This is a genomic window from Blastococcus litoris (assembly GCF_003075095.1).
Lineage (GTDB): Bacteria > Actinomycetota > Actinomycetes > Mycobacteriales > Geodermatophilaceae > Blastococcus_B > Blastococcus_B litoris.
In genome coordinates, this window is record NZ_QCZF01000002.1 from 1 (window position 1) to 55847 (window position 55847).

Annotated in this window: 57 protein-coding genes (1 of these 57 running past the window's edge); 28 read left to right on the plus strand and 29 right to left on the minus strand. The window is 71.7% G+C overall.

The window, feature by feature from the left end; genetic code table 11:
- On the plus strand, positions 1–132 hold a 132-nt coding region (locus tag DCS98_RS04490), incomplete at its 5' end, for an integrase core domain-containing protein (RefSeq protein WP_164704374.1).
- On the opposite strand, the gene DCS98_RS04495 is transcribed toward DCS98_RS04490, so the two are convergent.
- From DCS98_RS04495 to DCS98_RS04510, 4 genes are all read right to left on the minus strand, one after another.
- Positions 129–569, minus strand: a complete 441-nt coding sequence (locus DCS98_RS04495; protein WP_116450191.1) for a hypothetical protein — start codon at positions 567–569, stop codon at positions 129–131. The two genes, DCS98_RS04490 and DCS98_RS04495, sit on opposite strands and share 4 nt — an antisense overlap.
- A gap of 54 nt (positions 570–623) precedes the next feature.
- Entirely contained in the window at positions 624–1658 is a 1035-nt protein-coding gene (locus tag DCS98_RS04500) for a glutathione S-transferase family protein (protein ID WP_116450613.1), read from the minus strand.
- A 68-nt stretch (positions 1659–1726) separates the two neighbouring features.
- Positions 1727–2461, minus strand: a complete 735-nt coding sequence (locus DCS98_RS04505; protein ID WP_116450192.1) for a hemerythrin domain-containing protein — start codon at positions 2459–2461, stop codon at positions 1727–1729.
- Between the two features lie 123 nt (positions 2462–2584).
- The gene (locus tag DCS98_RS04510; protein ID WP_116450193.1) at positions 2585–3004 is read right to left on the minus strand and encodes a DUF1810 domain-containing protein; all 420 of its coding nucleotides are present in this window, start codon (positions 3002–3004) and stop codon (positions 2585–2587) included.
- Positions 3005–3054: 50 nt separating this feature from the next.
- Between DCS98_RS04510 and DCS98_RS04515 the strand changes: the two genes are divergently transcribed.
- The gene (locus DCS98_RS04515) at positions 3055–3639 is read left to right on the plus strand and encodes a TIGR03086 family metal-binding protein (RefSeq protein ID WP_116450194.1); all 585 of its coding nucleotides are present in this window, start codon (positions 3055–3057) and stop codon (positions 3637–3639) included.
- On the opposite strand, the gene DCS98_RS04520 is transcribed toward DCS98_RS04515, so the two are convergent.
- Positions 3603–4355, minus strand: a complete 753-nt coding sequence (locus DCS98_RS04520; protein ID WP_241037177.1) for a hypothetical protein — start codon at positions 4353–4355, stop codon at positions 3603–3605. The two genes, DCS98_RS04515 and DCS98_RS04520, sit on opposite strands and share 37 nt — an antisense overlap.
- Before the next feature lie 93 nt (positions 4356–4448).
- Here DCS98_RS04520 and DCS98_RS22850 point away from each other — a divergent pair, with 93 nt between their 5' ends.
- The gene (locus tag DCS98_RS22850) at positions 4449–4622 is read left to right on the plus strand and encodes a hypothetical protein (protein ID WP_164704375.1); all 174 of its coding nucleotides are present in this window, start codon (positions 4449–4451) and stop codon (positions 4620–4622) included.
- A gap of 20 nt (positions 4623–4642) precedes the next feature.
- Here DCS98_RS22850 and DCS98_RS04525 read toward each other — a convergent pair whose 3' ends face one another.
- On the minus strand, positions 4643–5929 hold the full coding sequence (locus tag DCS98_RS04525; protein ID WP_164704376.1) for a PIN-like domain-containing protein: 1287 nt from the start codon (positions 5927–5929) through the stop codon (positions 4643–4645).
- Positions 5930–6029: 100 nt separating this feature from the next.
- The gene (locus DCS98_RS04530) at positions 6030–6659 is read right to left on the minus strand and encodes an antibiotic biosynthesis monooxygenase (RefSeq protein ID WP_116450197.1); all 630 of its coding nucleotides are present in this window, start codon (positions 6657–6659) and stop codon (positions 6030–6032) included.
- Positions 6660–6860: 201 nt separating this feature from the next.
- On the opposite strand from DCS98_RS04530, the gene DCS98_RS04535 reads away from it, so the two are divergent.
- Positions 6861–8252 (plus strand): DUF4407 domain-containing protein, encoded by a 1392-nt coding sequence (locus tag DCS98_RS04535; protein ID WP_116450198.1) that lies wholly within the window; start codon positions 6861–6863, stop codon positions 8250–8252.
- Positions 8253–8378: 126 nt separating this feature from the next.
- Positions 8379–8912, plus strand: a complete 534-nt coding sequence (locus DCS98_RS04540) for a DUF4916 domain-containing protein (protein WP_116450199.1) — start codon at positions 8379–8381, stop codon at positions 8910–8912.
- A gap of 18 nt (positions 8913–8930) precedes the next feature.
- Here DCS98_RS04540 and DCS98_RS04545 read toward each other — a convergent pair whose 3' ends face one another.
- The 4 genes from DCS98_RS04545 to DCS98_RS04560 all read right to left on the minus strand — a co-directional run bounded on the left by DCS98_RS04545 (position 8931) and on the right by DCS98_RS04560 (position 13217).
- The gene (locus tag DCS98_RS04545) at positions 8931–9851 is read right to left on the minus strand and encodes a hypothetical protein (protein ID WP_116450200.1); all 921 of its coding nucleotides are present in this window, start codon (positions 9849–9851) and stop codon (positions 8931–8933) included.
- Between the two features lie 298 nt (positions 9852–10149).
- Positions 10150–10770 carry a hypothetical protein gene (locus DCS98_RS04550; protein WP_116450201.1) on the minus strand — a complete coding sequence of 207 codons (621 nt, stop codon included), beginning with the start codon at positions 10768–10770 and terminating at the stop codon, positions 10150–10152.
- 101 nt (positions 10771–10871) lie between these two features.
- Positions 10872–12119 (minus strand): MFS transporter, encoded by a 1248-nt coding sequence (locus tag DCS98_RS04555; protein ID WP_116450202.1) that lies wholly within the window; start codon positions 12117–12119, stop codon positions 10872–10874.
- Between the two features lie 192 nt (positions 12120–12311).
- Positions 12312–13217, minus strand: a complete 906-nt coding sequence (locus tag DCS98_RS04560) for a hypothetical protein (RefSeq protein ID WP_164704377.1) — start codon at positions 13215–13217, stop codon at positions 12312–12314.
- 382 nt (positions 13218–13599) lie between these two features.
- Here DCS98_RS04560 and DCS98_RS04565 point away from each other — a divergent pair, with 382 nt between their 5' ends.
- The 4 genes from DCS98_RS04565 to DCS98_RS04580 all read left to right on the plus strand — a co-directional run bounded on the left by DCS98_RS04565 (position 13600) and on the right by DCS98_RS04580 (position 19267).
- Positions 13600–16893 (plus strand): TM0106 family RecB-like putative nuclease, encoded by a 3294-nt coding sequence (locus tag DCS98_RS04565; RefSeq protein WP_116450204.1) that lies wholly within the window; start codon positions 13600–13602, stop codon positions 16891–16893.
- 95 nt (positions 16894–16988) lie between these two features.
- The gene (locus DCS98_RS04570; RefSeq protein WP_116450205.1) at positions 16989–17735 is read left to right on the plus strand and encodes an enoyl-CoA hydratase/isomerase family protein; all 747 of its coding nucleotides are present in this window, start codon (positions 16989–16991) and stop codon (positions 17733–17735) included.
- A gap of 36 nt (positions 17736–17771) precedes the next feature.
- On the plus strand, positions 17772–18419 hold the full coding sequence (locus tag DCS98_RS04575; RefSeq protein WP_116450206.1) for a hypothetical protein: 648 nt from the start codon (positions 17772–17774) through the stop codon (positions 18417–18419).
- Between the two features lie 86 nt (positions 18420–18505).
- Entirely contained in the window at positions 18506–19267 is a 762-nt protein-coding gene (locus DCS98_RS04580; protein ID WP_164704378.1) for a hypothetical protein, read from the plus strand.
- Positions 19268–19573: 306 nt separating this feature from the next.
- On the opposite strand, the gene DCS98_RS04585 is transcribed toward DCS98_RS04580, so the two are convergent.
- The 8 genes from DCS98_RS04585 to DCS98_RS04625 form a co-directional block, all read right to left on the minus strand.
- A complete protein-coding gene (locus DCS98_RS04585) occupies positions 19574–19972 on the minus strand; it encodes a PD-(D/E)XK nuclease domain-containing protein (protein ID WP_164704379.1) in 399 nt (132 codons plus the stop codon).
- Positions 19973–20157: 185 nt separating this feature from the next.
- On the minus strand, positions 20158–20424 hold the full coding sequence (locus DCS98_RS04590) for a hypothetical protein (protein WP_116450209.1): 267 nt from the start codon (positions 20422–20424) through the stop codon (positions 20158–20160).
- 19 nt (positions 20425–20443) lie between these two features.
- Positions 20444–23503 (minus strand): type I restriction endonuclease subunit R, encoded by a 3060-nt coding sequence (locus DCS98_RS04595; RefSeq protein ID WP_116450210.1) that lies wholly within the window; start codon positions 23501–23503, stop codon positions 20444–20446.
- Positions 23503–24726 carry a restriction endonuclease subunit S domain-containing protein gene (locus DCS98_RS04600; RefSeq protein ID WP_116450211.1) on the minus strand — a complete coding sequence of 408 codons (1224 nt, stop codon included), beginning with the start codon at positions 24724–24726 and terminating at the stop codon, positions 23503–23505. The genes DCS98_RS04595 and DCS98_RS04600 overlap by 1 nt, the downstream gene beginning before the upstream one ends.
- Positions 24723–26702, minus strand: coding sequence for a type I restriction-modification system subunit M (locus DCS98_RS04605; protein WP_116450212.1), 1980 nt, complete (start codon positions 26700–26702; stop codon positions 24723–24725). Before DCS98_RS04605 ends, DCS98_RS04600 begins: the two co-directional genes overlap by 4 nt.
- A gap of 739 nt (positions 26703–27441) precedes the next feature.
- Complete coding sequence (locus DCS98_RS04615; RefSeq protein ID WP_206340099.1) at positions 27442–28314, minus strand: HNH endonuclease; 873 nt, start codon at positions 28312–28314, stop codon at positions 27442–27444.
- Positions 28315–28511: 197 nt separating this feature from the next.
- Positions 28512–29915 (minus strand): ADP-ribosylglycohydrolase family protein, encoded by a 1404-nt coding sequence (locus DCS98_RS04620; RefSeq protein ID WP_116450214.1) that lies wholly within the window; start codon positions 29913–29915, stop codon positions 28512–28514.
- Positions 29916–29982: 67 nt separating this feature from the next.
- Positions 29983–30627: a dihydrofolate reductase family protein gene (locus tag DCS98_RS04625; RefSeq protein ID WP_116450215.1), complete on the minus strand. Its 645-nt coding sequence runs from the start codon at positions 30625–30627 to the stop codon at positions 29983–29985.
- 111 nt (positions 30628–30738) lie between these two features.
- On the opposite strand from DCS98_RS04625, the gene DCS98_RS04630 reads away from it, so the two are divergent.
- The 4 genes from DCS98_RS04630 (at position 30739) to DCS98_RS23850 (ending at position 33768) form a co-directional block, all read left to right on the plus strand.
- Entirely contained in the window at positions 30739–32430 is a 1692-nt protein-coding gene (locus DCS98_RS04630; protein WP_116450216.1) for a CocE/NonD family hydrolase, read from the plus strand.
- Positions 32431–32565: 135 nt separating this feature from the next.
- Entirely contained in the window at positions 32566–32736 is a 171-nt protein-coding gene (locus tag DCS98_RS22855; protein WP_164704380.1) for a hypothetical protein, read from the plus strand.
- Between the two features lie 103 nt (positions 32737–32839).
- A complete protein-coding gene (locus tag DCS98_RS04635; RefSeq protein ID WP_116450217.1) occupies positions 32840–33553 on the plus strand; it encodes an EcsC family protein in 714 nt (237 codons plus the stop codon).
- Between the two features lie 80 nt (positions 33554–33633).
- A complete protein-coding gene (locus DCS98_RS23850) occupies positions 33634–33768 on the plus strand; it encodes a hypothetical protein (protein ID WP_277394601.1) in 135 nt (44 codons plus the stop codon).
- Between the two features lie 234 nt (positions 33769–34002).
- On the opposite strand, the gene DCS98_RS04640 is transcribed toward DCS98_RS23850, so the two are convergent.
- Positions 34003–35088, minus strand: a complete 1086-nt coding sequence (locus DCS98_RS04640) for a transglycosylase domain-containing protein (RefSeq protein WP_116450218.1) — start codon at positions 35086–35088, stop codon at positions 34003–34005.
- 437 nt (positions 35089–35525) lie between these two features.
- Here DCS98_RS04640 and DCS98_RS04645 point away from each other — a divergent pair, with 437 nt between their 5' ends.
- The 3 genes from DCS98_RS04645 to DCS98_RS04655 all read left to right on the plus strand — a co-directional run bounded on the left by DCS98_RS04645 (position 35526) and on the right by DCS98_RS04655 (position 36905).
- Positions 35526–36203, plus strand: coding sequence for a DUF4253 domain-containing protein (locus DCS98_RS04645; RefSeq protein ID WP_116450219.1), 678 nt, complete (start codon positions 35526–35528; stop codon positions 36201–36203).
- A gap of 82 nt (positions 36204–36285) precedes the next feature.
- The gene (locus DCS98_RS04650; protein ID WP_241037180.1) at positions 36286–36510 is read left to right on the plus strand and encodes a FitA-like ribbon-helix-helix domain-containing protein; all 225 of its coding nucleotides are present in this window, start codon (positions 36286–36288) and stop codon (positions 36508–36510) included.
- Positions 36507–36905, plus strand: coding sequence for a type II toxin-antitoxin system VapC family toxin (locus DCS98_RS04655; protein ID WP_116450221.1), 399 nt, complete (start codon positions 36507–36509; stop codon positions 36903–36905). Before DCS98_RS04650 ends, DCS98_RS04655 begins: the two co-directional genes overlap by 4 nt.
- A gap of 25 nt (positions 36906–36930) precedes the next feature.
- On the opposite strand, the gene DCS98_RS04660 is transcribed toward DCS98_RS04655, so the two are convergent.
- A complete protein-coding gene (locus tag DCS98_RS04660) occupies positions 36931–37461 on the minus strand; it encodes an HAD domain-containing protein (RefSeq protein ID WP_116450222.1) in 531 nt (176 codons plus the stop codon).
- A gap of 176 nt (positions 37462–37637) precedes the next feature.
- Here DCS98_RS04660 and DCS98_RS04665 point away from each other — a divergent pair, with 176 nt between their 5' ends.
- Positions 37638–37874, plus strand: a complete 237-nt coding sequence (locus DCS98_RS04665) for a hypothetical protein (protein ID WP_116450223.1) — start codon at positions 37638–37640, stop codon at positions 37872–37874.
- Positions 37875–37883: 9 nt separating this feature from the next.
- Here DCS98_RS04665 and DCS98_RS04670 read toward each other — a convergent pair whose 3' ends face one another.
- Positions 37884–38783, minus strand: a complete 900-nt coding sequence (locus tag DCS98_RS04670) for an SMP-30/gluconolactonase/LRE family protein (protein WP_116450224.1) — start codon at positions 38781–38783, stop codon at positions 37884–37886.
- 121 nt (positions 38784–38904) lie between these two features.
- On the opposite strand from DCS98_RS04670, the gene DCS98_RS22860 reads away from it, so the two are divergent.
- The 4 genes from DCS98_RS22860 (at position 38905) to DCS98_RS04685 (ending at position 41098) form a co-directional block, all read left to right on the plus strand.
- On the plus strand, positions 38905–39060 hold the full coding sequence (locus DCS98_RS22860; protein WP_164704381.1) for a hypothetical protein: 156 nt from the start codon (positions 38905–38907) through the stop codon (positions 39058–39060).
- A gap of 94 nt (positions 39061–39154) precedes the next feature.
- Positions 39155–39793 (plus strand): hypothetical protein, encoded by a 639-nt coding sequence (locus tag DCS98_RS04675; protein WP_116450225.1) that lies wholly within the window; start codon positions 39155–39157, stop codon positions 39791–39793.
- Positions 39794–39815: 22 nt separating this feature from the next.
- Positions 39816–40772, plus strand: a complete 957-nt coding sequence (locus DCS98_RS04680) for a D-2-hydroxyacid dehydrogenase family protein (RefSeq protein WP_116450226.1) — start codon at positions 39816–39818, stop codon at positions 40770–40772.
- A gap of 137 nt (positions 40773–40909) precedes the next feature.
- On the plus strand, positions 40910–41098 hold the full coding sequence (locus tag DCS98_RS04685) for a hypothetical protein (protein WP_206340100.1): 189 nt from the start codon (positions 40910–40912) through the stop codon (positions 41096–41098).
- A 52-nt stretch (positions 41099–41150) separates the two neighbouring features.
- On the opposite strand, the gene DCS98_RS04690 is transcribed toward DCS98_RS04685, so the two are convergent.
- Positions 41151–41765, minus strand: a complete 615-nt coding sequence (locus tag DCS98_RS04690) for a hypothetical protein (RefSeq protein WP_116450227.1) — start codon at positions 41763–41765, stop codon at positions 41151–41153.
- Positions 41766–41924: 159 nt separating this feature from the next.
- Between DCS98_RS04690 and DCS98_RS04695 the strand changes: the two genes are divergently transcribed.
- Positions 41925–42590, plus strand: coding sequence for a hemerythrin domain-containing protein (locus tag DCS98_RS04695; RefSeq protein ID WP_116450228.1), 666 nt, complete (start codon positions 41925–41927; stop codon positions 42588–42590).
- A 39-nt stretch (positions 42591–42629) separates the two neighbouring features.
- Here the strand turns inward: DCS98_RS04695 and DCS98_RS04700 are convergent, their stop codons facing one another.
- On the minus strand, positions 42630–43421 hold the full coding sequence (locus tag DCS98_RS04700; protein WP_116450229.1) for a hypothetical protein: 792 nt from the start codon (positions 43419–43421) through the stop codon (positions 42630–42632).
- Positions 43418–44347 (minus strand): ABC transporter ATP-binding protein, encoded by a 930-nt coding sequence (locus tag DCS98_RS04705; protein ID WP_116450230.1) that lies wholly within the window; start codon positions 44345–44347, stop codon positions 43418–43420. The genes DCS98_RS04700 and DCS98_RS04705 overlap by 4 nt, the downstream gene beginning before the upstream one ends.
- Before the next feature lie 162 nt (positions 44348–44509).
- On the opposite strand from DCS98_RS04705, the gene DCS98_RS04710 reads away from it, so the two are divergent.
- The gene (locus DCS98_RS04710) at positions 44510–45790 is read left to right on the plus strand and encodes a sensor histidine kinase (RefSeq protein WP_164704382.1); all 1281 of its coding nucleotides are present in this window, start codon (positions 44510–44512) and stop codon (positions 45788–45790) included.
- A complete protein-coding gene (locus tag DCS98_RS04715) occupies positions 45787–46434 on the plus strand; it encodes a response regulator (protein WP_116450615.1) in 648 nt (215 codons plus the stop codon). Before DCS98_RS04710 ends, DCS98_RS04715 begins: the two co-directional genes overlap by 4 nt.
- Here the strand turns inward: DCS98_RS04715 and DCS98_RS04720 are convergent.
- Positions 46431–49646, minus strand: coding sequence for an ATP-binding protein (locus DCS98_RS04720; protein WP_116450232.1), 3216 nt, complete (start codon positions 49644–49646; stop codon positions 46431–46433). The genes DCS98_RS04715 and DCS98_RS04720 overlap by 4 nt on opposite strands.
- Before the next feature lie 13 nt (positions 49647–49659).
- A complete protein-coding gene (locus DCS98_RS04725; protein WP_241037183.1) occupies positions 49660–50949 on the minus strand; it encodes a GmrSD restriction endonuclease domain-containing protein in 1290 nt (429 codons plus the stop codon).
- A 144-nt stretch (positions 50950–51093) separates the two neighbouring features.
- Between DCS98_RS04725 and DCS98_RS04730 the strand changes: the two genes are divergently transcribed.
- Positions 51094–51777, plus strand: a complete 684-nt coding sequence (locus tag DCS98_RS04730; protein WP_116450233.1) for a maleylpyruvate isomerase family mycothiol-dependent enzyme — start codon at positions 51094–51096, stop codon at positions 51775–51777.
- A gap of 161 nt (positions 51778–51938) precedes the next feature.
- A complete protein-coding gene (locus DCS98_RS04735) occupies positions 51939–53069 on the plus strand; it encodes a PASTA domain-containing protein (protein ID WP_241037285.1) in 1131 nt (376 codons plus the stop codon).
- A gap of 2 nt (positions 53070–53071) precedes the next feature.
- Here the strand turns inward: DCS98_RS04735 and ilvA are convergent, their stop codons facing one another.
- The gene (gene ilvA / locus DCS98_RS04740; RefSeq protein ID WP_241037185.1) at positions 53072–54322 is read right to left on the minus strand and encodes a threonine ammonia-lyase IlvA; all 1251 of its coding nucleotides are present in this window, start codon (positions 54320–54322) and stop codon (positions 53072–53074) included.
- A 146-nt stretch (positions 54323–54468) separates the two neighbouring features.
- Between ilvA and DCS98_RS04745 the strand changes: the two genes are divergently transcribed.
- On the plus strand, positions 54469–55008 hold the full coding sequence (locus tag DCS98_RS04745; RefSeq protein WP_116450236.1) for a flavodoxin: 540 nt from the start codon (positions 54469–54471) through the stop codon (positions 55006–55008).
- Position 55009: 1 nt separating this feature from the next.
- On the opposite strand, the gene DCS98_RS04750 is transcribed toward DCS98_RS04745, so the two are convergent.
- Entirely contained in the window at positions 55010–55408 is a 399-nt protein-coding gene (locus tag DCS98_RS04750) for an ATP-binding protein (RefSeq protein WP_164704384.1), read from the minus strand.
- Positions 55409–55511: 103 nt separating this feature from the next.
- Here DCS98_RS04750 and DCS98_RS04755 point away from each other — a divergent pair, with 103 nt between their 5' ends.
- Positions 55512–55847, plus strand: the 5' portion of a protein-coding gene (locus DCS98_RS04755; protein WP_206340101.1) for an STAS domain-containing protein. 24 nt of this gene lie beyond the right edge of the window; only the first 336 of its 360 coding nucleotides appear in the window; its start codon is at positions 55512–55514; its stop codon lies off the right edge, out of view.

Genomic DNA, 55847 nt, shown 5'->3' on the forward strand with positions numbered 1-55847 from the left:
CTCACCGAACTCGCCCGCCGCCAGGCCCTACCCGGCTGGCTACACGAGTACAACCATCACCGGCCCCACACCGCGATCGGACGCCGCCCACCGATCACACGGCTGACCAACGTGTCTGGTCAGTACAGCTAGCGCGACCACAGCCACGGGGGCGCCTCGACCAGCGGCGCCACCTCGCCGCCGGCCGCGAGGTGCAGGCTCCAGGTGCCGTCGATCCGGCCGTCGTCCAGCGCTGTGGACAGGGCCGCGACCCACGCTTCGTCGTCCTCACGGAGGCCCGGGTCGCCGGGCCGGCACAGCGCCATCGCGAAGTGCCCCTCGCCGCCCAGCCGGCTCTCGAAGAGCGAGTCGTGCAGCCGGGTCAGGTCTGCGAGCATCGCCGGCTCCGGCACCAGCGGGACGTCGTCGACCGGGAGAACGATCGGCAGCATGCGGCGGTCGGGGCCGAGCCACGCCAGCCAGAGGCTGCGGGCGCGGAAGACCGGTGGTTCGAGCAGCAGCATCCAGCGGGCGGTCAGGTCGTCGGCGGAGCGGACGGGGACGTCGGCGAGCGGCGGGAGAGTCGTCATGCCGGGAACGGTGGCACTCCGGACCGACCCGCCGAGCCGTTGTCCACAGGCGGCTCAGCGGTGCGGGATGCCTCCCGGCCCGTGGTCGGCCGGGACCTCCTCGCCCTCGACCACCGGCCCGGGCGGGGTGCCCTCGCCGAACGGCCGGTCACCCAGCTGGTCGCGGTCGTGCGGGATCAGCCAGTGCGACGTGTCCGGGCCCGACGGGATGATCTGCGTCGGGTTGATGTCCTTGTGGACGACGTAGTAGTGCTCCTTGATCTGCGGGAAGTCGATCGTGTCGCCGAACCCCGGCAGCTGGAACAGGTCGCGCGCATAGGCCCACAGCGTCGGGAACTCGGTCAGCTTCTGCCGGTTGCACTTGAAGTGGCCGTGGTAGACGGCGTCGAACCGGGCGAGCGTCGTGAACAGGCGGACGTCGGCCTCCGTGACCTGCCCGCCCATGAGGAAGCGCTGGTGCTCCAGGCGCTCCTCCAGCCAGTCGAGCGCGGTGAACAACCGCTGGTAGGCCTTGTCGTAGGCGCGCTGCGAGCCGGAGAAGCCGCAGCGGTACACGCCGTTGTTGACCTCCTGGTAGACCCGCTCCATGACCTCGTCCATCTCGTCACGCAGGTGCTCGGGGTAGAGGTCGGGCGCGCCCTCGCGGTGGTAGGCGGTCCACTGCGTGGAGAAGTCGAGGGTGATCTGCGGGAAGTCGTTGGTGACGACGGCGCCGCTCGGGACGTCGACGATCGCCGGCACCGTGATGCCGCGCGAGTAGTCGGGGTCGCGGGCGAGGAAGGCCTCCTGCAGCCGCTCGTACCCGAGCACCGGGTCGCGGCCGCCGGGGTCGAGGTCGAAGGTCCAGCTGCGCTCGTCGTGCGTGGGCCCGGTCAGCCCCATCGAGATGACCGGCTCCAGGCCGAGCAGCCGCCGCACGATGATCGACCGGTTCGCCCACGGGCACGCCCGCGCGGCCACCAGCCGGTAGCGGCCGGGCTCCACGGGCCAGGCGCTCGACCCGTCGGAGGTGATCCGGTCGGAGATGTACTTGGAGTCGCGCTCGTACTCGGACTCGACGTAACCGGACCCGCTGTTGTCGTCACTCACCGTCTCAGCGTTCCCGATGCCCTCCGGGCTCACACGCCCGGGGCATTGCGATCAGGCTTCGGTCTTGCTCAGGCGGCCGGCGGGGCTCCCCGCAGGCGGACGACGGTCGCGCGGTAGTTGCGCCGGCCGACGACGCGCCAGGCGGTGCGGGTGGCCGGCGCGAGGCCGGCCATGAGGCGGGCGCGGTCGATGGCGCAGGCGTCCTCGAGGGCCAGGCCCAGCAGGATCAGCTGCTCGCGGCCCGACAGGTTCGTCGTCGCCGACCGGCTGACCGTCGTCCACTCGGCGGCGGTGAGGTAGCGGCCGAGCAGCGGGTGCAGGTCGCGCTCCTCGGCGGTCAGGTGTGCGTCCACCTGGTCGGCGAGGCGGGTGCAGGCGCGGGCGAAGGTGTTGCGCGAGGGCAGCGTCGGGGCGACCGCCCACTGGCGGGCGGCGGTGGAGAGGTCGCGGAGCATGTGGTCGAGGAGGGCCGCCCGGCTGGTCCAGTAGGCGATGGCGTCGCGGGCGGCGTCCTCCTCGCGTGCCGGCAGGCTGCGGAAGAGCGCCGGCCACAGCAGCTCGCGCTCGGTGGCCTGGTGCTGGAGCAGGACGCGGGCGAGCAGGTCGGCGTGCCCGGTGAGGTCGGCCGCGCGGGTCGCGTCCTCGGCCGGGGCCCAGGTCGCCAGCTCGGCGAGCATCCGGAACTCGCGACGCACGGCCTGGTGCAGCACCCGCTGGTAGGCGACTGCGGGGGAGTGGCGGGGCGCGTCCTCGATCGGCGTGCGCGGGCTCGGGATGGTCGGACGGGCGAGGACGGCGGTCACTGGGCACCTCGTGCTTCGGCTGGATCGGACGCGGTCGACGCTAGGAAGAGAGGTGTCCCGGGATCCAGATACAGGTGTCCCGCACTACCTGGGACGCTGCCCGTACGCGACCCGTACAGGTGGTCAGAGCCGGCTGGTCGTGGCCTCGTCCTCGGTTCCGCCGAAGTAGTGGTCGAGGACCTCGCGGAACACCGGCTCCTCGGGTGCCGCGTGGGCGAAGAGGGTCATCGACGAGCGGAGCTTCTGGGCGTCGACCGGCCCGAGGACCTGCTCGGCGTCCTCGGTGTCGAGCGCGGTGAGGGCCTTCGCGCACTCGACCAGTCGGCGGCCCAGCGTCGGGTGGTTCGCGTAGGCACGGGCCTCGTCGAGGCCGGAGATCGCGAAGCGCTGCGCCATGCCGCTGCGGCCGAGGCCGGCGATCTGCGGGAAGACGAACCACATCCAGTGGCTGCGCTTGCTGCCGGCGCGCAGCTCGGCGAGCGCCTGGTCGTAGGTGTGCGCCTGGGCGTCGACGAACCGCCGGAGGTCGAAGGGGTCGCTCATCGGGCCAGCCTGCCCGATGACTTCACGACGGCGGCAGGGTCGTACCGGACATGCAGACGACGACCCTCGACCTCGGCCCGCAGACCGCCGAGGTCGCCCGCATCGTGGCCGCTGTCCGGGCCGACCAGCTGTGCCACCCGACGCCCTGCGGCGAGCTGAACGTGGCCGCGCTGCTCGACCACCTCGTCGGCCTCACCCACGCCTTCCGCGAGGCGGCGGGGAAAGTGCCGCAGCCGCCCGGCCCGTACCCGGACGCGGCCAGGCTCGCCGAGGACTGGCGGACGCGTCTGCCGGACCAGCTCGACGCGCTCGCAGCTGCCTGGCGCGAGCCGGGTGCCTGGGAGGGGCGGGCCGTGATCGCCGGCCTGGACCTGCCCGCGGGCGCGGTCGGCGTCATCGCGCTCAACGAGGTGCTCGTGCACGGGTGGGACCTGGCTGCCGCGACGGGGCAGGAGTACCGGGCTGACCCGGCCAGCACGCAGGCGTGTCTCGAGTACGCCGTCGACTTCGCAGCGAACGCACCCGAGATGCGCGACCAGATCTACGGGCCGGTGGTGCCCGTCCCCGACGACGCGCCGGTGCTGCACCGGCTGCTCGGTCAGACCGGCCGCGACCCCGGGTGGGCCTCCGCCTGACCCAGTGCGACGGCGTGGTCCAGCCGCAGGGTGGCGGTGAGCCAGAGCAGGACGTCGTGCAGCCGGACGGCGCTCATCGCGATGTCTCGTTCAGCCAGGTCCGCCGCCAGCCGGGCGAACGCCGCGGCGTTGCCGCTGACCTCGCGGTGGACCACCGCCTCCACACCGCTGTCGCCCTCGCGCACGTGGGGGAGCAGCTGCCACCGGGTGGCGCGGACCAGGAGCGGGACCAGATCCGGACGGCGGTGGTGGAGGGCGGCGTTGACGTGCTTCGGCGACGCCGTCCTGTCGGTGGCCTCGCGCAGCCGGCGCAGGGCCGCACCCACCGTGCCCGGCTCGGCCAGCACGGAGAACTCGTCGTCCGGGAGGTTCTCCAACCGGCGCCCGGCGGCGGCCTCGGCGACGGCGTCGGCCAGCGGTCCGACGTCCGCGAGCGCTGTCTTCGTCGCCTGCCACGCCTCGCGATCGAGCCGGCCGTGCAGTCCCTCCGCGGTGAGGATGTCGGGCTCGCCGAGGGGACCGGTCGAGCGCGGACGGCGGTCGAACCGCTCGTAGCCGTATGCGGGCAGCTCGACCCAGCGGCCGGTGCGGGCGTTGGCGGCGCGGTAGTAGAGAGGCCGCCGTCCCTGCGCGTAACCGACGACGGCGGCCAGCGCGGTGCCGAGCGGCAGCGGGTCGGGGCCGGCGCTGGGCAGCACCAGCTGGGCGTCGTCCACCGGGGCCTCCCTCGTCCGGGATCCCATCGTGGCAGCTGCGGCGCTCGCGGAGGCCTTCCGCCGGGAGGCGCGCGGCCCCTAGGTTGTGCCGCCATGGACGCCGAGGCCGCAGGCGAGCGGCTGCGCGCGGCGACGCCGTCCGGGCAGTGGGGCGCCGTCCTCGCGGAGGTGAAGCGGCTCCAGCACGAGCTGCACCTCTCGCCGCTGGCCGCGCTGCAGGCCGTCCACGACAAGCTCGCCGCCGGCTGGGTGCCGCCCGCCCGCTAGGACTCCAGTCGCCGCTCGAATCACGTGCGGGTGAGGATCTCAACGACCTGCTGAGGGATTTCGAACGCATTGGCCTGCACGCCGTGGTCGTACCGCGGGCTGAGCATTTCAGGCGCGTTCAACTCGAGGGCGCCCTTCTCCTGAAGTAACCGGGACATTCGGCGCACAGGTCGCGTGAAGCCGCGCAGCATCCGCTTGGGGCTGTAGCCACCGAGGCGGTATACCTCCCGCCGATCAACACTCCCGCCGTTCGCGGCGGCGGCGCGGATCACGGCTGCCTGGACGGGGGCTTGGACAGCCAACTGCTCCAGGAGTTGGTGAACCGCCGCTTCCGTCCACGAGCCGCTGTTCTCCGCTGGAAGCTCTTCATCACCGTCATCTGATGCCTCATGACGCTCAAGCTCAGCGAGCGCCTGATCGGAGACGTCCCCACCGAGCGCGCTGTACCTGCGAATGAACTCCAGGGGCGTCATCAGCATGAGGCGCTTGCCCGTGGCGTCGAAGAACTCCTTCGTGAGTTCCGTGCGAGGGCCGATCACTGTGTCCCAAGACCGCCAGTACCAGTCTTCCTTCTCATCCGCCGTTACGAGCAGCAAGTCGAGACTGCGCTGCTTCGCCTCTGCGATCGACTGCAACCACACCAAGTAGTCGCCCGCGACGCCTTCAGGCAGGTGAGCCTTCGCGGCTGCCTTCTCCTTGTACCCGGGAGGCTCTTCAGCGGCGTGGCGGCGTTGTCCCTCCACGACTGCCGCATCGAAATCCGGCTTGGGCATTGGTCGGCCCACCTTGCCTTCTAGCAGCGTCTCGAGCTGCTGGACGATTGGATCCTCGCTCGGCGAGGGGTAGTTCTCGACGTCGTCACGGTGGTTGTCGGACACCAATTTCCGGAGGACGTCGAACTGTCGTGCGACCAAAAGGCGTGCTTGCTCGAGATCGTCTTCGTCGATGGCAATCTTCTTGGCCCAGGTATGAAGGGCGTCGAGGACGGCAGATTCCCTCGCGCTGAGCTGCTTCTCGACCTCGTCGCGTGCCTTCGATCGGTCGGCAAGGACCGACGTCCTGTTGCGCCAGAACTCCCTCATCGCCTGGTGGCTCACAAATACTCTTTCTGCGAAGGCGTCCAACGCTTCGAGGAGTGCGCTGCTGACCTCGTCGGGATACCTGTAAAGACCAAGCAAGACGTTGGCGTCGAGCGAGATGAGCGACGCCGCAAGGCCCTGCGTCAACTCCTCATCGGTCGCGACTCGTTGACCTTCAAAGCCGTGAAAGAGCCCGCCGAGTACATGTGAATGTGAGTCGTACGCCACGGCCGGGATGCTGCCAGCAAACGCCGTCCGGCAACAGGAGCACGCCGCCCGCTGTGCCCCTATCCTGGGGCAAAGCAAGTGCCGCTCGGAGCCGTCGTCGTCAGACCGTCTCGGGCACCCGGAGGTGCGCCAGCGCGACGTCGAACTCCGCGACCTCGCCGATCTGCATGCCGAGGTGGGTGGTGAACTCCTCGCGCATCGCCTGCGCCTGGCCCTTGGCGCGGTTCATCGTCTGGCGGTCCTCGTAGACGGTGGTGATCGCGCAGCGGCCGTTCTCGCGGTTGACGAAGAGGCTGATGCTGCAGAAGCCGGCGAGCTCGTGCACCCGCGGGACGATGTGGCTGCGGAAGCGCTCGACGATGCGGTCGGCCGCGCCCAGCGGGCCCTTCGTCCAGATCACGCGGGCGGCAGCGTGCTGCGGCGTCCCGAGCATGCGGTGCAGGACGCCGACCTCCCACTCGGCCACCTCGGCCTCGTCCACCGCGCCCTCGAGCGTCCGGACCATGAGGTCGCGGATGCCGCCGATCGTCTCGGCGCTGCTCTGCATGGCGTCGGCGTCGTCCCAGGAGGTGGTGACGACGCACCGGCCGGTGTGCCGGTCGACGAGCATCGACAGGCCGACGCACCCCTGCATCTGCGAGACGACGGGCAGGACGTCGTCCCGGACGTGGGCGATGCCGGTGTCGAGCGCACCGGGCAGGCCGCGGAAGGTGGTCGATCGGGCGTGCATGCGGTGCTCCCCCTCGCGCGGACGGCGCCGTTGCCGTCGTCGTCCACTGTGCTGGACAGGGGAGCCGCTGGGAACGGGTTCCGGCACGACGACGGCCGCTTCCGCGAGATGGCTCACGTCCCGGCCGGCCGGCCGGCTGCCGATAACTGCAGCTGAGGCGACGGTCATCCGCTACCCCGCCGTCTCGGGGGTGCACAGACTTTGAGGTTCCGACGAGGGCGGATCGGCAACTGGCTGGCCGTGCTGGCCGGCGCGCGGCCCGACGTGCTGGAGGCGGCGCCGGGTGCCCGCGCCAAGTTCGTGGCGCTGGGCGGCGTGCTGCTGAGCACCGGTGGGCTGGCGCTGGTGTCGATGGCCTTCGCGGTGCACATGGCCCTCGGCGCGTGGTGGCCGCTGGCGCTGGTGATCGGCCTGGGCTGGGGCCTCGTCGTCGTCAACCTGGACCGGATGCTGATGGTCGGGATGGCGCACGACTCGTCGCTGAAGCGGAACCTGGTGCTCGCCGTCCCGCGGGTGGGGCTGGCGCTGGTGCTCGGCGTGGTGATCGCGACGCCGCTGACCATGCAGATCTTCGCGAAGGAGATCGACACCGAGATCGTGACGATGCAGGCCGAGCAGGGCGACGCCTACCGCGCCTCGCTGTCCGACGACGCCCGTTTCGCGCACCTGCCGGAGCTCGAGGAGCGGATCGCGCAGTCGGAGGCGGTCGTCGCCAGCGGGGGAGTGGCCGACACCGGGCTCGCGGTGGTGCGGGCCGACGTGACGGCGAAGCAGACGGCGCTGGACGCCGAGATCGCGACCGCGCGCGAGCTGGACGCCAAGGCGCAGTGCGAGCTCGACGGCTCATGCGGCACCGGTGACGCCGGGACCGGGCAGGCCTACATCGAGGCGCGGCAGGCGGCGGATGCCCAGGCCGCGGTCGTGGTGGCGGCCCGTTCCGCGCTGGACGACGCCGTCGAGGCGGCATCCGCAGCCGAGTCTCGCAGCGCGTCGCTGGCGGCGTCGTCGCTGGAGACCGACCGGGCCGAGCTGGAGCGGCTGACCGCCGAGCAGGACCGGCTGCAGGCGCAGTTCGACGCGACCAACACCGGGAGCGGCGGGCTGCTCATGCGGCTGGAGGCTCTGGACCGCCTCGGGGACGAGAACGGCACGATGGCTGCGGCCCAGTTCATGCTCTCGCTGCTGTTCATGAGCGTGGAGATCCTCCCGGTGCTCATGAAGATGCTGCTCAACTTCAGCCCGCCGACCGCCTACGACAAGCTCGCCGCCCTGCGCGACACCGGCGACGTCGAGATCGAGGAGCTGGCGCAGGAGTCGCGCAAGACCGTCGCCATCGCCAAGGAAGAGCTGCTGGTGATGGCCGAGAAGGAGCGGGTCGACCGGCAGAAGGAGGCGATCCTCGCGCGGCGCCGTGCGGCGCTGGCCGAGGTCGCCGCCCGGACGCAGGCACCTGCGGCTCAGGTGCCGGCCGCCGTCGAGGAGCCCTCGCGGCCGATCTTCGACACCGGCCCGATCCGCGAGCTGGCCCGCAACGCCGCGATCCGGACCGTGCGGACCGTGCGCCGCCGTCCCGAGGTGCCGACCTCGGTCTGACGGCCACGCCCCTGAGCTGGGTCGACGGCGGGCGCTGATGCGCAGGTGCGCGCCTCGGAAGTGCGCATCCGCGCCCACTGTCGGCGGCTGTCCGGCCCGCGAGGGCTTCTGAGGTAGACAGTCCCCATGACCGAGCTGAACACGGCGACCGGCGGCGGCATGCTCTCCCGCGAGGAGATGGACGCCGCGCGCGAGCGGCTGCCCATCGTCTACGTAGACGTCGTCCCGGTGCGGGTCGACGACCACGGCACCGTGATCGCCGTCGGTCTGCTGCTGCGGGCCGGTGAGGACGGGCAGATCAAGCGCGCGCTGGTGTCCGGCCGGGTGCTGTACCACGAGCGGGTCCGCGCGGCGCTGCTGCGGCACATGGAGAAGGACCTCGGCCCGCTGGCGCTGCCACGGATCCCGGCCGCGCCGCAGCCGTTCACCGTCGCCGAGTACTTCCCGACGCCGGGCGTGACGCCGTTCCACGACCCGCGTCAGCACGCGGTGTCGCTGGCCTACGTCGTACCGGTCGAGGGCGACTGCGCGCCGCAGCAGGACGCGCTGGAGCTGACCTGGTTCTCGCCGCTCGAGGCGCGCGACCCCGTGGTGCTCGGCGAGCTGATGAACGGTCAGGCGACCTTGCTGATGCAGGCGCTGGCCCACCTCGGCGTCTGACGACCGTCCCGGATCAGCTCAGTCGGCGAGCGTCGGCTTCCACTGCTCGAGCGTCTCCGACGCGAAGGGGTTCCACCAGATCATCTCGTAGGCGTCGGCGGCGCTGCTCGCCTGCGCGGTATCGGGGTCGAAGCCGCCGGTGTACGACGCGATCCAGTGCTCTTCTTCCTTCTCGGGGATCGTGGTCAGGAAGTAGTCGTCGCCGTGCTCGTCGATGAACGCCTGCATCGTCGAGAAGGCTTCCGCTTCGGCGATCTCGGGGTCCGTGACGACGTCGACTAGCAGATCGGCGGTGCCGTTCTGGCGCGCGAGGTCCTCGACGATCAGCCGGATCTGGTTCTTGTAGTCGTCCGTCGAGTAGTCGAACGGGGCGGTCAGCACCCAGTACCGGGTGAGTCCGGCGTTGGTCACGTCCTCGTCGACCACGACGATCTCGTACTGCGGGCCCGCGTAGCTGTACGCCTCGGGCGCGGCCACCGCCGTCGGGGGCGCCACGAACGGCGTCTCACCCGCGGTGTCCGCGGCCGGCTGCTCGCTGGGGGCGGACTCGGTCGGGGCTGCGGCCGCCTGGGTGGATCCGCTGCCCAGCACGCCGGCCGTCACGACGGCGCCGACCAGGACGAGCACGACGAGGGCGCCCGCCGCCGCGAGGGCGAACTGCTGCGTCGTCGACGTCAGGCGGCCGAAGGCGGACCAGTGCGCGGCGACGAACGCCACGAACTGCTGCCAGGGGTTCTTGGGCTTCACCCGGCGGAAGGTCAGCTCCGTCCGCACCGTCCCCACGTCCCGGGTGTGCAGTTCCCAGCCGTCCCTCGCCCACTTCGCGATGGTCCGGGCCTCCAGGCCGCGGAGTGCGCGTGCGGTTGTGAACTCGTACTGCACGTCGTCGCCGGCGGTGGGCTGCGCGGAGCGGGAATCGATGTCGTCGGCCGTGAACACCGCGGGAGCGTAGGCACGGCATCGCACCGTTCCGGGGACTTCGGGCGAGCGCCCCTACCTGTCGATGGGGAGCGCGGTGGACTCCGGTGACCGACAGTGGCGCCTCTTCCCCGGTCGCGGGAGGGCAGTGAACCGGTGGGTCTCCTGGGAGCCGCGCAAGTGCGGAACGTGAGATTGCCGGAAGTGGGACGGGTGGTAAAGGAGGGTTGCCCGGGTTCCGCGACACCGTGACCCCTACGGTCATCGAGGCTGAGACCGCGAGCCGGCGCGGGCCGCACACCCGCGCCGACCGCCGTCCTCAGGCCATCTCGGGGACGCGCAGGTGGTGGATGGCCAGCTCCATCTCGGCCATGTCGGTGACCTCCAGGCCCAGCTGCTGGGTGAACTGCTCGCGCATGCCACGGACCGAGTCGGCGGAGGCCTCCAGGGCGGCCCGGTCGTCGTAGGTGGCGGTCAGCACCCTCATCCCGGACTGCCGGTCGCCCATCATGCTGACGCTGCAGAAGCCCGCGATGTCGTCCAGGCGGGGGATGATGCCGGTGCGGAAGGTCTCGGTCATCTCGTCCATCCGGGCGCCGTCCCCGTGGGTCCAGGTGAGACGGCAGCACGCCCCCTCGGGCGCCTGGTGCGCCCGGTGCAGGACGAGGATCTCCCACTCCTGGACGTCGAAGCCGCCGCCCATCACGTCCTTGGCACGGTCGCGCATGGGCATCACCGCGTCCCTGCTGGCGCTCATCGACTCCTCGGAGTCCCAGCTGGTGGTGACGATGCAGCGGCCGGAGCTGCGGTCGCAGAGCATGGACAGACCCATGCAGCCGGGCATGCTCTGCACCGCCGGCATGACCTCGTCGCGGATGTAGGCGATGCCGTCGTCGATCCGCTGCGGGTCGGCGTGGACGGTGGTGGATCGGGCGTACATGCCGCCCTCCTCTCGGATGGCGGGCGGCGCCCGGGCGGCGTCGCCGCGACCGCCATGCTGCTCCGCTGCCCAGCCGTGTCAACGGGCACGGGCGCGGCGGCTCAGGCGTCGACGAGCTCCCGCTCCGGCTCGGCCGGCTGCTCGGCCTTCGCCCGGTGGGCGAGCCCGGCGGCGACGACGAGCGCGGCCGCGAGGGCGGGCAGCGCCAGCGCGGTCTCCGCGCCGAACCGGTCGACGACGGCACCGGTGACGGCGGAGGCGACCGCCTGTCCGACGACGACGGCGGAGCCGAGAAGCGTCATGGTGGTCGCCGAACGGCCCGCCGGGCTGAGCGCAGCGGCGAGGCTGTAGAGCGCCACAAGCGTGGGCCCGATGCCGAGCCCGAGGACGGCGAGGGCGATCACGAGACCGGCCTCGGAGCGGGCCGTGGCGTAGCCGATCGCCGCGGCCAGCAGCAGCGAGCCGAAGACAAGCCAGCGCGCTCGTGCGGTGAACCGCTGGGGGAGGGCGGCCGAGCCGAGGGCCAGCGCCGCGGAGCCGATGCCCATGACGCCGTAGAGGAGGCCGGCGCGGTCGCCGTCGCCGGTGGCGGCGAGGAAGCCGGTGAGGCTGGTGAGGGTGGCGCCGAAGAAGATGCCGACGCCGAGGGTGCCGGCGACGACGGTCATCAGCGGCGCTCTGAGCAGCTCGCGGGCCGGGGCCTGCGCCGTGTGCTGCCCGTCGGTCCGGAGCTGGAGCCGGCCGGTCGGGTGGAGGGCGAAGGCGGTGACGAAGACGGCGGTGAGGACGGCGGCACCGGCGATGGCCACCCACGGGGCGATCGCGCTGGCCAGGATCCCGACGAGGAACGGGCCGACGATGAAGACCATCTCGTCGGCGGCGGACTCGTAGGCCATGGTGCCGGTGAGCAGCTTCTCCCGGCGGTTCGGAGCGACGTGCCGCGTGATGATCGCGACCAGCCGGGTGCGGGACAGCGGGGCGACCTGCGGGGCGCTGGCGCCGATGAGCACCGACAGAGCCAGGACGGCGAGGTCGGGGGCGCTGCTGCCGACGACGAGCACGAAGGCGCCGAGCAGCACGGCATTGAGCAGGCCGAGCGGGACCAGGACGCGGCGCTGGCCGAGCCGGTCGACGGCGGCGCCCAGCAGCGGGCCGGCGAGCGCGGTGCCGATGCCGGCGACGGCGGCGTTGAGCCCGCCGAGGGCCACGGAGTCGCGCTCGGCGACGACGAGGGTGAGCAGGCCGACGACCATCATCGCGAACGGCAGCCGCGCGATGAAGGCGATCGGGAAGTAGGCGGAGCCCGCGGAGCGGACGAGCGGGGACTCGGTGAGTCGGGGGAGCGTCATGACCTCGGTGCTTCTGCGGATCCGGCGTGCCGCCTTGATCCGCCGGCGAGGCCGACAGCAGGTAGTTACACGTTCTGAACGCCGACGAGTCTACTGCGACGGTGGGTGTCACCCCGGTCGGACGTCCGTGATGCCGTGCCCGTCGTGCAGGCGACTGCTCGGCAAGCCGCCTGACGGAGGTCGGTGTCGGCGTCAGGTGAGCTGCTCGTGCCGGAAGCTCTCGCCGTGCGGGTAGATGAGCTCGACCTCGAAGCTGTCCGCGGCGACGTGCTCGAGGAAGCCGCGCGCGGTCCCGGTGGGTGCCTTCGGGAGCAGGACCGCGATGGACTCGACGGTGGCCCGGTCGTCGAGGGCGGAGGTGTTCGCTGCGTACCGGTAGGCGGCTGCCTGAGCCCACGCGTGCGCGACGGTCACGACGTCCGCAGCGGCCTTCGCCTCCACGATGCGCCGGACCGTCGGCTCGTAGACGTCGACCCGCAGGTCGCCGATCGGGTATTCGGGGACGTAGCGGTGCGGGAGGGTGGCGACGTACGCGGCGACGAGGTCTCTTTCGAGCTGTCGGCGCGCGGGTGAGTCCTTCGGCTGGACGGCAACGGCGTCGGCACGCTGGGCGAAGCGGCCGGCTCGGTCGAAGCGTGACGGCAGATCCGTCCGCTGCCAGTAGACCCGGCTGCTCTTGAGTTCGTGACCCTTCAGCAGGGTGTGCATGGCCTCGTAGACGTCGCAGTGCCGGTAATTGCCCTCGAGCTCGTCGAAGGCCTCCCAGATGGACCGGCTGCCGCCCGGTCGGTCGTTGCGGGTGCAGGGCCACGGCAGGGACAGGATCGCGGCGGCGACCTCGGGCAGGGGTGCGGGTGGTGCGTCGCCGGGCCGGGGGCGGCGGATGCCCTCGCGGGCGTAGAAGATGGCGTCGGTGCGCTCGAGGTCGAGCACGGCGCGAGTGACCGCCACGGTGGCCTCGTCGGCGTAGCCGCCCGCCTTGAGATGGTCGATGACCTCGTTCCACTGCAGCGGATCGTCCCCCAGGTGCCGCTCGATGTAGCGGGTCGCGACGGCGGTGATGTGGTCGAGGTTCTGCGAGGCGGAGGCGGTGCTCATGACCACGGACGCTAGTGGCCTGGACCGCCGGGCCAGTCGAATGTCCGGGCCCGCGCCGGGTCTGCACGGACCGGAACGGTGGTGCCGGGCCACGCTCGAGCTACCGCGTCGCGGAAATGTGGCCGCGCTGCGGGTCGTCGCCCCCCGCCGTCGACGACTGCGAGACACCGTCCCGTCGCGGACCCCCCAGCCGGGCGCCGGTTGGCCCGGGGTCCGGTTCGAGAGGACGGGCAGCTGATTCACTGCCCGGACGGGTGATGCTGTGGCCGCTGCACCCGTGACGGCGGCTGTCGTGTCAGTGGTCTCCGTTACGCCTGGCGCCAGGCAGGGTGGTGGTCCAGAGACGTCCCCCGGGACGACGGCGATCGGGAAGGCGCGGGCGATGCAGCGACTCGACGGGCGGCTGGTGCTGAGCCCGACCGACCTGACCGCCCACCAGGAGTGCCGGCACCTGACCCGGCTCGACCTCGGCGTGGCCGCGGGGGAGTGGGCGGCACCCGACGTCGAGACGACGGAGGAGCTGCGGTTCGTCTTCGACCGCGGCATGGCGCACGAGAGGAAGTACCTGGACTCGCTGAAGGCCGAGGGCCGGACGGTCGCGGAGATCGCGACGGTCTTCGACGCGGAGGTACGACGTCGAGCCGAGGTGGAGACGGTCGAGGCGATGCGCCGCGGATTCGACGTCGTCTATCAGGGGACGTTCTTCGACGGCGCGTGGGGCGGGCAGGCCGACTTCCTGCTCCGCGTTGATCGGCCGTCCCCGGCCTTCGGCGACTGGTCGTACGAGATCGCCGACACCAAGCTGGCGCGGAAGCTGAAGGTCGCCGCGCTGCTCCAGATGGCCACCTACGCCGAGCGGCTCAGCGTGCTGCAGGGCGTGGCGCCGGAGCGGATCCACGTCGTCACCGGCGACGGCGAGTCGCGGCCGTGGCGGCTGATCGACGTCGCTGCCTACGCCCGCCGGGCACGGGCCAGGCTGGAGACCTTCGTCGACGCGCCGCCGACGACAGGTCCCTCGCCGACCGGCTACTGCGAGCAGTGCCGCTGGGCCGACCGCTGCAACGGTGAACTGCGGCAGGCCGACGACCTCGGCCTGGTCGCCGGCATGCGCGGCGACCACCGCGACCTGCTGCGGGCGGCGGGCATCCCGACGCTGGAGGCGCTGGCGACGGCGTCGCCCGAGCAGCTGAAGGCGTCGGGCATCGGTGCCGACGCGCGCACCCGGCTGCAGCAGCAGGCGGCCGAGCAGCTTCGCGAGCGGAGGACGGGGGAGTCGTCGCGGACGCTGCTCGTCCCGGTCGCCGGCCTGGGGCTCCTCCGGCTGCCGCCGCCTTCGCCGGGCGACCTCTACCTCGACTTCGAGGGCGACCCATGGTTCGAGGACGGCGCGGGCATCGAGTACCTCGCCGGGCTGGGCGACCGGTCGGGCGGGTTCACGCCGCTGTGGGCGCACGACCGGCCGGCGGAGAAGCGGATGGTCGCCGACCTCATCGACCGGATCGTCGCCGCCGCGCAGGCCGACTCGGCGATGCACGTCTACCACTACGCGCCTTACGAGGTGACGGCGCTCAAGAAGCTGACCGGCGGCTACGGCGTCCGCGAGGCGGAGCTCGACCAGCTGCTGCGCGAGGAGCGTTTCGTCGACCTCTATCCCGTCGTCCGACAGTCGATGCGGATCAGCAAGGAGTCGTACTCGATCAAGAAGGTCGAGGCGTTCTACGGCCGGTCGCACGAGGGCGAGGTGGCCAGCGGGCTCGGCAGCGTGCTCGTCTACGAGCGGTGGCTGGCCGACGGCGACGCCGCGAAGCTGGCCGCGATCGAGTCGTACAACAAGGAGGACGTCGACTCGACCCGCGAGCTGCACGACTGGCTGGAGCAGCAGCGCGCCGAGCTGGAGGCGCTGCACGGCTCGTTGCCGCGACCGGTGGTCGAGCTGAAGGCGCCGGACGCGAAGGTCACGGCGGCTCAGGCGGTCGAGCAGGAGCTGACCGACCGGCTGCACGAGGCTGGGCACGAGCTGCTGGGCGACCTGGTCGGCTGGCACCGCCGCGAGGACCGGCCGGCCTGGTGGGAGGTCTACCGCCTGCAGGACCTCGACGCCGAGGAGCTCGTGGGCGACGGGACGGCGCTGGGCGGGCTGACGTTCGAGCGGTACCTGGGGCCGGAGAAGCGGAGCCACCTGTACGAGTACTCGTTCCCGGTGCAGGACACGAAGGTGTCGGCCGGTGAGGACGCGTTCGACGTGGACACCGCCAAGCGGGCCGGCACGGTGCGGGAGCTCGACATCGCGACATGTCGACTCGTCCTCAAGACGACAGCCGCCGAGCCGCCGCGGCTGCGCGGTCTGGGGCCGGCCGGCCCGCTGACCACCACGAGCCTTCGCGAGGCGATCCAGGCGACGGGCGAGGACGTGCTGGCCGACCGCGACTGTCTGGGCCAGGCGCTGGTCGAGCGCCGCGTCCCCCCTGGAACGCCGCTGCGCGAGGGCGAGACGACGACCGACGCGATCGTGCGGCTCGGTCTGGCGCTGGACGGCGAGGTGCTGGCGATCCAGGGCTCGCCGGGGAGCGGCAAGACGACCGCGGCGGCCGAGCTGATCCGGCAGCTGCTGGACGCCGGGAAGAAGGTGGGCGTCACTGCCACCTCGCACGCGGTCATCGGCAACCTGCTGAAGGCGGTCGGCCAGCCGGCGCTGCAGAAGTGTGACGAAAGCCAGCACTGCGGTTCCGACGACGTGGCGTGGTCGTCGGACAACGAGTTCGTCGCCGACCGGCTTCTGGCTGGCGACGTGAGCCTGGTCGGTGGGACGGCATGGTTCTGGACGCGGGCGGACGTGGCCGAGGCCCTCGACGCGCTGGTGGTCGACGAGGCCGGCCAGTTCTCGCTGGCCAACGCCGTGGCGGTTGCCCGGTGTGCTCGGTCGCTCGTGCTGCTGGGGGATCCGCAGCAGCTGGCCCAGCCGAGCCAGGCGGTGCACCCGGGGGAGTCGGGAGCGTCGGCGCTGGAGCACCTGCTCGACGGTCACGCCACCATCCCGCCGGAGCGCGGAGTGTTCCTCGACCGCTCGTACCGGATGCACCCGGACATCCGCCGGTTCGTCTCCCACCTGGCGTACGAGGGCCGGCTCGAGTCGGCGGACGGTCGCGAGGGGGTGGCGGTGCTGGGGGAGGGGCCGCTGGCGGGGAGCGGGCTGCGGGTGCTGCCGGTCGACCACGTGATGACGTGCGCGGACAAGAGCCAGCAGGAGGCCGACGTCGTCGCGCGGCTCTGGGGGTCGGTGCAGGGCTCCACGTGGCGCAACTACCTCGGCGAGGAGGCGCGGATCGGGCCGGAGCAGGTGCTGGTCGTCGCGCCGTACAACGCCCAGGTAGCGCTGATCAAGGCGTCGCTGCCCGCCGGCGCCCGGGTCGGCACCGTGGACAAGTTCCAGGGCCAGGAGGCGCCGGTGGTCATCTACTCGATGACAAGCACCAGCGCCGACGACGCTCCGCGGGGCGTCGGGTTCCTCTACGACCTGAACCGGCTGAACGTGGCGGTGTCGCGGGCGCAGGCGCTGGCGTGCGTGGTGCTGAGCCCACTGCTGCTCGACGCTCCGGTGCGGACGCCGGACCAGCTGCGCAAGGTGAACGCGCTGTGCCGGCTGGTGGAGTCGGCGGCGGTGGGCTCGGAGGCCTGACCGAGTGGGCGGGGCGGTGCGGGCGCGTGGTCTGATGCCTGTCAGAGAGGTGGTGCCGGCGTCGGGGCCGGCCCGCTCGGCAGGAAGGTGGGCTCGTGGCCGGATCCGGTGAAGTGCTGCTCGAGGTGGACGGCGGCGTCGCGATCGTGACGCTGAACGCCCCGGACCGGCGCAACGCGCTGACGCCGGCGATGGCCGACGAGCTGATCGCGACGTTCGACGAGGTGGATGCCAAGCCGGAGGTCGGCGCCCTGGTGATCCGCGCGGTCGGGAAGTCGTTCTGCGCAGGCGGCGACATCGCGACCCTGACCTCGGCCGGCAAGGATCCGGCCGCGCCCGACGCCTTCGACGGCATGGGCAAGATCTACGACTCCTTCTACCGGCTCGGCCAGGTGAAGGTGCCGACGGTGGCGGCTGTGCGCGGCTCCGCGGTGGGCGCCGGCATGAACATGCTGCTGGCCGCGGACCTGCGGATCGTGGCAAAGGACGCCCGTCTGCTGGCCGGCTTCCTCAAGCGCGGGATGCACCCGGGCGGCGGCCACTTCGTGATCCTGTCCCGGCTGATCGGCCGCGAGGCGGCGGCAGCGATGGCGCTGTTCGGCGAGGAGATCAACGGCGACAAGGCCGTCGAGCTCGGGCTGGCGTGGCAGTCGCTGGACGACGCCGCGGTCGAGGACCGAGCGGTCGAGCTGGCCCAGCGGGTGGCGGCGGATCCGGAGCTGGCTCGCGTAGCCGTGGGCAACTTCCGCAAGGAGGTCGTCAACGGCGCCGTGGCTTGGGATGTGGCCATGCACTCCGAGCGCCCCGCCCAGATGTGGTCGATGCGCCGCTCGGCCCAGTAGGCGAAGCGCGCTGGGCGCTGCCCCTAGGGTGCACTCATGGCCGGCTGGGAGGACCTCGTTTTCGATGGCCTGGTCGGCGCCCTCACGGGCAGCATGATTGGTGGCGCCATTGCTGGCCTGGTCGCTTACAAGACGGTCGACTGGACGCAAAAGGGCGACCGCGCGGCGGCAGTGGCCGCTATCGCAGAGCGAGCAGCCGAGTCGCTAGTTCGCGCCACGACACTCGCGATCCGAGAGATCGCGCCCGCCCTAATCGATCACAATGCGCTGGGCGTGCGGCTGCTCGACACTTGGGCCGTGGAGATGGAGGTGCAGCGCCCATTCCTTGAGGGGACGCGGGCCTGGGCCTGGGTCGAGCGCTTCCACCGTGGCGCTGAACAGATGCTCACCCTCGCGACCGTGGCGTGGGAGTCAGAGCGAGATGCCTTCAACGCTGGCAATGTCACCTACGACCCCGTCACCGGGGAAGCCGACGTACCGATGGCCTACAGCCACAACTCGTGGAGGCGTGAAGCTCGGGTGGAGCTCGAGCTACTGGCCTGGAGGGCAATTGCGGAGCTGCAACAGCTAAGAGGAGTACCGGAGCAGACCAAGTCAAGCAGGGATCCGGAGCTGCCTGACCAACTCATCACCGACGGCGCAGTCGACGCCGTACGGCGCGAGTTTAGGCAACCCCCGGCGTAGACAGACGCGGCCCTTCTAAGCGAGCGTTGACCGCCCTTAGGCTGCCCCTCTCGAAGTCGCGGACAAGGGACGACTAGCGTCGCTGTGTGCACAGACGCAGTTGGAGCCTTATCGTCGGCGTCGCGGGCCTCACACTCGCCGGAAGTGTCATCGCGCTGCGAGCAGCTCGCGGAGATGGTGGGTGGGGCTCTAACGACCGGGCTTGGTTTGACGACGTCTTCTGGATGGAGACGGTCACCCAGCTGTTCAGCGCTGGCCTCGCTGCGTTCGTGGCGGTCACCCTCTACCTGCGAGGTCAGCGACATCAGCAAGATCTTGTTGTCGCGGAGCGACAGGAGGAGCAGCGCCAGAACGAGCAGGGGCAACGCGACCTCGTCGCCGCGGAAATCATGGACGTCCTCTTAGACCTTCGACCACACGTCATCGAGCAGATGGATCACGGCGAGCCCCGGGCCGAGTCACTGAATGCCATCAGGGACCTCTCTAACCAGCTGGATCGGGTCGGCAGTAGGCTCGTTGGAACTCCCTTCGGCGACCTTCCCCTGCATCTCGCTCGGGATATTCGCGGCTGGGTCGCGTTCGCTGGCTACCGACAGCCGGGATCACCTCTTCCAGCGCCGGACCTGGTGGAGTACACCCTCCAGCTGGAGGAGTACTTGGAAGCAGCGCCAGCCCACGTGGGCCAATGGCGCGCAGGCAACGGATTCACCATCGCGGAACCGATATGGGAAACGCAACGAAAAGAACGCGTGGCAGACTTCAAGGAAAGTCGACGGACCCGAAATAATGCACGAAAAGCAGCTGACGCCGCGAAGAGCTCTCAACACGACAAGGCAGAAGGTAAGTAAACCGAAAGTCTAGGCGCTCCGAGAGCCTCGCGGTTCGATGTACCTAGGATGGCTCCCCGCGGTGGTCCTGCCTCCGCACCCTCCCCGGCGGGGCGCCTGTGATACATAAAGGCTTCCCTGGCCGCACCCCTCTGACGACGGACGGTGCGTGTCATCGTTGTGCTACCGGATAAACGGCATAGGACTGGGCATCGACGGCCCGCAGGGAGCTCGTCTACGCCCCCATTCCGTGAGACGTAGCGATGCAGTGCGAGCGCCCAGCTCAGATGTGCTCCTTGCGCCGGAGTGCGAGCAATCAGCCATCAGCTAGCGGATCACGATAGCCAGGGTTGGAACGAGCGCCTTGGTGTCTGTGAGGTCCCGTTCCAGGGCTGCCGTGTTGGCGATGTGATTGTCCGGATCGTATATGAGGGCCAGTATCCCTCGGCAGTCTGGGTGGCGCTTGTATCGCCCCCAGTCGACCAGGAGCTCTTCGCCGATCTTTCGATCTGTTAGGCCAGGCCTTGTCATCTTCGTCTCGACTAGGACACCGCTCTCAGCGAGAAAGAAATCCACCCTCGAGCCGGCGCCAGCAAACTGAGACACGAAGTCTTCTTCTCTGACATCCTCGTAAAGCAGGCGCAGGATTGCGTGGACAGCGACCTGAAAACCCTTCTCATTAGTTAGCGCAAGGGGAGGAGCCTGCGAGCTGTTATAGCGCTGCAAGGTGCGGACGTAATCCGGGAAGCGACCCTGACCCTGGAGAGTTCGTTGAGAACTGCTTCGATGGGTGAGCTCGAGTGAAGGATGTCGGTATGGATCTGCCTCTGCCCCAAGATCGAAGGAGCAACCGCTGTGTCGAACGGGTGTTGCCAAGGAGAAATTAGAAGATTGTCCTGGCCCGCCTGGTATTACGCGCTGGGCTTGCGAGGGTTGGCGAGGTAGCCCTTGATGCGGGTGATGAAGGAGTCGCCCTCATAATAGTTGCGGAAGCGGGCGGCGTCAGAATCGGGAACATGGCGCAGGGCGCGGGCATACCATTGTTGATAGCGATCCTGAGCCCGCCTTATCTGGGCCGGGGTGGCTTTCTCCACCTGAAGGGCCTGAAGCTCGTCTGAGATCGCCTCGGACTCGCGAACCAGCTCCTCGATCTCTGCCAACTGGGCGGCGCTAGACACGACTTGGGATTCTAGCCTTCTAGCCCGTGGGGGACGCGTGCTTGCGGCGAGCAGCCTTCCAGGTTTCCGTGCTGATGATCTTCTGGACGGCGTCAGCAAAGAATTCATTCTCCAGGAGTGCCTTGAGGAGCTTGTTGGAGCTTTCCTGGTTCTGGAAGAGGGCGCCGGCGATGTCGTCCTTCTTGATGGTCAGCGAGAACTGTTCCTCGGTGTTGTCCGCGGCCCGCTGCTGCACGTCCTCGTCGTCCGACAGGTGGCTGGGGACGCCGACGTAGATGAGCAGGCTCTCGGCCTGGCTGAGGTCGATGCCGTGCGCGGCGTTGAAGGTGCTGATGAGCTGGGAGAGCTTCACCAACAGCGCCTCTTCGACAGTGCCGCCACGGCCTTCGCCCGTGAAGCTCTCGATTTCGCCGCTGCTCTCACCGGCAGTGTTGCTGCCGCTGGACGCCAGGCCGGCCTGGTGGCCGATGAAGGCCAGAGCGGTGTCGCCTAGGTCGATGGATCCGGACTCAGTGGGGGATTCCTTGAGCTTTGCGAGCAGCAGCTTCCCGTAGAGGTAGAGGCTCTCCAGCTCCTCGTCGGTGAACTTCATGACCTGGCCGAGGAAGGCGTAGGCGCGGACGAAGGCCTTGAGGGCGTCGCGCAGGTCGGTGAGCTCGTGCTCGGGCAGGTTGCCCGCGCGGAGGACGGCGGGGTCGACGTTCGCCGACACCGTCGCGTGCGTGGCCGAGTTGCCCAGCAGGAATGCCGTCACCGCCTTCTGCTGCTCCTCCGGATCGATGACGTGGTGATTCTCGATGCGGGTCTGCAGGTTGTAGAGCAGGTTAGGGTCGCTCTCCTCCGTCCAGCTGCTCTCGTAGAACGGCGCGAACTGCTCGCGCATCTCCTCGGCGGTGTTCCGGAAGTCGAGGACGAAGGTGTCCTCCTTGCCGGCGTGGATGCGGTTGAGTCGGGAGAGGGTCTGCACCGCCTTCACGCCCTCGAGCTTCTTGTCCACATACATCGTGTGCAGCAGTGGCTCGTCGAAGCCAGTCTGGTACTTCTCCGCGACGATCAGCAGCTGCCCCTCGTCGTGGAAACGCTGCTTGGTCTGGGTCTCGGGGAAACCGTTGAGAATGCTCTCGGTCACGCCGTCACCGGGGACGTCGGGATCGACAAGGCTGCCGGAGAACGCCACCATCGCGCGGATGCCGGTGAGCTGCTTCTTCTCCAAGTACCGCTGGACGGCGGCGAGGTAGCGGACGGCGTGGAGCCGGCTGCCGGTCACCACCATCGCCTTGGCCTGCCCGCCGATCTTGCCGGCGGTCACGGTGCGGAAGTGCTCGATGATGATCTCGGCGCGCTGGTCGAGGTTGGAGGGGTGCAGGTCGACGAAGCGGGCGAGCGCGACCGCGGCCTTGCCCTTCTCCACCTCGGGGTCGTCGCTGGTGAGCCCGTTGGCCAGCCGGTAGTAGCGCTTGTAGGTCACGTAGTTGGCCAGGACGTCGAGGATGAAGCCCTCCTCGATCGCCTGCCGCATTGAGTAGAGGTGGAACGGCTCGTAGACCGTGGTGCCGGCCTCCTGGCGCGGGGTGCCGAACAGCTGGAGGGTCTTGCCCTTCGGCGTGGCCGTGAAGGCGAAGAACGACAGGTTCGGGCTGCGGCCACGCGACTCCGCGGATCCGGTGAGCACGGCGGCCAGGACGTCCTGGCCGTCGGGCTGCGCGGCCTCGGCGCTGGTTGCCTCGGTCTCCGCGGCGGCGAGCGGGTCCGCGCCGGCTCCGAGGACCTTCTTCAGTTTCTGGGCGGCCTCACCGGTCTGCGAGGAATGCGCCTCGTCGACGATCACCGCGACCCGCTTACCGACGACGGCGGCGTCCTGGGCGATCACCGGGAACTTCTGCAGCGTGGTGATGATGATCTTCGTCTGGGTGTCGGCGAGCGCTGCCTTGAGCTGCTGGGAGTCCTCGTTGATGCGCTTCAGCAGGCCCTGGACGTGCTCGAAGCCGGAGATCGTGGCCTGCAGCTGTGCATCGAGGACGCGCCGGTCCGTGATGACGACGACCTTGTCGAAGACCAGCTCGTCGGTGCCGATCCCGGCACCGGGGGCGAGCTGTGCGGCGTCGCCGGGGGAGTGCAGGTCGGCGAGGCGGTGCGCCAGCCAGGCGATCGAGTTGGACTTGCCCGAGCCGGCGGAGTGCTGCAGCAGGTAGCTCTGCCCGGCGCCATGGACGGCGGCGTGCGACGTCAGCCGCTCCACGACGTCCCACTGGTGGTAGCGCGGGAACAGGATGGAGCGGCCGCCCTGCTTGGGCACGTCTTCTTGGACGTAGCGGTGCAGCAGGTCCAGCCAGGTGTCGCGCGCCCACACCTGCTCCCACAGGTAGGCAGTGCGGTGGCCGTGCGGGTTGACCGGATTGCCCTTGCCGCCCTTGCGGCCAGGACCGTCCGAGCCCTGGTTGAACGGCAGGAACACCGTCTTCGACCCGTTGAGCTTCGTGGTCATGAAGACCACGTCGGGGTCGACGGCGAAGTGCGCCAGCGCCCGGCGGGCGAAGATCCGGTCGGCGGGATTGCGCTGCTTGGAATCCCGGTACTGCTTCTTCGCGTGCTCGACGGTCTGGCCGGTGAAGTGGTTCTTCAGCTCGGCGGTGGCGACCGGGATGCCGTTGACGGCGAGCATCAGGTCCAGCGACTGGTGCGGGCTGGTCTCGCTGTGGTGCAGCTGCCGGTAGATCAGCAGCCGGTTCTTCGCGTAGTTGGCGACCAGCTCCGGGCTGAGGCCGTGGGTGGGGCGGAAGAAGGCGAGCTGGATGCGCTGGCCGCGCTCCTTGACCCCGCGGCGGAGTACCTGGATGACACCGTGCGCGTCGATCTCGTCGGCGATCCGCTTGGTCACCTTGGCGACGACGGCTGACCCGTGCTGCTGCGTGAGGTTCGCCCAGACCTTCGGCTGGGTCACCTGGACGAACTCGACAAGCTGTACCGGGTCGAGCCCGAGCGGGACGTCGTAGTCGGTGGGGGAGCCGTGCCGCCAGCCGTGGGCAAGGAGATGAACCTCGATCGCTGCCTCGAAGTCCGATTCCGTGTGCCCTGCCATCAGGCCACCCCTCGAGCCGTGGTCACGTCGAACTGCCCGGTCACCGCGGCGGTGATCAGTGCCTGTTTTCGTTCTTGCAGCACGGCTTCCCGGGCGGTCAGCAGTCCCCGGAGCCGCATGTTCTCCTTATCCAGCCTGGAGGCGGCCTTTTCGCGGGCCTCCTGCTCGTCCTGGCTCACGTCAGGGATGCGCAGGCCGAGCAGATTGCCCTCGTTCAAACTCGGCATGGTGGCCCCTATAGATCGCTGTAGTAACTGTTCTCGGCTCACCGGGAGACGCAGCAGTGCTTGCAGGAAGCGGGGGCGAATCCTCGCGTGACCGAGCTGGATCGCTATGGAATCGCTTCCGCAGATCCAGCCGTCAGCCTGATCGTTCACGAGAGCGGACCGTCCGATGTCGCCCTTCCGGCTGACGACCAGGTCACCACTTCCCAAACGGTGACGACGCAACCGGTCTGCCACGTGCCGGGGGATGGTCTCGGTGTGGCTCGGGTGTAGCCGGCCGTCCCTGATGTGTGACGGGTTGATGATTGGGACGCCTCCATCGACGTACTCGCTCGCGGCGAGGACTGTGCCGAACGGACCAGTGGTAACTCGAGCCCCTAGCCATCTGATGGGGACGCGGACTTCCTCCTCACCGATCAGTGCCGAGGTCATCTCGCTGATGGACGCTTGGTCAGTCAGTTCGAGTTGTCTGTGCCCCAGGGCGATGGCGCGATCGAGGCGGTTGACCTGGTCGTTGAGGAAGTCTGCAATCCGCCGCTGTTCGGTCCTCTCGGGAGGGTCGAAGGAGAGCGCGCGGACGCGCTCGCCTCCCAAGTGCCAGATCGCTAGACCCTGAGACGCCTCGGCATACAGTCCAGAGACGAAGGCGTGCCGGGACCACCAGTAAAGGAAACGCGGCTCGACGTGCGGGCGTGCGCGCAGCCGCAAGAGGGTGTTCTGGAACATCATGGGGCTCGGTGAGCCAACCCATGCCGCCGAAGCGCCCACAGTCGACCTACTGCCCGAGCCTTCCGTCACGAGAACGTCGCCGGGTTCCAACGCGTAGCGCAATTGCTCAGATGGCGAAAAGTTCATCGTCTTGATGTCGTCCAGAATCAGTTCGCCGTCGCCCACGTTGGCCGCGCGTAGGTACGGCGTCATGTGCTCGCCGGCAGCGTTCTCCGGGCTCCGCATGCGACCGAGTAGCACGTCGGCGCCCGAGCGAAGGGCGGGACTCATCTCTTCAGTCCTGCCAGCACCCGCTGGATCTCCGCTTCAACCGCTTCCAACTCGGCATCGATCTCGGCGAGCGGTCGCGGCGGGACGTACTTGTAGAAGAACCGGGTGAAGGGGATCTCGTAGCCGATCTTGGTCTTGGTGTGGTCGACCCAGGCATCGGGGACGTGCGGCAGCACCTCGCGCTCGACGTAGGCGTCAACGTCCTCGACCAGCGGCACGTTCTCGTTGTCGCGCAGGTCGGGGTCGGGGAGCGGGTCGCCCTTCTTGTCCGTGACAACCGGCGCCTCCGGGTCGGCGACCGCGGCCGCGGCGAGCACGGCTTTCTTCAGCGCCGGCGTCAGGCCGACCTGCTTGCGCGCGGTGCAGGCGTTGAGCAACTGCTTGGTGAACGCCTTTTCGTCCTCCTCGGTCACGCCGACCAGGTCTCGCAGCGTGGCGAGCAATGCGTCGCGGGTGCGCCGCGCGTCGTCGTCCCCAGCAGTGAGGGCGACCACCGGCTTGGCCGCTGAGACCTGCTCGATCGTCTCTTCGGTCACGACGTAGCGGCGGCGCAGCGGCCGCTCCACGGTGATGCGGCGGAAGCCGAAGGTGTCGTTGTCGAAGACCTTCACCCGCTCATCGGTGTACGCCAGTTCCGGCGCGTCGTGGTAGAGCCGGGTGACCTGGGCGATGTGGTCGTCGTCGAGATACTTGCGTTTGTCGCCGAGGCTCTTGCGCATCTTCGACCACTCGCCGCGGGCGTCGATCAGAGCCACCTTGCCCTCGCGCTCGGGGCGCTTGCGGTTGGTGACGATCCAGACGTAGGTGCTGATGCCGGTGTTGTAGAAGAGCTGGTCGGGCAGCGCGACGATGCCCTCAAGCCAGTCGTTCTCGATGATCCAGCGGCGGATGTTCGACTCGCCGGACTCGGCAGCGCCGGCGAACAGCGGGCTGCCGGAGAAGACGATGGCGATGCGGCTGCCGCCGTCCTCGGCCGGCTTCATCCGGGCGATCATCTGCTGGAGGAACAGCAGCGAGCCGTCGGAGACCCGGGGGAGCCCCGCGGAGAACCGGCCGCCGGGCTGAGCGGCCTCGGCGCGGATCGCCGCCGCCGACTTGTTCCAGTCGACACCGAACGGCGGGTTGGCAAGCAGGTAATCGAAGCGCTTGTCGGCGTGGCCGTCGTCAGTGAGCGTGTTGCCCAGGACGATGCGCTCGGGGTCCTGGCCCTGGATGAGCAAGTCCGACCGCGCGATTGCCCACGTCTCGGGGTTGAGCTCCTGGCCGAACATCTCCAGCCGGGCCTTCGGGTTGAGCCTGGTCAGCCACTGGTCGGCGATGTTGAGCATGCCGCCGGTGCCGCAGGCCGGGTCGTAGATGGATCGGACCGGCGCGGTGCCGGTGAGCACCTCGGAGTCTTCACCGAACAGCAGGTTGACGATCAGCCGGATGACCTCGCGCGGGGTGAAGTGCTCACCGGCCGTCTCGTTTGAGAGCTCGGAGAAGCGTCGCAGCAGTTCCTCGAAGATGTAGCCCATCGCGTGGTTGGGCACGACCTCCGGCCGCAGGTCGAGGTCGGCAAACTTGCCAAGCACCAGGTAGAGCAGCCCGGCGTCGTCGAGTCGGGTGATCTGCTCGTCGAACCGGTACTTCTCCAGCACCTGCGCCGCGCCCGGCGAGAAGGCGCCGATGTAGGCGCGGAGTTGCTGAGCCAGGTTGTTAGGGGAGTCCAGCAGCTTGCTGAACGTCAGCGGGCTGACGTTGTAGAAGGGGACACCGGCCGCCTGGCGCAGCAGGAGGTCCGGATTGTCGGTTACGCCCTTGAGCTGCTCGGCGCGCTCGAGCACCTTCGGTTTGGTCTCCTCCAGGACGGCGTCCAGTCGGCGCAGCACCAGCAGCGGAAGGATGACCCCGCGATACTCAGCCGGTTTGTAATCGCCCCGAAGCAGGTCAGCGACCTGCCAGACGAACTGAACTTTGCCTTCGAAACCCTGCAAGACGTACCTCTCGTCCCTGACCGAGTCACACCGTGACGGTCGCGTCTCAGAAGTCTCGCCTGTCGTCAGGGTCCTGTCACCGACCGGGTGATGCCCGAGTGGCAGCGCGAGCCGGAAGGGACTCGCCGCCCTAGCGTGTGGCCATGGGCGACGCCATCGGGGTAGTGATGCCGCGCGCTAACTGGTCGCCGTGGATCGCGCTGACCCAAGCTGCGCTCGTCGCGCCGCCTCGACCGGGCGTCTACCTAGCGCGACGGGGTGCTGCGGGAGAGCTGCTTTACGTGGGCCATGCCGGGGAGCGGGCACGTAGCCAGCCGGGACTCCGCGGCCGCCTCGGTGTGTACGCGAGGGGCAGAGGTGCCGTCAGTGGTCTCGGCGAGGCCGCCCTCGATCGGGCTCTGGGGGATCCACTATTTGTTCGCCACCGGTTGCATCTATTAGAGGCAGGGCGACCTGAACGGGCGAAGGACTGGGCTCGTGCGGCGCTGGCTTGGGCGAATGTGCACGTCTGCTGGTCGGAGCGAAGCACTAAGGCCGACGCAATCTTGTTCGAGGACGAGTTGCTCGCGTTGCTGGAGGCTCACGACCTGTGGAACCGCAAGCGACCGACTAGCGCGCGAGCGTGAGCACGCCCAAGCCAAGCAGTGGCGCGTCTAGAAGGCGCCGTGAATGGCTGCGGTTCGAGCCATGACGCGGCGTTGCTCCGTGGGGGCTGGTCTGGACAGCGAGGGCGTTTCGTTCAGCTGGCGCTACGAAATTCTTCGTACCGCTGCTCCAGTCTCTCGCGATGCGGCTGCGCTGCCCGCTGGGTCGGCACGGTCAGTCGCTGGCCCGACATCTCTTGGATCCCGTGACGCAGCATGGGTCCGTCCTTCTCCAGCAGAACGTCGGGCCGGACCTCGATCACCAGGTCGGGTCGGATCCCGATGATGTTGCGGTCGTAAGCAGCATGATGGATCTTGCACAGTGATAGGCCGTTGGGTACGACCGCATGGCCGGTCGCATCGGTGTCGCGGATGATGTGCGCTGCGTCCAGAAGATCAGTGTGCTGGAGGTGGCAGACGGCGCACTGCTTACGGTAAGCCCGCAGAACCTGTGCTCGGAAAAGCGGTTGATGCAGGCGCGTGCGTACGAGTCGCTCGAGATACGAACGGCGGTCTGGCGTCAGAGCCTCGATGAGGGCTGGATCGATCAGCCTCTGCGCTTCTTCGATGGCTATCAAGAAGGCCCGCTCCGCCGGCCGCTCGGCAACGACGTGGACCGGGAAGTGGACCTGATAGACGCTCTTCGCGACACCCACAAAGTAGGCCAATGGCTTCTCTTGCTCGAGGGCGGCGCGAAGGGCTCTGTTGTCGGACCTTTGCGGGTCGGTCCCCTGGTACGCGTACTTGAGCAGTCCGCCGCCCACGAGCGCATCGTCGTAGGGCGGCGCCTGATCGGGAGCCGTGTAGGTCGTCCGGATTGTCAGCGCTGCCTGAAGGTCGGCGGGCTTCCAGATGCCAGGCTGAACCACCAGCTTGAGCGGCCGATCATTTACTACGAAGCGGTTGATATCTGACGATTTGATGCCTTCTGGGTACAGAGCCGCCAGGTTACCGAGGTGGACGAACATCGCGGTGCGAACCTGATCGTCGTCCAACACTGTCAGGTGCCCCCGCCCCATCCGGTTCCGCCTTGGGCTACGTCCTTGCTGACCGTCTCATGCTGACGGCCGTTGACGCGGCAACTACGCGGCGGCTCCGACAAGGGGGCTAGTTCTCTCGCCGCAGGCGTACCTCCGTCCCGAACTGCCGACCGAAGGCTCAATGGCTAGCGAGCCTCTGGATTCTGACTCAGACGCATACGCGAGAGGGCGGCGGTGAAGCTGGCATTCCAGAGGCCGAGGTGCGGCCAGCGCTCGGCGACGTGCGGTGTCGCCTCATCCGGTGTCATGCCTTCCTCGCGAATCAGCCAGGCTCGCAGCACCAGGCCGGTCCGCGAGGCACCGCCGTGGCAGTGCACCAGCAATCGGTGACCCTCGGCCTGCAGCGCTGCCATGTCGTCGAGGACGTCGGCCAGCACGGCGTCCAGGTCGCTGTTGTGCTCGTTGTCGGCGATGTAGGCCATCCGCTGCAGCTCGTGCTCGAACGGCTCACCCAGCCGGCACAGTGAGATGACGGCGAAGTCGGTCTCGCTGTACCGGGCGCCGTCGAGGTTCGCCGCCCAGATGCCGGGCAGCACCTCCTTCGGCCCGATCCGCGGGATGACGCCGGGGTCGTAGTTCTGCTGCACCCCGCCGTCCAGCGCGGCGGCCAGCTGCTGCAGGTCGGCCACCCGCCACACCTTGTCGCCGTGCCCCGGCACCCGCCCGTGCACCGCCGACGACCAGCGCATCGGGATGCCGCCCATCCCGAACACCGCACCGGCGAGACCACCGGCCACGCACGCCACCGTGTCGGTGTCGCCGCCCAGGTCGACGACCAGCCGCAGCACCTCCGCGAAGTCGCACCCGCGCCGCAGCGCCCACACCGCCGAGCCCAGCGTCGGCCACACCGCCCCGCTCGACTCGGTGGCGTCGTCCGGCGTCCACGACGGCGCCAGCACGGCCGCCCACCGCTCCCGGTGCACGTCAGGCACCAGCGCCAGCGCCGAGGGAACCGCCGCCAGCGGATCCCCGCCGTCCAGTGCCACCCGCATCAGCTCGTGGAAGATCGCGCAGCCCTCGCCGGCCGCCGGGTCGCCGTGCGTCAGCGCCGAGATCCGCCGGGCGGCGTCCGTCGTCGCCTCGGTGCCGGCGCGCGAGAAGAAGATCGCAGCCGGCGTCGTCCGCATCAGCGAGCCGTTGCCCGCCGCGTGCCCCGACTCGGCGAAGTGCTCGGCCGCGGCGACATCCCACGGCCGGCCCGACCGCAGCACCGCCCTCGTCTGGTTGCCGATGTCCGGCGGCTCGGCCTCGGCCCAGCGCACGAACCGGTCGAACAGGTCTGCCTCGTCCAGCCCGCCCTGCCCCAGCAACGAGGCAGCCACGATCAGCGCCATCTGGGTGTCGTCGGTGAACTCGCCCGGCTCCCAGCCCAGCGACCCGCCGCCGCACATCTCCGTCTTCGCGCCCCGCGCCGGAACCGGGAACCGGGCGGAGAACTGGCCAGTAGGGCCGAACTCGAACGGCGCACCGAGCGCATCGCCGACGGCGGAGCCGACCAGCGCGCCGGCCACACGGTGGGAGCGGTGCATGCCCCTCACAGTGCCAGGCAGTGAGAGCACGCCGAGAGCGGCGGCGCCCCGCCTGCAGAGGGACCCGTCACCTCCGCCAGAAGATGTGGTGCACCACGCCGCTCGGGCTGGGGACCACCTCCAGGTGGAAGCGGTCGGTCAGCTCGTCGGGCGACTCCCAGAGCCGCACCCCCGATCCGAGCGTCACCCCCGGCACGACCGCTACGTGCATCGTGTCGACGAGGTCGGCGTCGAGGAACTCGCGGATGGTGGTCACCCCGCCACCGAGCCGGACGTCCTTGCCCGCGGCGGCCGCCCGCGCCTGCTCGAGCACGTCGGCCGGCTCGCCGGACACGAAATGGAACGTGGTGTCGGATAGCGTGAGCGACGGCCGCTCGAAGTGCGTCAGCACGAACACCGGCGTGTCGAACGGCGGGTTGTCGCCCCACCAGCCCTGCCACTCGAGGTCGTGCGGCCCGCGGTAGGGGCTGAACTTGTTGCGGCCCATGATCTCGGCGCCGATGTTGTGCGAGAAGTCGCGGGTGAAGTAGTCGTCGAGCCCGCGGCTCCCTCCCGGGTCGGTGCGGTTGGGCCAGCTCGCCGTGGCGCCGGCCCACGCAGCCAGCTCCATCGGGTTCGCGTGGCCGAACGGCCGCTCCAGGCTCTGCCCCTCGCCGGCTCCGAACCCGTCACTCGACAGGAACAGGTTCTGGACCTTCAGCAGCTGCGTCACGGTGCTCCTTGCTCGGGTTGGTCGACGAGGGTCAGACCACCCGGGGGAGGCGGACTCATCGGAGAACTAGTGTCCAGGCCGATCCCCGGCCCGACCAGCCCAGGAGCGCCCGTGCGCCTGCTCGACCGCCGTCCTCCGGCAGGGGGCGCACCCCTGTCCCGTGCCGCCCGGCTCGCCACGTCCGCGCTGGCCCGGCGGTGGGGCCTGCCCGAGGCGACTAACGAGGTCCGCGTGATGCGCGGCGTCGACGTCCCCATGCGCGACGGCACCACTCTGCGGGCCGACGTCTACCTGCCGACCGGCACGGGCCCGCACCCCACCGTGCTGCTGCGCTCCCCGTACGGCCGCGGCGCCGGGTTCGCCTTCCCCATGACGGTGCCGTACGCCGAACGCGGCTACGCGGTCGTGCTGCAGAGCGTCCGCGGCACGTTCGGCTCCGGCGGCGACTTCACCCCCGTCGTCAACGAGGAGCACGACGGGCAGGACACCGTCGCCTGGCTGCGCGAGCAGGAGTGGTTCGACGGCCGGCTCGCCACCCTCGGGCCCAGCTACCTCGGCTACACGCAGTGGGCGCTGGCCCTCGACCCGCCGCCCGAGCTCAAGGCGATGGTGCTGCACATCGGCCCGCACGACCTCGCGCAGGCCGGGATGATCGACGGCGCCTTCCAGCTCACCAACCTCTCCATCTGGACCGACCTCGTCGCCCACCAGGAGAAGGTCGGCTTCCTGCGCGGACTCGTTCGGCTGGCGACGGCGGAACGGCGGCTGGCCCCCTACCTCGGCGAGCTCCCGCTGCAGGGCCTGGCCGAGCGCTTCGGCGGCAACCCGGCGCCGTGGTTCGACGAGTGGCTGGCCCACCCCGACCTGTCCGACCCCTACTGGGATCGCTACCGCGCCACGCCCGCCGTCCACTCGAGCACGGTCCCGACGCTGCTCATCGGCGGCTGGCAGGACTGGTTCCTCGAGCAGACGCTCTACCAGTACGCCGCCCTGCGCGACCGCGGCGTCGACGTCGGCCTCACCGTCGGCCCGTGGGCGCACCTGGGCATCGATCCGGCGGTGACGACGCCGGAGAGCCTCGCCTGGCTGAACGCACACCTGCCCGTCGACGGCGCCTCGCCCGCCGCGCCACGTCCCGGTCGCGTCCGGGTGTACGAAACCGGTGCGCGCACCTGGCGCACGATGCCCGACTGGCCGCCGGCCACCACCGACCGCACCTGGTACCTCGCGACTCACGGCCGGCTGGTCGACGACGCACCGGCCGAGCCCGGGGTCACGACCGTCCACTACGACCCGATGGACCCCACGCCCTCGGTCGGCGGCCGGGTGCTCGCCGGCAGCGCGGGCCAGCGCGACAACACCGAGCTGGAGGCGCGCGACGACGTCGTCACCTTCACCACCGGCCCGCTCCGGAAGCCGGTGGAGCTGCTCGGCGGCGCGCGCGTCCAGCTGGCCGTCGAGTCGGACAACCCGTACTCCGACGTCTTCGTTCGACTGTGCGACGTCCAACCCAACGGGAAGTCGATCAACATCACCGACCGGCTGGTCCGGCTCGACCCGGCGCCCGGCGAGGAGCCGACGGCGGGGGAGCGGACGGTCGAGACGACGTTGCCCGACACCGCGCACCTGTTCCGCGCCGGCCACCGGATCCGGCTGCAGGTGTCCGGCGGCGCCCACCCGCGCTACGCCCGCAACCTCGGCACCGGCGAGCCGCCCGGCGAGGCGACCCACGGCGTGCCGGTGAGGCACCGGATCTGCTCCGGAGGCACCCAGCCGTCGTCGGTCACGCTGCCCGCCGGCTGAGGGCCGCCTCGAGGGCGACAGGGCGACCTGTCGAGAAGTCGACTTGTCGACCACATCCGCCCCGCCCGCACCACCCGCCTGTGACGCCTCACTCGGGTCCCGCATCGAGCCCGTTCCGTTTCCTACGGTGGCGTCGTGGCCAAGCACCTGCACGACGAGACCGCCGAATTCAAGCTGCCCGTGATCGGGCGGCACGCTGCAGCCGACACCGGCGAGCTGGAGATGACCCAGCGTTTCGACCCCGGCTTCTCCCGGCCGCGACCGGCCGTGCCGGCCGTTCCGCCGCGGGACGACGAGACCCGCTGACTCGGGTCGGCCACGGCCTCTCCAGGCCGATACCCAGGTGACCCTGGCGGCGACGCATCACTGCTCCGTCGCCCCAACCCAGTCCAGACACGGGGGATGAAGCATGTCCACGAACCAGAACAGCCTGACCGCCACGAGGACGCCGGTCGCCGAGCCGACGATCGATCCCGCCGAGCTCGAGCCGACTGCGGATGGCACCAGCGACCAGGGCGCCACGGTCCAGCGGCTCGTCGACGCCATCCTGTCGCGCGGGGTCGAGGGCTTCGGCCCGCTCAAGAGCGCTGAGGCGTTCGCCGAGGAGCACCTCGCTCAGCACGGTGATGTCGAGAAGGCGATCGACCGAGTCATCGCGACGCACACCCGGCTCGTGGCCGCTTCCGGCTTCGCCACCGGACTGGGTGGACCGATCACGATGGTCGTCGGCATCCCGACCGACGTGACCGTCTTCTACGCCCTCTCGGCCCGGTGCGTGGCCGCCGTCGCGCACCTGCGTGGCTATGACACCGCCTCCGACGAGGTGCGCAGCGTCGTCCTGCTGTCCCTGCTGGGTGCCGGCGGGGCCGGGCTGGCCGCCGACTTCGGGGCCACGCTGGGCACGAAGGCGGCGATGGCGGCGCTGAAGAAGCTGCCGGGCAAGACGCTCATCGAGATCAACAAGAAGGTCGGCTTCCGGTTGTTCACGAAGTTCGGCACGAAGGGTCTCGTCAACCTCAGCAAGTGGGTGCCCGTCGTCGGTGGGGGAGTGGGCGCAGGCGTCAACGTCGCGGCCATGCGCACGGCCGGCCGGTACGCCAAGAGCAACTTCCCGGCCAGCTGACCCATCCACTTCCACGGGCTGACTCCGGTTCTGCGCTGCGGCGCGACGGGCCAGCTCTCTGCACCGGGAGGACACCCTCGATGTCGAAGGACGAGAAGCAGGAGAAGAAGCCCTACACCGTCGTCGACGCTGCCGTGGACGTCGGCAAGGTCGTCGTCGTGGCCCCTGTCTGGTGGCTGCTCGACGTCACCGTCGGATGGATGCTCGACGCCTGACCGCGCGCGTCGCCGTGTCGGCGAACGCGAGGTGCGGCCAGCGTTCGGTGACGTGAGCCGTCGTCCCCTCGACCGACATCCGCTCTCTCGCCCCAGCCGGCCGCGCAACACCCGGCCGGTGCGCGAGACACGCCGTGGCTGTGCGACTTCCGTCCGGCCGGCCCGCGGGATCACGCCGGGCGATAGCACACCAGCGGTTGCCCTCAGGCGCCGCGAGCTCCCGTCCCGAACAGGTCAGGCAGTGCCCTCCGCGGCGATCAGCTCGGTGACCTCCTCGGGTGCGCTCGAGCAGTCGTCGTCCGAGGGTGGCTGATCGGAGGCGAGCCCCTCGATGCCGACGTCCTCGACCGGCTGGAAGCCCAGCCGGTCGAGCCACGGCGGCACCCGGTTCTGCGCGTTGACCACGTGCGAGCGGGACAGCCAGCCCAGGCCGTCGTCCACGTCGAAGTCCAGGCCCCCGCCGGGGGCGCGCTGGACGTGGCCGGGGGAGGGGAGCAGGCCGGCCAGTTGCACGGCCTCGGCGACCGAGAGCTCGCCGGGCGGGGTGTCGAAGTAGTACCAACTGGCCGCGCAGACGCCGTAGATCGTCGGTCCGAACTGCGCGTAGTTCACGTACAGCTCGAGCATGCGGCGGTCGTCGATCAGCAGAGCCATCTCCATGGAGATCCCCGCCTCGACCGCCTTCCGCCAGGCGCTGAGCTCCTGGTTGAGGAACATGTTCTTGGCGACCTGCTGCGGGATCGTCGAGCCCGACGCGTCCTCCTCGCCGGAGATGTGCGCGAGCGCTCGCGCCCACATCACGTGCCAGTCGAAGGCGCCGGAGCGGTAGGGCAACTGGGCGTCCTCGTGCGCGATCACCGCCGCCAGGAAGTTGCGGGACACGTGCTCGACCGGCACCGACTGCTGGATGGAGCCGTCGGGGTTGGCCGCCATGAACGCCGTCGTCGGCGGGTCCACCCAGCGCAGCGACAGCACCAGCAGCGCCTGGACGACGAACAGCGCGGCCAGCACCCGCAGCACCCGACCGAGCAGCCGACGGCGGGGACGAAGGCCGGCCCCGTCGCGGCGACGGCGGAACCCGCGGCGGCCCCGCGGGTCGGGGTACTCGGGCGGAGGCGGCGGGAACGGGCCTTGGGGAGCCCACGGCTGGTGCTGCGGCGGCGGGCTGGCAGGGCCGGGTGGGGCGCCGTACCAGTCGTTCGCGGCGGGCGGCGGCCGGTCGAAGCGGGGACGGCGGGGCGGCTCGACCTGCGGCTGCGGCTCGGTGGGCCGGCGGCGGAACCGGCGGCTCGTCCGGTCGTCCGGGTCGAAGGAGGCCATGCGAGAGGTGCTCCCGTGGTCTGCGGCGGACAGCCAGGCTACGGCGCGTTCCTGTGAGCGTCCCGGATCAGCCGACCTCGGGTCACTCGCGACGTCGATGAGTGCACTGTGGATCCCGCCGCTTCATCCACAGATGCCCGCAGCCGGCCTCCACCCGAGCGTCACACGGGAAGGGTCGGCGCATGTCCCGTTCCCGGCATCGCCCACAGCCTCACCTGGTCCCCCCCGCACCGCATGACGTGCGCATCTCCGTGCCGTCGCTCGCAGCCGTCGCCTCGTCGACGTCCTGCGAACTTCCACCCGCTGGCCGGCTTCGCATCGGGGACGTCGACCTCGGTACCGGCCGGCCTGCCGTCGCGCGACGTCTCCATGGTGAGGCGGCCACCAACCCGCCGGCCCTCTGGTTGGCCGATCGCGGCAGGCCCGACGCATCGGCCGTGTGGCACCGGCTGGTCGGCGGCTTCACCGCGACGCACCTGTGGCCGCTCGTGCTGACCGGCCTCGGCCGCGAGTACGCGGACCGCCCCTGGGAGTCCGGTGAACTCGAGCCGGTGGCGGTGACCGACGTCGACGCGCTGCACCCCGGCGCGGTGCTGGCCGCGGGCTGGGCGGACGGCCTCGTCCCGATGGGGCCAGATCCGTACGTCGAGCACCTGCGGCCCTTCGGTGCCGAGTTCCCGGGCCTGGCGCCCCCGCTGTCGCCCACGGGTGACCCCGCCACCGTGGCGGCTGACGCGCTCGGGATGTGGGGGAGAGGGCGGATCGGCCTGGTGGCGTGCAACCGCCCGGCCGACGCGATCGCCTCGATCGGCTGGCTCGGTGCCATCAACAGCCGCACACCGGCGCAGGTGTCCGCGGTCCTCCGGACGTGGGAGGACCGCTTCGGCGTCGTCCTCGCGGGGCTCGGCTTCGCCACGATGACGCTGCTCGTGCCGCGTCCGCCCGAGGAAGAATCCGTGGCCCTGTCCGTTGCGGCGGAGATCGCCTCGCTCTGCCCTGACGTGCTGGCACAGGACGGTCCGGTGGACGGCTTCGGCTACGAGGCGGGCGGCACCATCGCAGGCCTGGCGCGGCTGCTCGTCGGCCGAACCTCCTGGACGCTGTGGTGGGACTGACGCATGCGGGGTCGCCAGCGGCTCATCGCCGCTGGCGGCAGACTGCAGGCGGTGCTGCTAATCTGCATGTGTGCCCGTGTCGATGACGATCCGCGACGTCCCTGACGAGACCCGCGACGAGCTGGCTGCACGCGCCGCGCGAGCCGGGCAGTCCCTCCAGGAGTACGTACGCACGCAGCTGATGGCGCTCGCCGAGCGGCCCAGCCCGGAAGCGCTGTGGGACCGCGTGCAGCACCGAGTGCTCGCCACAGGGAGCCGACTCTCCGGTGAGTCGATCCAGGAACTGCGGGACGCCGAACGCCGATGACCATCGTCGTCGACGCATCCGTGGTCGTCGCGGCGCTGGTCGACGGCGGGCGTGACGGGACGTGGGCGCGGGCCGGCCTGCGCAACGACGACCTGGCTGCGCCGGCACACCTGCACGTCGAGGTGTCGAACGTGCTCCGGCGCGCGGTCCTCGGCCGTCGGCTCGACGCCGGCACGGCCGCGCTGGCCCACCGCGACCTCGTCGACCTGCCACTGGGGGTCTTCCCCTTCGGTCCGCTGGCCGACCGCGTCTGGGAACTGCACCCGGGAGTCACCGCCCACGACGCGTCCTACGTCGCCCTCGCCGAGGTGCTCGACGCCCCGCTCTGGACGCTCGACCGACGTCTGGCGACGGCGCCGGGTCCGCGCTGCGCATTCACCCTGCCGTCGACCTGACGTGCCCTGTGGCCCGCGGCCCCGCTCACTGTGCGCGCGGTGCGACGAGCCAGGCCTCCACCTGGTCCAGCTCGGCGTGCGTGAGCCCGGTGCCGAAGTCCGGCGCCACCACGAGCACGTCGCCGTGCGCGGCCAGCCACTCGCTGGTGTCCTCCGCCTGCTCGGCGAGGTCGTCGTCGATCCACACGATCCGCCGTCCGGGCTCCGCCTCGGCCACCGCCCGCGCGGCGGCCAGCACCCACCACCCGGAGATACCGCGCCGCTCGCCGCCGAACCCGGTCGGCAGGACGTCGTACCGGTCGTGGGTGCGCAGGCCGCGGGGGAGCCCCATCGGCTCGGCGAGCAGCTCGTCGGCCAGCCGCGTCCAGGTGGTCAGCCACTGGAGCTCCACCCGGCCTGACTCGTGCAGCTCCCGCAGGCGAGCGACGACGGTGGGGTCCCACGACAGCACGTAGCCGTTGAAGGTCCCGCGTCGCCATCCCTCCGGCAGATCGCGACGGACGGCGTTGAGCACGCCGTCGACGTCCAGCAGCAGGACAGGCGGAACAGCGGTCACAGGTACAGGCCTACCCGACGCGCGTCGCCGGCACCGCACCAGCGGCACTCCGCGTGGTTGCGCCGGCGATCAGGCTGCTGGCGGCCGAGCGCGCGACCCCTGGTCGGCCGGCACCGACCTCAATAGCCTCGGGCCTCATCGGCGCGGGGGACCCCGAGCACGAGGGAGGCGGCGACATGGGCGAGAAGAGCGCGAAGGGAGTCAAGGAGAGCGGGCGCAAGGGCGGGCCTGGGCAGGGCGGAGGCGGGAGCCCCGTCTACGGGCTCGGATTCATCGGCGCCGTGGTCTGGCACTGGCAGCACGCCGACACCCCGCAGGAGAAGGCGCTGGCGGTGCTCAAGTCGGCGGTCTGGCCGGCGTTCCTGGTCTACGGCGCCTTCCGGGCGCTGGACCAGGCGTCGGTGGAGGTCTGACCGTCCGATTCAGGGCAGGCCGGCATGGGGGACGGCGACCTGCGTGCTGACGAGGACCGCCTCGCGGACGGGTGCCCGCGTGTGCTCGTAGAAGTCGGGCGCGCAGCACAGCAGCAGCTCACGGCCGTCGTCCCCGCCGAGCGCGCAGGCGTAGACACCCATGCCGTCCGGACCGGCGACCTCGTCGACGATGGCGCCGCCCGGCGCCACCCGGATCGCCCGAGAGCCGAAGCCGTCGGCGACCCAGACGTGCCCCTCGGCGTCCAGGGTGCAGCCGTCGGGAGCGATGACCACCTGGCCCATGAGCTCCTCGATCGAGCCGCCCTCGGGCACGGCGCCGAGCTCGGCCCAGACCCGTCGGTTGCTCAGCGAGCCGTCGGCGGCGATGTCGAAGGCGGAGAAGCGGTTGCCCCAGGTCTCGCCGACGATCAGGGTGCCGCCGTCCGGAGTGATGACCGAGCCGTTCGGGAACCGCAGGCCGTCGGCGACGACGGTCACGGTCCCGTCGGGGTCGACGCGCTTCAGCGACGCGGCCGTCGGCGCACCGCCGCCCATGAGGTCGAAGCCGAAGTCGCCGACGAACGCCCGTCCCTGCGCGTCCACGACCATGTCGTTGACGTGCCCGCCGCAGACGGCGGAGAGGTCGGCGTGCGTCGTGACCTCGCCGTCGGCGAGGCGGAGCAGCCGCTGGTCCTTCATCGAGACGACGAGCAGGTCGCCGTTCGGCAGCCACCCCAGGCCGGAGGGCTGGTTCTCGACCTCGAGGACGACGGTCTCGCCGCCCCCGGGGTTCACCCGGCTGACGGTGTGCCGGTAGAAGTCCGACGCCCACCAGGTGCCCTCGTGCCACCGCGGGCCCTCGAAGAAGGAGCCGCCCTCCAGCACCGTCCGGAACTCTCGATCCGCCATGGAACCGGACGTTACGGGTAGCGCGGGCGCTCCACGAGAGATCGCCCGATCGGACGGGAGCGTGGTTGGCCCGCCGTTCGTTCGGGCAAGCAGAGTGCAAGCAACCCGAAGGAGGCCACTCATGGCAGGCATGTTCCGCAAGCTCATCGCGTCCGGTGTCGCGGCGAAGGTGATCCAGGAAGCCCGCAAGCCGCAGAACCAGGCGAAGATCAAGAAGATGATCTCCGACTTCCAGGCCAAGCAGAAGGGTGGCAGCGGCCGCTCCCGCGGCTACTGACCCCAGCTGGCCCGACGGCCCCTGCCCGCATCCCGCGGGCGGGGGCCGTTGTCGTCGGGCGTCCGCCCGGATTCCCGGGCTAGCGTGGACCACGGTGACGACACGGGAGGAGCGCTGGCAGGAGCGGCTGGCCCTCCCCGTGCTGGTCGCGGCACTCGCCTCCATCCCGGCGATGTTCCTGACCGTCGCCGAGGGCGCGCTCGGCACCGCCGGCCACGCCATCGACATCGCCAGCGGCGCCGTACTCGTTGCCGAGACCGTCGTCCTGCTCGCCGTCGCGGAGAGCAAGCGGGCCTGGATCCGCGGCCACCTCGGCCTCATCGCGCTCACCGTCGCGGTGATCGTCGCCGTCGTCTTCGCCCTGGGGCCGGTGCAGGTCCTCCGGCTGGTCCGCACCGTCGGAGCGCTGCGCATCCTGCGCGCCGGGCGCATCGTGAAGGCCGCGCGCTCGATCGGGAGCCGGCACGGTTCCACGGGCCGGCTCGCCCAGGCACTCGCCGCAGGCGCTGGCGTGCTCGTCGCCGTCTTCGTCGGCGTGGTGCTGGCAGATCCCACCTCGCGGTCCCGGGACCTGCTGACCGCGGTCCTCGGTGACGTCGGCACTCCCGTGATCGTCACCCTGTCCGGCGTCGCCGGCGTCGTCCTGGGCGTGGCCACGTACCTGCTCGCCGGCGACCGGGGCTCCGACGCCGACGCCGAGGAGGGCAGCGGTCCACCACCGGCACGCTCGTAGCGGCTGTAGTAGACCCACACGCATGCATCGGATCGCCGTCCTCGACGACTACCAGTCCGTCGCCGCCCACTACTGCGACTGGTCGCAGGTGCCGGGCGAGATCGAGGTCGTCGAGTTCCACGACCACGTCGGCGACGAGGACGCCGCGGCCGCCCGCCTCGCGCCCTTCGACGTCGTCATCGCCATGCGCGAGCGCACCGAGTTCCGGCGCCCCCTCCTCGAGCGGCTGCCGAACCTGAAGCTTCTGGTCACCACCGGCATGCGGAACAAGTCGATCGACGTCGAGGCGGCCACCGAGCGGGACATCACCGTCTGCGGCACCGGCATCCTCGGCACCGGCACGGCCGAGCTCACCTGGGGCCTGATCCTCGCCGTCGCCCGGCACATCCCGCAGGAACACGAGTCGGTCCGGGCCGGGGGCTGGCAGCAGACCATCGGCCTGGACCTGCACGGCGCCCGCCTCGGCATCGTCGGCCTCGGCCGGCTCGGGACCCAGATCGCCGGAGTCGGTCAGGCGTTCGGGATGGACGTCGTCGCCTGGAGCGAGAACCTCACCGTCGAGCGCGCCGCCGAGTACGGCGTCCGCCGCGTCGACAAGGACGAGCTGTTCAGCACCTCGGACGTCGTCACCATCCACACGCTGCTGTCCAAGCGCACCCGCGGCCTGATCGGCGCCGACGACCTCGGCCGCATGAAGCCGACCGCGATCCTGGTCAACACCAGCCGCGGCCCGATCGTCGACCAGCAGGCACTGCTCGACGCGCTCCACAAGAAGCAGATCGGCGGCGCCGGGCTCGACGTCTTCGACCAGGAGCCGCTGCCCCGGGACCACCCGCTGCGGACGGCGCCCCGCACGGTGCTGACCCCGCACCTGGGCTACGTCACCCGCGACACCTACGAGGTCTTCTACCGGGAGGCGGTCGAGGACGTCGCCGCGTGGATCGCCGGAGAACCGCTGAGGGTCATCCAGCCCGGCTGAGCAGAGGCCCCCAGCGGGCACGGGAGCGCCGCCCTCCTGTCGGACCTCGTCGCTACGTTCGCGATCGACGCAGTGGGGGATCGAGGGGCGGGCGTGGTGTCGTCGAGCTCGTCCCGCCCGCCGTCCAGACCGACCTGATGCCGGCGCTGCGCACCGCCGAGCACGCCATGCCGCTCGACGAGTTCCTCGACGAGGTCGTGCAGATCCTCAGCACGCAGCCCGACGTCGAGGAGGTGCTCGTCGACCGCGTGCGCTTCCTGCGCTTCGCCGAGCGCGAGGGCCGCACCGCCGACGTCCTCGCCATGCTGGCCGCTCGCGGCGACTGAACGCGCAGGAGCCGGCGCCCGAGAACGGGCGCCGGCTCCGGGGAGGTACGGATCACTCGCTGCGGGACAGCCAGCCGGCGGCGGCGATGCCGATCCCGAAGAGCACGGTGCCCGGGATGATCCCGTAGCCCTCCTTGGGCAGCACCGGGTAGAGCAGCGCGCCGACGGTGATGCCGGGGATGGCGAGCGCGGCCCACAGCGGCAGCAGCCGGTGGCGGATCGCGGCGATGGCGATCAGCGCCGGGCCGACGAGGTTCGAGGTGCCGGCCAGCATCGTGTACGCCAGCGACGCCTCCTCGACGGCGGCGAACCCGTGGTGGTCCATGAGCGGCCGCACCCAGGCCTCCATCACCACGCCGCCGGGGATCAGCACCATGCCGAGCCAGGTGATGCCGAGCCCGACGAGGCCGGTGCGGGAGGCGGCGAAGCGGCGGGTGAGCACGGTCATCCCGGCCGCGATCAGCACGGCGCCGATCCCGAAGAGCACGTGGGCGGCGACCCAGGTCGGGTACTCGTGCGCGGTGTCGCTGTGCTCCAGCGGGTGCAGCAGGTTGCCGACGGCGAACAACGCGCCGCCGGCGACGAGGGTCAGGCTGCGGACGTTCGCGGACGGGCGGAAGTCACGGGTCGGGGCGGTGGTGGGGAGCGGGGCCTGCAGCGTGGTCACGTCGTCGTCCTCTGGGTGGGTCGGTCCGGTCGGGCGACCGGTTCGGCGAGGACGTTCGCGGGCCGCACTTACGAAGCTCTTGCCGCCGCACGACAAGTGACCGGCAAGAGCACGGGGCGAGGGTCGGCGCCGACCCGAACGACCCCGAGAGGACACCCGATGACCACCGTCACGCCCCGGCAGGCCGGCGACCCGCGACCCGACACCCTGGGCATGCGCCTGGCCCACCGCGCGATGCTCAAGGACTGCCACCGGCTGACCGCGCTGCTCCAGCAGCTGGCCGCCGAGCCGGTGGAGCCGCCCCGCGCGGCCGCCGTCGCCGCCTACGTCGGCGACTTCTGCGACTCGATCCACCACCACCACTCCGCCGAGGACGACGTCCTGTGGCCGGTCCTCGCCGCGTCGGCCGGCCCGCACGTCGACCTCGCCGAGCTCTCCGACGACCACGCCGCCCTCGACCCGCTGCTGACCCGCATCCGCGCGGGCGCCACCGCCTTCGCCGCCCGCCCCGCCGACGAGGACACCGCCACCGCGCTCGCCGTCGACCTCGCCGAACTCCGCGACACCCTCGACGAGCACATCGCCGACGAGGAGGCCTCCGTGCTGCCGGCCATCGAGGAGTACGTGAGCGTCACGGACTGGGCCGCCGTCGAGGGCGAGATCCGCACGCGCGCGAAGCTGACGTTCGAGGCGCCGCGCGTCGTCGCCGTCGTCACCCCGGACGAGTACGCCGCCCTCGCGAAGGAGGGCGGCGTGATGCTGCGTCTCCTGCTCGCCGTGCTCGTGCCGCCGTTCCGGCGCCGCGAGCGCCGCGTCTTCGGGTGAGCCCGTCGGGCGCCCGCCACCGAGCGGGCGCCCGACGGTTCAGCCGGCGTCCCGGCGCAGCAGCGACCAGCCACCGACCGCCAGCGCGGCCCCGGACCAGCCGACCAGCAGCGTGGCCGCCTGCCCGGCGCTCATCTCCGGCTCGCCGAGCAGGGTCCAGATCGCCGCCGAGCCCGGCAGCAGCTCGCCGAGGTCGGCCATCCACTGCACGCCGAACGCCGGCAGCATCGCGGGCAGCACCAGCTGCAGCAGGAACACCACGGCCAGCGCCCCGGCGGTGCTGCGGAGGAACAGCCCCAGGCCGACGGCGAGCGCCCCGCCGGCCAGCAGGACGGCGGCGATGCCGCCCGCGCTGTCGAGCAGGTCGCCGGTCGAGAAGGTCAGCGACGGCGCCATCAGCGCGGCGGTGACGTCGGCCGCCACGGCGAGCACGACGCCGACGACGGCCGCGCACACCACGGGGACGGCGACCCGCGCGGCCAGCAGCACCCCGCGGCGCGGCGTCCACTGCAGCGTCGGGCCGATCGCCCCGCTGGCGTACTCCTGCGTCACCGCGAGCAGCACGAGCACGAGCAGCGCGAACTGCCCGATCATGACGCCGTACTGACCCGCGAGGGTCGCCGATGCCGTGGACCCGGAGGCGTCGGCCATCTCCGCCTCGTCGACGGCGGTCGCCACTCCGATCCCGATGACGGCGACCGCGGCGGCCAGGAGGCACCACCACGTCGAGCGCACGGTGCGCAGCCGCAGCCACTCGGCCGACGCCGCGCGGGTGGACACCGCGACCGTGCCCGGCTCGTGGACGGCCGGGGCGTGGACGGTGGCGGTCATGAGCGCACCAGCTCCTTCTCGGACGAGACCTTGTACTGGACGCTGTCGCCGGTCAGGTCGAGGTAGACCTGCTCCAGCGACGTGTGCTCCTCGGCGAGGCGGTGCACCGCGACACCCACCTCGAGCGCGATGTCGCCGACCGTCTCGGCCGACGCACCCTCGACCAGCAGGTCGCCGTCGTCGGTGGGGTGCACGCGGAGCTTCCGGCGAAGCAGCGCGCCGGCCAGGTCGTCGAGGGACGGCGTGCGGACCCGGACCTTGCGCGCCGCACCGGTGCCGGCCAGCACCTCGGCAATCGGGGCGTCGGCGATCAGCCGGCCGCGGCCGATGATCACCAGGTGGTCGGCGGTCTGCTCCATCTCGCTCATGAGGTGGCTGGACAGCAGCACGGTGCGGCCCTCGTCGGCCAGCTCGCGCACCAGTCGCCGGATCCACCGGACGCCGTCGAGGTCGAGGCCGTTCATCGGCTCGTCGAACAGCAGGACGGCGGGGTCGCCGAGCAGCGCCGTGGCGATGCCGAGCCGCTGCCGCATGCCGAGCGAGTAGCCCTTCACCCGCCGGCGCGCGGCCGGGCCGAGGCCGACCTGCTCGATCACCTCGTCGACCCGGCGGACCGCGATGCCCTGCGTGCGGGCGGCCACCCGCAGGTGGTCGCGACCACTGCGTCCGGGATGCACGGCCTGCGCGTCGAGCAGCGCCCCGGCGACCCGGAGCGGCTCGCCGAGCCGGTCGAACGGCCGGCCGGCAACCAGCGCGCGGCCCGCCGTCGGCCGGTCGAGGCCCAGGATCATCCGCATCGTGGTGGACTTGCCGGCGCCGTTCGGACCGAGGAAACCGGTCACCGTGCCGGGCGCCACGTCGAAGGTCAGGTCGTCGACGGCGCGCACGGCGCCGTACTGCTTCGTGAGCCCGCGGACCTCGATCATCGGGCCCGCCGGCGGAGGGGTGGAGTCATGGCAGGAAGCCTGTCGGGGGTGCGGCCGCCGGCGGATCACCCCGCAGCGCCCACTTGGGTCCCCCGCGCGGGGGAGGGCGGAAGTGCCCGCACGGGGGAACCGCCCCGCCCGGTGGTCGGTCAGGATCAGTCCGTGCCATCGACGACGTTCCCGCACTCCGGGCCCGAGCTCGCCACCCGCGTGCGGGAACTGCTCATCGCCGCCCGCCCCGGCTGGCCCGGCCGCGCCATCTACGCCCTGGCCAGCGTGCCGGTCGGCGTCCTCAGCCTGGCTCTGTACTTCGCGCTGTTCGGCTCGGTGTTCGCCGTCATCTACGGCGTGGGGCTGCTGCTGATCCTGCTCGTGCTCGCGATGATCCGCGGTTTCGCCGGCGTCGAGCGCCAACTGGCCGGCATCCTGCTCGGCGTCGACATCCCCGTCGGCGAGCGCATCCGTCACCAGCCGGGCGTCATCCGCAGGGTGCGGCGGCTCGTGCAGTCGGCCGGCACGTGGCGGGCGGTCGGCTGGTTCGGCGCGCGGGTGCTCATGGGCGCGGCGACGGTGACCACCTGGTTCTTCGGCGCACTCGGGTTCGCCTACCTCGGCTGGGGCGCGGACTGGAACGCGCTCACCGCGCTGCCGCTGCTGGCGCTCATGGTCGGCGACGTCGTCCTGACCCTGGTCGTGCTCGAGCTCCTGGTGCGGCTGGCCGCCTCCGTCGCCCCCCGCCTGCTCGGTGCCTCGCCCGAGCAGCAGATCGCCGCGCTGCAGCACAGCGGCCGCCGGCTGGCCGACCGCAACCGGCTGGCTCGCGACCTGCACGACACCATCGGGCACGCGCTGACCGCGAGCCTGCTCCAGGCCACCGCCGCCCGCCGCACGCTCACCCCGCCCGAGGGCACGCCGCTGCAGCCGGATTTCGCGCGCCAGGCGCTCCAGCACATCGAGACCAACACCCGCACCGCGCTCGCCGAGCTCGACCGGGTGCTCACCGTGCTGCGCGCCGAGGACGACGGCCGTGACCCCGCCCCGTTCGCGGCGCCCTCGCTCGCCGACCTGGAGGAGCTGCTGTCCGGGCTCCGGGACGGCGGGCTGCCGGTCGCGCTGGTCCTCGACGGCGACGTCGACGACGTGCCGCTCGGGGTGCAGGAGCTGGCCTACCGGGTGGTCCAGGAGGGGACGACGAACGTGCTGCGGCACGCCGGGACCCCGCTGACCGTCGCGCAGGTCGCGCGCAGCGGGGACACCCTCGTCGTCCGCGTGTGCAACGAGCGGGCGTCGTCCCTGGAGAGCCGCCCCGGCCCGGGCGGCGGCCGCGGGCTGGCCGGGCTGCGCGAGCGGGCGGCCGCCGCAGGCGGAACGCTGTCCGCCGAGCCCACGCCGTCCGGCGGGTTCGAGCTGTGCGCGACCCTGCCGCTGGCGGGCGCCGCGTGACACTGCGGTTGCTGCTGGTCGACGACGACGTCCTCGTCCGCTCCGGTCTGCGGGTGATCCTGGAGAGCGAGCCCGACCTGACCGTCGTGGGCGACGCCGGCACCGGCCGCGAGGCGCTGGAGGTGGCCGCCGGCACCGACCCGGACGTCGTGCTGATGGACGTCCGCATGCCCGACATGGACGGCATCGCGGCCACCCGCGAGATGGTCGCCCGCAACCCCGAGCGGCCGCGCGTGCTGGTGCTGACCACGTTCGAGGACGACGACTACCTGTTCCGCTCGCTGCAGGCCGGCGCGAGCGGGTTCGCGCTCAAGCGCTCCGACCCCGACGAGCTGGTCGACGCGATCCGGGTGGTCGCGCGCGGCACCTCGCTCGTGCTCCCCGATCTCACCCGCCGGCTGATCGCCGCACACGCGCCGTCCCGGGCACGGGGGGACGCCGCCCTGCCGGTGCTGACCGGCCGGGAGGCCGACGTGCTGCGCCTGGTCGCCGGCGGGCTGTCGAACGCCGAGATCGCCACCGAGCTGTTCCTCAGCCGCGAGACGGTGAAGACGCACGTGAGCAGCGTGCTGCTCAAGCTGGGCGCGCGGGACCGCACGCAGGCCGTGATCGCCGCCTACGAGAGCGGCTTCATGACGGCCTAGAGGCCGAGCGCGGCGAGCTGCTCGGCGAGGTGGCTCCTCGTCGCCGCGGCCCCCCGCCGGTGCTCGTCGGCCGCGGCGGCGTCGCCGGTGAGCTCCGCGACCTCGGCGAGGGCGTCGTCGACCGGACCGACCACGAGCGTCCCCGAGTCCAGCCCGGCGATCCGGCCGGTCCACGGGAGCAGCGCGTCGCGGGTGGCCAGCGCGACCTCGACGTCCCCGAGCCTCGCAGCCGCGTGCGCGCGCAGCGTCGTCGTCACCAGCCAGTAGTAGTCGCGGGCGATCGGACGGCGGTTGGCCCACACGCGGCGGGCGTCGTCCACCCGGCCGGCGTCGAGGAAGGTGAGGACGACGGCGTCGCCGAGCGCTCCGGGCATGACGCCGTCGAGCCACTCGACGTCGGGCACCGACGGGGTCAGGTTGCCGCGGGCGAAGCCGGCGACGAAGCGGCCGATCATGGCCATCAGCCCGCCGTTGGTCTGCCCCGTCTCCACCAGCCGCTGGGCGATCTGCTCGTAGCGCGCGAGGCCCTCGTCGACCCGCCCGGCCAGCACCAGCAGCGCGCCGGAGTGGATGCCGAGGGCGCCGAGCACGTGCCCGAGCTGGCCGCTGCCCGAGAGCGCCAACGCCTGGTCGCCCTGCCGGCGGGACTCGACCAGGTCGGTGCGGGCGGACGCGGCGAGGAACAGCAGCCAGTGCGCGACCGCCTGGTGGTCGGTGGCCCCGGCGGCGGTGGCGACCGCCCGCAGCTCCTCGGCGAGCTCCTCGCGCCGGTCGGCCAGGTCGGGGCCGAGCGCCGCGTACGCGCGGGCGTTGAGCGCGGCGCAGAGCAGCCGCCGGTCGTCGGTGCGGCGGGCCAGCCGCAGCGCCTCGGCCGACGCCCGTTCGCTGCGGGCGTCGTCCACGCCCTCCACCTCGCGGAACAGCGCGACGAACAGGCGGGCGCGGACGTCGTCGGGCAGGTCCTCGCCGGCCGGCGTCTCCAGCAGCTCGAGCAGCGGGTCGAGCAGCTCGGGGTCCTGCGCGCCGTCGTCGCGGACCGTCCACACCAGCGGGGCGTCCCACTCGGCGAGCGCGGCGACGTGCAGGTCGCGCCGGCCCAGCCGGGCGGCGGCCCGCACCGCCAGCCGTTGCTGCTCGCGGGCGACGACGGCGTTGCCGCTCCGGGCGTGCGCCGAGATCGACGGCAGGAGGAGGGCGAGCAGCGCCTCGTCACCGCCCGACCGCGGCCCGGCCAGCTCGTGCAGCCGCAGGGCCGTCGCCCCCTGGCGCGCGGCGTCGGCGTGGGCGCCCAGCTGCTCGGCCTCGCGCGCCGCGGCGACGACGTACGGGACGGCGTCGGCGGCAGTGGCCGGGCCGGCGGCGGCGACGGCGTGGTGGGCGAGGGCGGTCGCGTCGCCGCCCCGCTCGCGCAGCACCTGCAGCGCCGCCGAGTGCACGCGGGCACGGCGCATGAGCGGCAGGTTCTCGTACAGGGTGTCGCGCACCAGGGCGTGGCTGAACCGCACCTGCCCCGGCGCGGGCTCGTCGAGCAGCCCGGCCAGCACCGCGGTCTCCAGCGCGTCGAGCAGCTCGTCGGGGTCCCGGCCGGCGACGGCGGCCAGCAGGTCGACGTCGACGTCGCGGCCGAGCACCGCCGCCTGGCGGAGTGCCGTGACCGCGGTCGCCGGGAGCCGCTCGACGCGGCGGCGGAGGACCTCGCGCACGCCGACCGGCACCGTCGTCCGACCCGCGGCGGTGCCCTCCGAGACGATCAGCCGGGTCAGCTCGCGGACGAAGAGCGGGTTGCCGCCGGTGCGCTCCCGCAGGAGGGCGACCACGTCGTCGGTCGGGTCGAGGCCGGAGTCGCGGGCGATGAGGGCGACGCCCGCCTCGTCGAGCCCGGTCAGCGAGAGGTGCGCGGCGCTGGCCGTGGTGAGCGCCGCGCGGGTGGCGGCCAGCGCGTCGCCGTCCTCGGTCGGGCGGTAGGTGGCCAGCAGCAGGACCGGAGAGCCGGCCAGCTCGCCGATCACCTGGCGCAGCAGCTGCAGGGTGAGCCCGTCGGCACGGTGCACGTCGTCGAGGACGATCAGCAGCGGGTGCTGCCGGGCGCGGTCGGTGAGCCGCTCGGCGGCGGCGCGGGCGAGCCAGAACGCGCTGTCGGCCTCGGGCAGCTCACCGAGCACCTCGTGCCACGGCCAGGCCGGAGGAGCGCCCTCGACCTCCGGGCAGCGGCCCCAGGCGACATCCCAGCCCTGCTGCCGGAGCGCGGTGGCCGTGGCCTCGACCAGGGTCGTCTTGCCGGCGCCGGCCTCGCCGTCGATCCAGACCACGCGCACGCCGGAGCCGCCCGCGACGCCCAGCAGCTGGTCGAGCTCGGCGGAGCGGCCGACCTCGACGGACCGCACCGTCGCCGCGGGCGGTGCGGGCGTCGGCACCACGGCCGGGGTCGCGTCGAGGGACGGGTCGTGGTCGAGCAGCGCCGCCTCCAGCTCGCGCAGCTCGCGGCCGGGGTCGACCCCCAACTCGTCGGCCAGCCAGTCGCGCGCGCGGCGCAGGGCGGCGAGCGCGTCGCCCTGCCGGCCGCTGCGGTACAGCGCCAGGGCGAGCAGGCGCACGGCGTGCTCGCGGCCGGGGTGGTCGTGCAGCAGCCGTTCGAGCTCGGGGACCGCGGCGCCCGCCCGCCCCAGCTCGAGGTCGGCCTCGGCCCGGCTCTCGCGGGCGACCAGCCGCAGCTCGTCGAGCCGCGCCACCTCCGGCGCGGCCCAGGAGGTGTCGGCGACCTCGGCGTACGCGGGGCCCGACCAGCAGGCCAGCGCCTCGTCGAGCAGCCGGCGGCGCTCGACGGGGTCAGTGGTGGCCTGCGCGGCGGCCACCAGGTCCTCGAAGCGCCACGCGTCGACCGCCTCCCGCGGGAGCTGGAGCGCGTAACCCGGGGGCCGGCTGACCAGCACCGAGGCCGCCGACCGGGTGCGGCGGTCGGGTTCGAGCGCCCGCCGCAGGTGCGAGACGTGGACCTGCAGCGAGGCCAGCGCCTTGGGCGGCGGTTCACCCTCCCAGAGGTCGTCGATGACCCGGTCGGTCGAGACGACGTGGCCACCGGCGGCGGCGAGCCGGGCCAGCACCGACCGCTGCCGCGGACCGCCGAGCTGGGCGGGCACGCCGCCCACCGTCACCTGCAGCGGCCCGAGGACCGACACCCGGACGGCGGGGGAGTCGGAGTCGGTCTGGGGCATGGCGGGGGAGAACCTACTCGCAACCGACCCCGTCGCCGTCCCGGTCGAGGTGCGGGGCGTACCCCGGCTGCCCGGCCCGGATCGGAGCAGCGCCGGCGGCACGCACCGCGTCGCAGTTCTTGTAGGAGACGCCGACAGGGGGAGCAGGAGCCGGGGCCGGGGCGGGTGCGGGTACGGGTGCAGGCGCGGGAGCAGGTTTCGGCGCGGGAGCCGGCGCGGGCGCCGGGGTGGGCGTCGGCTGGACGGGCTCGGGCACCTGGGCGACCACGCCACCGGGCAGCGGCTCGCCCGGGCAGGCGCTGAGCACCGTCGCGATCGCGTTCTTCTCCGCCTGCGTCATCCAGAGCCCGTAGCTCACCTTCACCGCGACCTGGCGCGCAACGTACGCGCACCTGTAACCACGGTTCGGGGGCAGCCACGAGGCCGCGTCGCCGTCGCCCTTCTGCATGTTGAGCGGACCGTCGACAGCCAGCAGGTTGAGCGGGTCGTTGGCGAACGCGGTCCGCTGTCCTGCGGTCAGGGCCTGTGCGCCCTTCTGCCAGGCGTCCGAGAGCGCGACGACGTGGTCGATCTGGACGTCGTCGCTGGTGCTCTGGCCGCGCTGGAAGGCAATGGCCCGGCCGGAGTACGGATCGGCGAGATTCCCGGTGAGGACGACGCAGTTGCGCGTCCCGGGCTTGAACGTCTCGCCCTCCAGGTCGCGAGCGAGGACGTCGTTGCGGGTGTCGCAGCCGTTGCGGTCGGTGTCCACCCAGCCCGAGCCGAAGTTGTCCCGGTCGTAGCCGGTGCGCGGCGCCCGGCCCTTGACCTCCACGGCGGCGAGCGCGGCCAGCGCGGTAGTTCGTCCCGCGTTCTCGACGGCCGCCTGGGCGGCGGTGTCGGTCAGCAGCCCCGCGCCGGCCAGGGCGTCGACCTGTGCCGCCGACTCGGCCGTCTCGGCATCGGCGAGCGCAGCTTCCGCGGCTTCCAGATCCGCCTCGCTCGGGGTGGGGGTTGACGACGTCGTGGCGGGGGCCGGTGTGGACTCGCTCGCGGCGGGCGCGGTCGGGGTCTCCGGCATGAGCGCACCGCCGACGACCGCCGCCGCGAGCCCGGCGGCCGCGACCGCACCGGCGACGGTGCGACCAGCCAGGGCCCACTGCATCCGGCCGCGCAATGCGGCGCCGCCCACCACGAGCGCGATCAGCCCGGCCATCAGCAGGCCGCCGGCAGCGCCGTTGCTGCCGATGCCCCCCGCGATGAAGACCACCGCGACGGCGGCGAGGATGCCGAGCCGCGTGTGCACCGACGGACCAGCAGCCATCAGAACCCCCGTAACGGAACGACCAGATGTCGGAAGCTATGGCTGGCCTGATCTTCTGACCTGCTGCGACACGGTGGGCGGCCACCGGGGCCCCACCCGGAACAGCAGCCCCGCGCGGGCGGATCGGTGATCTAGGTTCGCTGCGTGACGGAGCAGCAGCGGCAGTGGTGGACCGACGGCGAGCGGGTCGTCGCGGACCTGATCAGCGGGTTGAGCGACGACGAGCTGCGCGCCGACTCCGCCCTCCCCGCCTGGTCGCGTGCGCACGTCGTCGCGCACCTGGCCCGCAACGCCGACGCGCTGGTCAACCTGCTCACCTGGGCGCAGACCGGCGTCGAGACGCCCATGTACCCGTCCCGCGAGGCGCGCGACGCCGCCATCGAGCAGACCGCCGCGCTGCCGGCCGCCGAGCTGCGCGGCTACTACACCGCGGCCGCCCGCCGGCTGGCGCAGGAGGCCGACGGGATGCCGGACGACGCGTGGGACGTCGAGGTGCGCAACGGCCAGGGCGTTCCCGTGCCCGTGGCCCTGGTGCCGTGGATGCGCGCCAAGGAGGTGTGGGTGCACGGCACCGACCTCCGCGCCGGCCTCGCGTTCGCCGATCTGCGGGCCGACCTCTGCGAGGCCCTGGTCGACGACGTCCTCGGGCTCTTCGCCTCGCGCAGCCAGACCCCGGACCTCACGCTGGTCGCGACCGACGTGGACCGGACGTGGGGGAGCGGCGAGACGGAGATCGAGGGTCCGGTGGCGGCGATCGCCGCGTGGCTGACCCGCGGTGAGCGCGACGGGCTCACCGGCGACGTCCCGCCACCGCCGGCCTGGCTCTGAGATCCGGGGCGTCTTCGCCCCCGTAACTGCCGATGTTCTCTGCCGTGCGACGTGGAACCGATGACCGTGCCCGGCGGACGAGCCGGGGACGCGCCTTCGCGTGCGCCGTCCTGCTGGCTGTCCTGCCCGTGCTGGCGGGGTGCGGGGACGACGCGGTGCGCATGCCGGACCTGGTCGGGCAGCGGCTCGACACGGCGGAGGCGACGCTTCTCGCAGCGGGGTTCGACGACATCGACACCGACCACATCGTCGGCTGGGTCTTCGTGGTCGACGAGGACCAGTGGGTGGTCGTGGCCCAGGAGCCGACGGCGGGGACGCGCGTCGATCCCGGGGAGCCGGTGAACCTCGGGGCGGGCCCGCTCGACGACGTCCGGACTCTCCGGGCGCTGCCCTCCGACGCCGTCCTCGGTGCGGAGGTGCGCCAGCCGCTCGCCGAGCTGCGGGCGGAGAAGGAGGCGGAAGAGGCCAGGCGCGCGGCCGAGGAGGCCGAGGAGGCGGCCTCCGAGCAGATCGACCCCGCGGAGATGGGTCTGCCCGTGGACTACGCACCGGACCACGGCGAGGACCTCGACGACCAGCCCCGCCCGCGGACGCTGCGCACGGATCTGGCGGAGTACCTGGTCGCCGTCCGGGAGGTCGACCCGGCGACGGCCGATGGCATCGCGCCGGCGCTGCGGGTCGTGCCGGCTGCCTGGTGCAGCCTGTGGCTCCCGGAGCACACGGGTGCGGAACTCGACGCCTGGGTCGCCGAGGCGGACGCTTCCGCCGCGGCGATGGCTCAGGCGCTCGGGGTGGGCTACACGTCCTCGACCACGCCCGCCGTCGCCGCGGTGATGGCCGCGGCCCGTGCCGAGGCGGGGGAGCGCTTCTGCCCGGAGCAGGCCGCCCGGCCCGGTGAGGACGTCGACGCGTCCCCCGAGGGCGCGGGGCGCTTCTCCCGGCGCGACGCGCGGGTCAGGATGACCGACACGTTGATGGACTACTACTGGTTCTCCAACTCGTGGGGCGGCGAGGACATCGCGATCCAGCGAACCGAGATCGAGCTCGCCTACCTGGACCTGCTCGGGCAGCCTGCCCAGTTCCGCTCCCACAAGTGGTGGCCGGTCGTGATGGAGTGCGACTTCTACGCGAAGGTCGTCTCCGGTGAGAGCCGCGACGACACCGTCGAGACCATGCTGCGGAACAACACGGTGTTCGAGGTCCACGATCGCGCCGAGAGGGAGCGGACCGCGCTCTGGCAGGCGGGCTTCTTCCTCGACGCCCGCGCGGGCCAGGTCGTCGAGGGCTGCTGACCTCAGACGAGGAAGCGGTAGGCCGTCGTCCCCGGGGCGACGTGCTGGATGCGCAGCGGGCTCGCCTCGATGCGGGCGAGCAGCCCGGCCAGCCCGTCGGCCGACCCCAGCTCGATGCCCGTCAGCGCCGCCCCGGTCTCCCGGTTGTCGCGCTTCACGTACTCGAACAGGACGATGTCGTCGTCCGGGCCGAGCACCTCGTCGAGGAACCGGCGCAGCGCGCCGGGCTCCTGCGGGAACTCGACGAGGAAGTAGTGCTTCAGCCCGCGGTGCACCAGCGAGCGCTCCACCACCTCGGCGTACCGGCTGACGTCGTTGTTGCCGCCCGACAGCAGGCAGACCACCGTCTGACCCGGCTCGACCGTCACCAGACCGCCGCTCAGCGCAGCCGTCGCGAGCGCGCCCGCGGGCTCGGCGATGATCCCGTCGGTCTGGTACAGCTCCAGCATCTCGGTGCAGATCTGCCCCTCCGGGACGGCGAGCAGCTCGGCGCCCGAGTCGCGCACCAGCGGGAACGTCACCGCCCCCGCCCGGCGCACCGCCGCGCCGTCCACGAACGTGTCGATCTCCGGCAGGTCCACCGGCCCGCCGGCGGCCAGCGCCGCCGCCATGCTCGCCGCACCGGCCGGCTCCACCCCGACCAGCCGCGTCGAGGGCACGACCGCCCGCAACCACGTCCCGCACCCGGCCAGCAGGCCACCACCGCCGACCGGCAGGACGACGACGTCCGGCGCCGCCCCCAGCTGCTCGAGGACCTCGACGGCGACCGTCGCCTGACCGGTCACGGTGGGCAGCGCGTCGAAGGCCGGCACGAGGGTCGCGCCGGTCATCCGCGCCGACGCGTCCGCGGCGGCCGCCGCCTCGTCGTAGGAGTCGCCGGTGACCACCAGCTCCACCATGTCGCCGCCCAGCGAGGCGATCCGCTCGCGCTTCTGCCGCGGCGTCGTGCCCGGAACGAACACCCGGCCGCGTACCTGGAGCGCCCGGCACGCGTAGGCGACGCCCTGCCCGTGGTTGCCGGCGCTCGCGCACACCACGCCCGCGGCCCGGGCGTCGTCGGGGAGCCGGCTGATCGTGTTGTAGGCGCCGCGGATCTTGTACGAGCGGCCGACCTGCAGGTCCTCCCGCTTGAGCCACACGTCGGCGCCGGTCAGCGCGGACAGCCGGGCGTTGCGCTGCAACGGCGTCCGCTCGGCCACCCCGGCCAGCCGGCGGCCGGCGTCCTCGACGTCGGCGGGGAAGGAGGCGCTCACCCGAGCCATCCAAGACGACGGCGCCCGACGCCGCCGCGCGGCCCCGGACGAGCCCGTCGACGTCGGCTCCTGAGGACGCGAACCGCCCCACGGACGGGGATCCGGCTCTACCGTCGGACCCCCGGTCGCGAGGCGGTGAGCGAGCCATGGCCCGAGCCCTGGTCGTCTACGAGTCGGTGTTCGGTGACGCGAAGGCGATCGCCATGGCGATCGCGGAGGGCCTGGCGAGCCGCCTGCCGGTGGACGTCGCCTCCGCCCGCGACGCCCCGATCCAGGTGTCCGGCGACGTCCGGCTGCTCGTCGTCGGAGGCCCCAACCACGCCTTCGGCATGCCCCGTCAGTCCACCCGCGAGGGCGCGGTCAGGGACCAGGGCGCCGACATCCCCGACACGCACTACGGCCTGCACGAGTGGCTCGACCGCGTCCAGCTGCCGCGGATCATCAACGCGGCCGCCTTCGACACGCGGATGGACCACCCGAAGCTGATCACCAGGCTCGACCACGCCGCGAAGTCGGAGGAGAAGCTGCTGCGCGGGCTCGGCGCGACCCTCGCGGCGCCGGCCGAGCACTTCTTCGTCGTCGACACGAAGGGCCCGCTCGCCGACGGCGAGGAGGACCGCGCCCGCCGGTGGGGCCACGCGCTGGGCGAGCTGGTCGCCGCCCGCCCGGCCAACGCCAGCGGCTAGCTCAGGTCGGCAGCAGTCGCAGTCGCGGGGAGGTGACCAGCTGCTTCTCCAGGTGGACGCCGTGCCGGCCGTCCTCGGTGTGCGCGAAGTCGAGCCGGTCCACCAGCGCCTGCATGAGCACCAGCCCGCGGCCGCCGTCCAGCGGGGAGTTCGGCCGCGCCGCGGCGGCCGCCGCCACGTCGAAACCGTCACCGTCGTCGAGCACGGTGATCCGGCAGACGTGGTCGTCGATCGTCACGTCGACCTGGTACTCCTCGTGCTCCCCGGCGTGCTGGACGACGTTGGCGCACGCCTCCGACAGCGCGAGGAGCACCTCGTCGATCCCGGAGGCGACCACCCCGAGGTACTGGAGCGCTTGCCGGAGCAGTCCGCGCACCAGCGGGACGCTCTGCGCGTCCACCGGAAGACGGACGCTGAAAGCGACGTTCACCGGCAGCTCACCTCCTCGAGATCGTTGCCCGTACCCTCGTGCCAGCAGTGTGCCGCCGACGAGGGAGCTGTCCGTGCTGTTCGACGTGGAGCGGACGACCCTCGCGGGGCGTCCGGCGCTCACGGTACGGGGTGAGCTCGACCTGTCGACGGCCCCCGAGCTCGGCGCCGCCGTCGACGCGCAGCTCGCGGGCGCGCCGTCCTCGCTCGTCGTCGACCTGACCGACACCTACTTCCTGGACTCCTCGGGCGCCCGGCAGCTGGTCCGCATCTCCCGCGCGGCCGCCGCGCAGGGGGTCGCGCTGCACGTCGTGGTGCCGCACGAGAACGGGCCGGTGCGGCTGACCATCGACCTGCTGGAGCTGGGAGCGGTCGTCCCGCTCGTCGAGTCGGTGGCGCAGATCGGGTTC

What these genes read in the sequence shown, in the direction of transcription:
- DCS98_RS04555 (WP_116450202.1), bottom strand. Translation starts at nt 12,119, where the DNA reads ATGACGCTCCCCCGACTCACCGAGTCCCCGCTCGTCCGCTCCGCGGGC.
- DCS98_RS23850 (WP_277394601.1), top strand. Translation starts at nt 33,634, where the DNA reads ATGTCGAAGGACGAGAAGCAGGAGAAGAAGCCCTACACCGTCGTCGAC.
- DCS98_RS04635 (WP_116450217.1), top strand. Translation starts at nt 32,840, where the DNA reads ATGTCCACGAACCAGAACAGCCTGACCGCCACGAGGACGCCGGTCGCC.
- DCS98_RS04495 (WP_116450191.1), bottom strand. Translation starts at nt 569, where the DNA reads ATGACGACTCTCCCGCCGCTCGCCGACGTCCCCGTCCGCTCCGCCGAC.
- DCS98_RS04560 (WP_164704377.1), bottom strand. Translation starts at nt 13,217, where the DNA reads ATGAGCACCGCCTCCGCCTCGCAGAACCTCGACCACATCACCGCCGTC.
- DCS98_RS04665 (WP_116450223.1), top strand. Translation starts at nt 37,638, where the DNA reads ATGGGCGAGAAGAGCGCGAAGGGAGTCAAGGAGAGCGGGCGCAAGGGC.
- DCS98_RS04700 (WP_116450229.1), bottom strand. Translation starts at nt 43,421, where the DNA reads ATGACCGCCACCGTCCACGCCCCGGCCGTCCACGAGCCGGGCACGGTC.
- DCS98_RS04600 (WP_116450211.1), bottom strand. Translation starts at nt 24,726, where the DNA reads ATGAGTCCCGCCCTTCGCTCGGGCGCCGACGTGCTACTCGGTCGCATG.
- DCS98_RS04540 (WP_116450199.1), top strand. Translation starts at nt 8,379, where the DNA reads ATGACCGAGCTGAACACGGCGACCGGCGGCGGCATGCTCTCCCGCGAG.
- DCS98_RS04565 (WP_116450204.1), top strand. Translation starts at nt 13,600, where the DNA reads ATGCAGCGACTCGACGGGCGGCTGGTGCTGAGCCCGACCGACCTGACC.
- DCS98_RS04725 (WP_241037183.1), bottom strand. Translation starts at nt 50,949, where the DNA reads ATGGCTGCTGGTCCGTCGGTGCACACGCGGCTCGGCATCCTCGCCGCC.
- DCS98_RS04620 (WP_116450214.1), bottom strand. Translation starts at nt 29,915, where the DNA reads ATGCACCGCTCCCACCGTGTGGCCGGCGCGCTGGTCGGCTCCGCCGTC.
- DCS98_RS04670 (WP_116450224.1), bottom strand. Translation starts at nt 38,783, where the DNA reads ATGGCGGATCGAGAGTTCCGGACGGTGCTGGAGGGCGGCTCCTTCTTC.
- DCS98_RS04680 (WP_116450226.1), top strand. Translation starts at nt 39,816, where the DNA reads ATGCATCGGATCGCCGTCCTCGACGACTACCAGTCCGTCGCCGCCCAC.
- DCS98_RS04575 (WP_116450206.1), top strand. Translation starts at nt 17,772, where the DNA reads ATGGCCGGCTGGGAGGACCTCGTTTTCGATGGCCTGGTCGGCGCCCTC.
- DCS98_RS04685 (WP_206340100.1), top strand. Translation starts at nt 40,910, where the DNA reads ATGCCGGCGCTGCGCACCGCCGAGCACGCCATGCCGCTCGACGAGTTC.
- DCS98_RS04705 (WP_116450230.1), bottom strand. Translation starts at nt 44,347, where the DNA reads ATGATCGAGGTCCGCGGGCTCACGAAGCAGTACGGCGCCGTGCGCGCC.
- DCS98_RS04745 (WP_116450236.1), top strand. Translation starts at nt 54,469, where the DNA reads ATGGCCCGAGCCCTGGTCGTCTACGAGTCGGTGTTCGGTGACGCGAAG.
- DCS98_RS04530 (WP_116450197.1), bottom strand. Translation starts at nt 6,659, where the DNA reads ATGCACGCCCGATCGACCACCTTCCGCGGCCTGCCCGGTGCGCTCGAC.
- DCS98_RS04550 (WP_116450201.1), bottom strand. Translation starts at nt 10,770, where the DNA reads ATGTACGCCCGATCCACCACCGTCCACGCCGACCCGCAGCGGATCGAC.
- DCS98_RS04735 (WP_241037285.1), top strand. Translation starts at nt 51,939, where the DNA reads ATGCCGGACCTGGTCGGGCAGCGGCTCGACACGGCGGAGGCGACGCTT.
- DCS98_RS22860 (WP_164704381.1), top strand. Translation starts at nt 38,905, where the DNA reads ATGGCAGGCATGTTCCGCAAGCTCATCGCGTCCGGTGTCGCGGCGAAG.
- DCS98_RS22850 (WP_164704375.1), top strand. Translation starts at nt 4,449, where the DNA reads ATGGACGCCGAGGCCGCAGGCGAGCGGCTGCGCGCGGCGACGCCGTCC.
- DCS98_RS04655 (WP_116450221.1), top strand. Translation starts at nt 36,507, where the DNA reads ATGACCATCGTCGTCGACGCATCCGTGGTCGTCGCGGCGCTGGTCGAC.
- DCS98_RS04615 (WP_206340099.1), bottom strand. Translation starts at nt 28,314, where the DNA reads ATGTTCGTCCACCTCGGTAACCTGGCGGCTCTGTACCCAGAAGGCATC.
- DCS98_RS04720 (WP_116450232.1), bottom strand. Translation starts at nt 49,646, where the DNA reads ATGCCCCAGACCGACTCCGACTCCCCCGCCGTCCGGGTGTCGGTCCTC.
- DCS98_RS04515 (WP_116450194.1), top strand. Translation starts at nt 3,055, where the DNA reads ATGCAGACGACGACCCTCGACCTCGGCCCGCAGACCGCCGAGGTCGCC.
- DCS98_RS04595 (WP_116450210.1), bottom strand. Translation starts at nt 23,503, where the DNA reads ATGGCAGGGCACACGGAATCGGACTTCGAGGCAGCGATCGAGGTTCAT.
- DCS98_RS04650 (WP_241037180.1), top strand. Translation starts at nt 36,286, where the DNA reads ATGACGATCCGCGACGTCCCTGACGAGACCCGCGACGAGCTGGCTGCA.
- DCS98_RS04510 (WP_116450193.1), bottom strand. Translation starts at nt 3,004, where the DNA reads ATGAGCGACCCCTTCGACCTCCGGCGGTTCGTCGACGCCCAGGCGCAC.
- DCS98_RS04640 (WP_116450218.1), bottom strand. Translation starts at nt 35,088, where the DNA reads ATGGCCTCCTTCGACCCGGACGACCGGACGAGCCGCCGGTTCCGCCGC.
- DCS98_RS04695 (WP_116450228.1), top strand. Translation starts at nt 41,925, where the DNA reads ATGACCACCGTCACGCCCCGGCAGGCCGGCGACCCGCGACCCGACACC.